Raw genomic sequence first — 57017 nt, 5'->3', positions numbered from 1 at the left:
TTTAATATATAATTACTTATTTTTAACTTTAGATGTAGATGAGATCCGTGCGCAGGCTTGGGATAAAAATATCAATTCATGCAAATCTATGGAGCAAATAGGATTTAAATTGGAGAAACAAGTGGAGTGCTTATTCCCTAAATACAATAAAATGTTTTTAGAAAATCATTATGTATTATATAAAAAGGATTGGTTTGCATAAAAGATTATAGTAAAAAAATAAAATAATATTTGAACGAAGCACCTTCCTCGTCTGTATACATTTATGAAAGAATAGATGAGGGAGGCTTTTTTATGTCTAATAAATTACTTCTTACTTTTGCATTCATTGGAACTATAGTTGTGTTTTCTTGTGGTCTATTATTACCGATGCCAATCGGATTTAAAGTGTCGATGATTACAGCTGGGGTTATGATGATTGTTATGTTTTCCATCATTATTCCGTTTGATAGAAAACATATCGTACGGAAAAATGGATATAAAATTGATTTTACAAAAACAAAGGTGTATTTTCGCTGGAATGTATTTGATACAATTTCGGCTTGTCTTGCAGTGTATGCATGTATATGTGTGCAAGCATTAAATATTTTAGTTTCAACCGGCGAGACAATTCAAAATCCGTACGTTCAATTTTTTACGAATCAATCACAAGTATGGATTATTGTCGCAAGTTGCTATTTAATTTCCCGTATTTCATTAACGTTAAAAGGAATAAAGGAGATCAAAAATCATGGCGCAGATTGGGATTGAGGAGGAACTTATGCTTGCGTATCAAAGTGGAGATAAGCAGGCTGGGGAAAAACTATACGTTTTAATCAAACCAGCGCTATACACATTTTTATATCGATTTAACCGAGATGAACAATTGAGTATCGATCTTGTCCAAGATACGTTTTTGACGCTAGAGCGTAAGAAACATATGTATGAACCTGAAAAAGGTAAAATAAAAACGTATTTATTTCAAATCGGTTATCGTCTTATGATTAATAAATTAAATAGGAGAAAAAAGTGGCGTACGCTTTTGCCGTTTTTAGTGCCGATTCAGGAAAAAGAATTTTCTCACGAAGATCGGCTCACAGTAAGAGAAGCAATTTTGAAAGTTCCAGAAGAGCAAAGAGCAGTCCTAATCCTTTCTTATTATCATGACATGCAGCAAAAAGAAATTGCAGAGGTATTAGATATTCCGGTGGGAACGGTGAAGTCGAGACTTCATAACGGGATAAAGAAATTGAAACAATTGCTGGAGGTGGATGAAATTGAGCGAAAATCCCTTTAAGAATGAATATAAGTTAAAGCAACATTTAGATGGTGACCATGTAGAAATACCGGATTTTCCAAAAACGGTAAGTCGATTCGATCGATTAATCGGGTTTCTTGGTTCCCCGGCGAAAGATCCTGTGGAGGCTACGCTTGGGAATGATTTATCAATTGTGTTTCATGTATCGTTATTAGTTGGGGTTCCAATTCTTTCTCTGATTACGATGCTCTTTATGACGCTGTAAAGGATTGGCAAGGAGAGAAACCTGACCTCTATTTGACACGCCTATATAAATGATGGTATAAAGAAAAGTATATGAATAATTGAGCGTGGAAAGGGAGAAGTAGTGATCATTTCCCTGTTTTAGAGAGCTGATGGCCGGTGAAAATCAGCACATAGATGATCGCGAATTACGCCCCTAGAGCATCTTTTTTCGATTGAATTGTATTCAAAAGGGAAGAGACGGTGCTAAGCCGTTATGTAAATAAGGTGGTAGGCTTTTTTTGGTCTGCAACTAGGGTGGTAACGCGATAATCAAAATCGTCCCTTATTTGAAGGGGCGATTTTTTTATGTTTTTAACCTTCACGCCAGTAATGAACTTAAAGGAGAGTATGTAGGATATGGGTATTTTACAAGATCTTGAATTTCGCGGTCTAATTAATCAGCAAACTGACGCTGAGGGCCTTGAGCAATTATTAGAAAAAGAAAGCGTTAAATTATACTGTGGTTTCGACCCAACAGCGGATAGCTTACACATCGGTCATATGTTACCAGTATTAATGTTACGTCGTTTCCAATTAGCTGGTCACCAACCAATCGCACTTGTTGGCGGTGGTACTGGTATGATCGGTGACCCAAGTGGTAAAAAAGCAGAACGTACATTAAATACGAAAGATACAGTTGCTTACTACACAGAAAGTATCAAAAACCAACTTTCAAACTTCTTAGAGTTCGAAAACGTGGACAACCCGGCAACAATGGCTAACAACTATGACTGGCTTGGTAACTTAGATGTCATTTCATTCTTACGCGATATCGGTAAAAACTTCGGTTTAAACTATATGTTAGCAAAAGATACAGTAGCATCTCGTTTAGAAACTGGTATTTCATTTACTGAGTTTAGTTATATGATTTTACAATCATACGACTTCTTAAACTTATACCAACACCATAATTGCCGCTTACAAATCGGTGGTAGTGACCAATGGGGTAACATTACAGCTGGTCTTGAATTAATCCGTAAATCAGAAGAAGATGCAAAAGCATTCGGTTTAACAATTCCACTTGTTACGAAATCTGACGGTACGAAGTTTGGTAAAACAGAAGGCGGCGCAATTTGGTTAGACCCAGAGAAAACAACTCCTTACGAGTTCTACCAATTCTGGATTAACACAGATGACCGCGACGTTGTTAAATACTTAAAATACTTCACATTCTTATCTCATGAAGAAATTCTTGAGCTTGAAAAGCAAGTAGCTGAAGCACCAGAAAAACGTGCAGCACAAAAAGCATTGGGTGCAGAAATGACAAAACTTGTTCACGGCGAAGAAGCATTAGAGCAAGCGATTAAAATTTCAGCTGCATTATTCAGCGGTTCTGTAGCAGAACTGACTGCAAGTGAAATCGAGCAAGGATTCAAAGACGTACCATCTGTAGAACGTACTGCAGAAGATACAGTATTAATCGACTTACTTGTAGAAAGCAAAATCTCTCCATCAAAACGTCAAGCACGTGAAGATGTAACGAACGGCGCAATCTACGTAAACGGTGAGCGTACACAAGCATTAGACTACGTTGTAACAGAAAACGACCGCATCGAAGGTAAATTCACAATCATTCGCCGCGGTAAAAAGAAATATTTCTTAATTCGTTACTAATTAGAAACGAATATAAACAAATAGTACCCCGAATTGTAGGCTGAAAAGTTTATGATTCGGGTTTTTTATGTATGGGTTTAAATTGCCGGATCTTTTCTTTTAAATAGAACATAAAGAATTAATATGAGCATATAAAGTAAACTAATAAGCATAACGATAAATGCTGTTGGATAAAATTTTGCTGCATATATAAAGAAGTCGATTTGATAAATATCTTCGTAATTTGAAACGGTGCCTTTGAAGTAATTTGTAAACTTAGCGCTATATTTCCATTCATCAGGATAATCTATCAAATTACTTCCCTGATACCAACTCATAAGTGCCGAAGTAATAAATAGCATACATGCACTGCCTAACTGAACCATTTGGTTTATTGTCAAAAGAATCCACCTCCTATTTAATGGTTATTATAGCGTGCATTCATATGTCTGTAACCATTTTGTTGTAATCTCCTTTTCGAGTTCATACGGAAATCACATGTAAGCGGTATGATAAATGTATAACAACTAGAAAGGAGTGGTAAAACGAAATGTCACTAGAAGCGCTCATTATTTTTTCTTTGCTAAATGCGGGTCAGCTTGCAGAGAATTCGAAGGTGGATGTACATAAAGAGCAGAAAGATGCTTATGTATATGTTCAGAAAGAGGAAAATAAATAATTTTATTTTATATATAAACGAAAAAAGCCAATCCACAGGATTGGCTTTTTGTCATTAACGAGAGTAGAACTCTACGATTAATGCTTCGTTGATTTCAGCTGGTAACTCAGCACGCTCAGCGTGACGAGTGTAAGTAGCTTCTAATTTGTCAGCATCGAAAGTTAAGTATTCTGGTACGAAGTTGTTAACTTCGATCGCTTCTTTAACAACAACAAGGTTGTTAGATTTTTCGCGAACGCTGATAGTTTGACCAGGTTTTACACGGTAAGATGGGATATCTACGCGAGCGCCATCAACCATGATGTGACCGTGGTTTACTAATTGGCGAGCTGCACGACGAGTGCGAGCTAAGCCCATACGGTAAACTAAGTTGTCAAGACGAGCTTCAAGAAGGATCATGAAGTTTTCGCCGTGCTTACCAGGCATTTTACCTGCTTGGTCAAATGTGCGACGGAATTGACGCTCAGTCATGCCGTACATGTGACGAAGTTTTTGTTTCTCTTGTAATTGTAAACCGTATTCTGAAAGTTTCTTACGTTGGTTAGGACCGTGAGGACCTGGTGCGTAAGGGCGTTTTTCTAATTCTTTTCCTGTGCCGCTTAGAGAGATTCCAAGACGACGAGACAGTTTCCAAGCTGGACCTGTATAACGAGCCATAGTTGACTCCTCCTTTAAAATGTTTTTATTTACGTAAAATAAAAACAGACGTAATCGATATTTACGGGCATTTTGTTTTCATGTACCTTCGCTCCAGCAGCAGGGAGTTACGAGATACACCTCCGTAGAGGAACAAAATACAAACGATAAACTCACATTACAAGGCTGCCTTTTTATTTTACACAAACGCTATTATATCTTTTACCCAGAGTTTCGTCAAGCGAGTACGTTTTTGTTTTATGCATATAAATTTTGGAAATGAACAAGAAGGAATTTAAAACGATATAAAAGAAGAGATAGAAACACAAATAAAACGCTTACATAAAATGTAGTAAAAACGTTCATCAAATTTTTGTTGATGAATATGCGGCAATAAAAACATAAAAGGGGATGTTTTTATGAAAAAGAAGCATATGGAGACAGCGTTAATTCATCACGGTTATACATCAGAGGAACATAAAGGAAGTTTGACACCGCCTTTATTTCAAACGTCTACATTTACATTTGAAACTGCGCAGCAAGGAGAAGCGAGTTTTGCGGGAGTGGATCCATCTTATATTTACTCAAGACTTGGAAATCCAACTGTGAAATTATTTGAAGAACGTATGGCGGTGTTAGAAGGAGGAGAAGAAGCGCTTGCTTTCGGATCCGGTATGGCAGCTATTTCCGCGACGTTAATTGGTTTTTTAAAAGCTGGAGATCATATTATTTGTTCAAATGGATTATATGGATGCACGTACGGCTTTTTAGAAGTGTTAGAAGAAAAATTTATGATTACGCATTCGTTTTGTGATATGGAGACAGAGGCTGATATTGAAAATAAAATTCGTCCAAATACAAAGCTTATTTTCGTTGAAACGCCGATTAATCCGACAATGAAATTAATTGATTTAAAACAAGTGATTCAGGTTGCAAAGAGAAATGGTTTACTTGTAATTGTTGATAATACGTTTTGTTCACCTTATTTACAAAGACCGCTTGAACTTGGCTGTGACGCCGTTGTTCATAGTGCGACAAAATATATTGGTGGTCACGGTGATGTGGTAGCGGGTGTAACAATTTGTAAAACGAAAGCGTTAGCTGAAAAAATTCGCCCGATGCGAAAAGATATCGGCGGTATTATGGCGCCGTTTGATGCATGGTTATTGTTACGCGGATTAAAGACGTTAGCGGTAAGAATGGATCGCCATTGTGATAATGCAGAAAAAATTGTATCGTTCCTAAAAAATCATGATGCGGTAGAAGATGTTTGGTATCCAGAAGGGGAGTTAGCATCTCGCCAAATGAAACGTGGGGGCGGCGTTATATCTTTTTCAATTAAAGGCGGGAAAGAAGAGACGCAGGCGTTTATTAATGACCTTCACTTTATTACAATTGCGGTAAGTTTAGGAGATACGGAAACGTTAATTCAGCACCCGGCAACAATGACGCACGCTGCGATTCCAGCTGATTTAAGACAAGAAATGGGCATTTATGATAATTTAATACGTTTATCTGTCGGTTTAGAATCGTGGGAGGATATCGTTTCTGATTTAGAGCAAGCGTTAAAGAAAATATCTACGGTTAGTAATCAATAAAAAAAGAGCTAGCTATCGGTTTTGTACGTAATGTACTTAATCGATAACTAGCTCTTTTTTTGTTACATATGTTTTAGGAGTGTTTCCACAAACTTTTCTAAATAGCGCTGATCTACTTCGTCGAAACGATTTTTTTCAGGACTATCAATATCAAGTACACCAATGACATTCCCATCCTTAATAATCGGTACGACGATTTCTGAATTCGAAGCACTATCGCAAGCGATATGTCCTGGGAATTGGTGAACGTCTGCTACAAGCTGCGTTGTTTTCGTTTCAGCTGCAACGCCGCAAACGCCTCGTCCAAATGGAATGCGCACGCAAGCAGGCATTCCTTGGAATGGTCCAAGAACAAGCTGATTTCCTTCTGTTACGTAAAAGCCAACCCAATTCACACGATCCAAAAATTGGTTTAATAATGCGGACGCATTTGATAAGTTTGCGACTACGTTTGATTCGCCAGTTAATAATGCATCCAGTTGTTTAATTACTGTCTCATATTGCTGCACGCGAGATCCTACATAACTTTCTTTAGTAAACATGGAAACAGCTCCTTTTTTATCGAGATGTGTAAAATATTAGCAAAATACGATGTATTTCACATGACTTTGTCGATAGAAAATTAAAGGAATTTGTCTTAAAAGTCAAGAAATTTACACTATAGCTGTTCAGTGAGAGGAAGTGAGCGCATGAAACAGACGAAACAAAAAGTAATTGATGCGGCAATATCGTTGTTTAACACGAAAGGTTATGATGGAACGTCGGTGCGAGACATTGCAAAGCGAGCGGATGTGAATGTAGCGAATATTTCATATTATTTTGCTGGAAAGCAAGGCCTATTAGAGCAGCTTATTACGGATTTTTTAGAAGGGTATATTCATGTGATTGAAACGTCCTTTGAACAGAGAGAGTATTTGTCGGCTAAAGATGTGATGGTGCAAATGGTGCGCGGGATTTTACGATATCAATTTGATAATAGGGAGCTGACACGTTTCTTTTACCGAGAGCTGTCGCTTGATACGACATTAATTCGAGAAGTGATGACCATTTACTTTTCTAAAGAAAGATATTATATAGAGCAAATCATAAAGCAAGGACAAATGAAACGAGAGTTTAAGAAGGTATCTTTTACAATGTTTATGACGCAATTAAAAGGCATGATGAATATGCCGTTTTTATATCCGCAATATATATCAGAAGTACTGCATTCTTTTCCGTCTGAGACATTTTTCTTAGAAATGTACACGAAAGAAATTGAACAATGGATGGAACAAACATTATGTATAACGAATATGTATCAGCAATGGCCAAGAGCTGTTCATATGTGAAAAATCCCCACCTAACGAACTGAGGTGGGGATTTTTGTGCTTTCTTTTCTTTGCCATACATTGTTGCATAATAGCGCGATAATTGTTAATGAAGCTCCGGCAATTTCAATTTTGTCGACTGTATAACCTCGAAAGATGGAACCGATAAGTGCAAGTACAGGAACTAAATTCATAAATAATATGCCGTTAATAGATGAAATATAGCGATTTCCTGTGTTCCAGCAAAATACAGCGATAACACCTGCAATAATCGACATATACAAGAGTTCAAAACGAACGTTCATAATTGTACGTAGTGACGGTACAGTAATGACGTTTGTGTAAGTAAAGAAAGTGACGATAACAATGAGTGAAATTGAGCCAAATAAACAAGTTAACGTCGTGTACCTCAGTGGTGACCAAGATTGAAAACTAGCACCACCGTTTGTATAAATGACCCAGCAAGTAACGCCGCACAGCATAAGTATATTTGTTGTGAGGTGACTGGCAGCTCCAAATAATAAGTGAATATTTCCTTTTGAAATGACAAGCATAACACCGATAAGTGCAACGAACATACAAAGGAATGTGTAGTTTTGTGGGCGTTTGTTTTTCGTTATCCACTGTAATAATAAAGCGATGAGTGGCATAAGAGACTGAATCATCGCGGCATGGATGGCTCCAGAAGGTCCGGCAAGTTGTTGGCCGTAAAAAACGAGAAAACCATATCCAGCGAAGCCGACCGTTCCGTAAAAGAATAACGAAAGTGTTCTTTTTTCTAAGCGGAGTGAATTTTTTCCTTCAGTAGTGAATAGCAAAATAAGAAAAATAATAGCTGCTGATCCATAGCGAATCGTTGTGAAGAAGAACGGATCGATAAATTGTAAGGCGTTTGCCATGACAGGAAACATAAATCCCCAAGCCGTTACGGCAAGTAAGCATAGGAGGGATCCGAGTAGCATTTGTTTTTTGTTCAAGAGTATCTTTCCCCTTTACATTTCGTTATAGTAAGTTGATGAAATAAGTATAAAGAGTAATTGTTTATAGAAGGAAATATCGATTCTTTATGACAGTTATAACTTTTTGTTAGAGGTGTGTACGATGGATTTGGAGGCAGTACGATCGTTTATTGAAGTAAAGAATACGCGAAGTTTATCAAAGGCGAGTAAGATTTTACATATTTCGCAGCCGGCGCTTAGTAAACAAATTCAAAGATTAGAAGCCGATTTAGAAGTTACTTTACTGAAGCGTTCCGCGCAAGGAGTGGAATTAACAAGTGCTGGAGAGCTATTTATAAAAAGAATGTTACCGATTTTGGAACACATACATGAAGTGAAAGCTGAGATGAAGAAATTTCAAGAGAAGCGGAACATTTCTATAGGCATATTGCCAAGTTTAGCAGCACATTACATATCAAAGTGTAAAGATATATTAGGTGACGGGTTCGAAGTAGAATGGAAAATTGAGCATACGAAAGTACTGATGGGACTCTTTAAAGAACGGAAGATTGAAGCGATGTTCATCGATTCAGCAGTAGAAAGTGCTACGTGTATAAAAGAAATCCGAGAAGAAAAAATTGTTTGTGTCGTTTCAAATGATCATCTTTATAAAGAGAAAACAGTAATCCGAATGGAAGATTTGCAAAATGAAAAGTTAATCGTATACCCAGAAATCTGCGATGTAAGAAAAATGATTACGAATATGTTTCAAGGGATAGGGACGAAACCGATCATTGCATTTGAAACTTCTTATGCAGAACCGATGCTTGCGATGGTCAGTGCTGGACTTGGCATTACGTTACTTCCAGAAATAGCAGTAGAGCAAGCGGTAAGGCAAGGAAATGTGCAGGCGATTTCTATTGAACCGCCACTTGTGCGCAAAATTTATTTCGCATCTCATATGGAAGAAGGCCATTTAGTTCATTCATTTGATGATGAGAGGTAATCCAAACGGAATATTGAGAAAGATTACAATTGCATTGAAAGAAACATGAAATTTTAAAAAAACTAGGTCAAAAACAAACCATTACATGGTATGATTAGTACATTGTTAGTTGTTAAATATAGGGGAATTCCCTTTTTATACATAATGCCTTCCATTTCATAAACGGAACGGACAAAAAAAGAGATATAACTAGGAGGCTTTTTTGCATGGATTCTATCCTGACGATCGTTATCATTGTAGTAAGCTCTATTCTAGTGCTGCTCATGATAGAGCTTGTGATAAGAAATCGTTCATATAAAGATATCGAAGCACTTGAGCAGTGGAAACAAGAGATAAAAGATAAACCTGTGGCAGATGAACTAAAACGGGTGAAAGATTTAAATATGACGGGTCAAACAGAAGAACTGTTTGGTAAATGGCGTGAAGAATGGGATGAAATTGTATCAACAACCATTCCGAAAGCTGACAAAGATTTAGCGCAAGCGCGAAAATTCGCCTCGCAATTCTCCTTCCGAAAAGCAAAGCATGCGATGAATGAATCCATAAGTGGTTTAGATGACGCTGATAATCGTATTACAGACATTTTAAATGAATTACAGCAATTGTTAGAAAGCCATGAAAAAAATAGCTCAGAAATTGAAGGGTTACGTGATACATATCGTAGTATGAAGAAGAGTGTTCTTGCTCATAGACATATGTATGGAGCAGCAGAGCAGAAAATCGAAGAGATGCTAGACGCTGAATCTGAGAAATTTAAAACCTTTGAAGAAGCAACAAACAATGGCGACTATTTAAAAGCGAGAGAAATTGTTATTAGTTTGGAAGAAGGTTTAGCAGATTTAGAAATCATTATTCACCAAATTCCAGATTTATTGGTAGAGTGTCAAGCGACGTTACCAGTTCAGCTGGAAGATTTATTACACGGACATAATGATATGGTAAGACAAGGTTATGTATTAGATTATTTGGAAGTCCCTAAAGAAGTTCGCGATATGACGAAACAACTACAAACATGTTTAATGGATATACAAGAGCTTCACATAACGGAAGCGGCTGAAAAAGTAGAAAACTTAAAAACGCGTTTAGATGGCTTCTATGATCAACTGGAACAAGAAGTGCATGCGAGACATTATGTGGAGCAAAAAACACTTTCTGTTTATGAAGACTTAGAAGAAATTCGAACTGAAACGATTGAAACAAAAGCAGAAACGCAACTTGTGAAACAAAGTTATCAGTTACAAGATAAGGACATTGAGTCTCAAAAAGTAATTGAAAAGCAAATGCACATTTTAATGAAACGTTTTGAAATGCTGCAATTACGCGTTGCGGAACAAGATATTGCCTTCTCTATTATTCGTGAGGAACTAGAAGAGGTTTATGAGCAATGTGAAACATTAAAAGTACTTCATGCAGAATATAAAGAAATGCTGCAAACGATGCGTAAAGAAGAATTTGAAGCACGTGAGAAGTTACAAGAAATGCGAAATACTATTTTCGAAACGAAACGCTTTATGCAAAAGTCGAATTTGCCAGGTCTTCCAGAGAGTATTATGGAAGATTTAAAAAGAGGACAAATGGCAATGCAAGCTGTATATGAGCAATTAGAAGTGAAGCCGTTAAATATGAATGCTGTAAATAGCAGTTTAGAAGAAGCTTACACAACTGTTAATGGTGTTGCTGAAATGACAGAAGAGTTAATTGGACAAGCGTATTTAGTTGAAAAATTAATTCAATACGGTAATCGTTACCGCAGTCATGATGAGAACCTTGCAGAGAGCTTAAATTATGCGGAGAAATTATTCCGTGAATATCAATACGATGCAGCTTTAGAACAAGCGGCGTCTGTACTAGAGCAACTTGAGCCTGGCGTTGTTCAAAAAATAGCTGAATATGTAGACAATGAACAAACCCTTTCATAAGGGTTTGTTTTTTTGTGTAATTTTTCAGGCGATGTTGCTATAATGAATAGCGGAATACAGTAAGGTTATTCGTTTTAAAATATAACGGAACCTTTTAGTAGTCTTGGCGTAATGACACGTATTTGTGATATGATTATATGATGTGACAGCGCTGAAAGGGGAAGAACGATGATCTATTTTGATAATAGTGCGACGACAAAGCCATATCCAGAAGCTCTTCAATCGTACGTAACGGTTGCAGGGAAATATTTTGGGAATCCTTCTTCTATTCATTCGCTTGGAGGAGAGGCAGAGCGTCTATTAACACAATCAAGAACAATTGCAGCGCAGCTTCTTCACGTTAAACCTTCTGAGATTATTTTCACATCAGGTGGAACGGAAGGGAATAACCTTGCGATTAAAGGGATAGCGATGAGGAATCGTTCGCGCGGTAAACATATCATTACAACAAATATTGAACACGCGTCTGTGTTTGAAGCATATAAACAATTAGAAGATCTCGGTTTTGATGTAACATATTTACCGGTTAATGAGCATGGTGTTGTATCGGTAGAGGATGTAAAACGGGCACTTCGTGAAGATACGATTCTTGTGTCAATTATTCACGTGAACAACGAGACTGGAGCAATTCAGCCTGTTGCTGAAATTGGAACGTTATTATCGAATTATCCGAAAATAAGATTCCATGTGGACCATGTACAAGGGATAGGAAAAGTACCGCTTAATTTATACGCTTCTCATATTGATCTTTGCTCAATATCTGGACATAAATTCCACAGTGTAAAAGGAACGGGTCTTCTTTATGTACGTGATGGCGTAAGGTTAGATCCAATTTTATCAGGTGGTCAACAAGAGCTGAAGTATCGCTCTGGCACAGAGAACTTACCTGGCATTGTAGCGATGGTGAAAGCACTTCGCATGACAATGGAACAAGTGAAAGAAAAGGTAGCTCATTTGCAAAGTTTACAAGCAGAGCTTGTTCGTTTCTTTAAAGAGATGGAAGATGTAACGATTAATACGTCGCTTGCATATGCAGCACCGCACATTTTAAATGTATCATTTGTAGGTTTAAAACCAGAAGTGGTCGTTCATGCTTTAGAAGAACACGGTGTATATGTATCAACGAAATCTGCTTGTTCTTCAAAAGCAAATGAAGTGAGCAGAGTGTTAGTGTCAATGGGAGTACCACATGCCGCTGCTGCAAGTGCTATTCGTATTAGTTTGGCACCAGAAAATACGATGGAAGAAGTTAAGCAATTTGAAGGTATTGTGAAAGAGACGATGCCAAAATTATATGAAGTGATGAGGTAAAGGAATATGATGACATATGAATATATTTTAGTTCGTTATGGAGAGATGACGACTAAAGGTAAGAACCGTTCTAAATTTGTAAGCACATTAAAAGATAACGTGAAGTTCAAACTGAAAAAATTCCCAAATATTAAAATTGATGCAACACATGACCGTATGTACATCCAATTAAATGGCGAAGATCATGAAGCGGTATCTGAAAGATTGAAAGATGTATTTGGTATTCATAAGTTTAACTTAGCGATGAAAGTACCATCGGAATTAGAAGATATTAAAAAAGGTGCATTAGCAGCTTTCTTACAAGTAAAAGGCGATGTGAAAACATTTAAAATTACTGTACACCGTTCTTATAAGCATTTCCCAATGAGAACGATGGAATTATTACCTGAGATTGGTGGACACATTCTAGAAAATACAGAAGATATTACTGTAGATGTTCATAATCCAGATGTAAATGTACGTGTAGAAATTCGCAGTGGTTATAGCTACATTATGTGCGATGAGCGTATGGGAGCTGGCGGTTTACCAGTTGGTGTTGGCGGAAAAGTAATGGTACTTCTTTCTGGCGGTATTGATAGCCCAGTAGCAGCATACTTAACGATGAAACGCGGCGTATCTGTGGAAGCAGTTCACTTCCATAGCCCACCTTTCACAAGTGAGCGCGCGAAACAAAAAGTAATCGATTTAGCACAAGAGTTAACGAAATACTGTAAACGTGTAACACTTCACCTTGTTCCATTTACAGAAGTGCAAAAAACGATTAATAAAGAAATCCCATCTAGCTATTCAATGACAGTTATGCGCCGTATGATGATGCGTATTACAGAGCGTATCGCAGAGGAGCGTAACGCGCTAGCAATCACGACTGGTGAAAGTCTTGGACAAGTAGCAAGTCAGACATTAGATAGTATGCATACGATTAACGAAGTAACAAACTATCCAGTTATTCGTCCACTTATTACGATGGATAAATTAGAGATTATTAAAATCGCTGAAGAAATCGGCACATATGAAATTTCAATTCGTCCGTACGAAGATTGCTGTACAGTATTTACACCAGCAAGCCCAGCGACGAAGCCGAAGCGTGAAAAAGCGAATCGTTTTGAAGCGAAATACGATTTCACACCATTAATCGATGAAGCTGTAGCGAACAAAGAAACAATGGTATTACAAACGGTAGAAGTAGTGGCGGAAGAAGAAAAATTCGAAGAACTTTTCTAAAACCATAAATTACCATATCTGAAACGTGTATGAAGTCATGTTATTTATCACACTCTATACTCACAAGGAGGTGATATAACATGGCACGTAGCACAAATAAATTAGCGGTTCCTGGTGCTGAATCAGCATTAGACCAAATGAAATACGAAATCGCTCAAGAGTTTGGTGTTCAACTTGGAGCTGATGCAACAGCTCGCGCTAACGGTTCTGTTGGTGGCGAAATCACTAAACGTCTAGTTTCACTAGCTGAGCAACAATTAGGCGGTTACCAAAAATAATCCCATATGATGGCTTAGAAAGAGCGGGTTCTCCCGCTCTTTCTTTTTTGTGTTGTGTCGCTATTTGTCGGTAAGGCGATACCCTTTGTCGAAACGTCAATATATTCAATTTTTCGTTGATATATTTAAAAAATAATCCATATAATTTCATTTATCAATTCGACAGAACTAAAAAATTTGTCAAAAGATGAGGGTTCAAAATTGACAGAAAATTCTTTATTATATAAGGGAGGCATAAAGAAAAAGGAGGATGTTTATGAAGAGAGAGGAATTGTTGGCACCACCGTCTTATAATTTAGTTTCTGAAATAGAGAAATATACAGGTGATAAAGAGAAGCTTGCTTTAATTTGGCAAGATGATAAAGGGAATCGAAGAGAAGTTACATACGCTGAGTTAATGAAAGGCGCAAATAAAATTGGAAACGCTTTTATAAAGAGTGGTCTGCAAAAAGGGGACAAGCTCCTCATTATGATGCCGCGTTTAATTGAGGCGTACATGACGTATATTGCTGCGATTAAAGCAGGATTTGTCGTAATTCCGAGTTCGGAAATGTTGCGCAAAAAGGATATTGAATACCGCATTGGACACGGGGAAGTAAAAGCAATCGTAAGTTATGAGCCGTACATTGGACAGTTTGATGATATAGAAGCGATGGAATCTCTTCAAAAATTCGTTCTGAGCGAGCAGTCAGTAGATGGATGGATGAATTTAAAAACAGCGTTAGAAACAGAGAGTGACATGTTAGAAATGGCGAAGACAGATAAAGAAGATATGGTCTTTTTATCTTACACGTCAGGAACGACAGGAAATCCAAAAGGTGTTGTTCATACACATGCGTGGGCATACGCTCATTTACGTACGAGCGCTCCAAATTGGCTCGGAATTGAAGAGAATGATGTGGTGTGGGCAACGGCTAGTCCAGGCTGGCAAAAGTGGATTTGGAGCCCGTTTTTAGCAACGCTAGGATCAGGGGCAACAGGATTTGTATATCACGGTAAGTTTGAACCAAAAACGTATTTAAATTTATTAGACGATAATAAGGTGAATGTGCTCTGTTGTACACCGACTGAGTATAGATTAATGGCAAAGGTAGAAGATTTAAGACAGTACAATTTAGAGGCGTTACATAGCGCTGTATCCGCAGGTGAGCCGTTAAATAGAGAAGTCATTAAAACGTTCCAAAAGCACTTTCATATTACAGTAAGAGACGGCTATGGGCAAACGGAAAATACATTGCTTGTTGGTGTAATGAAAGGGATGGATATTAGACCAGGATCAATGGGAAAACCAACGCCAGGTAACCACGTTGATATCGTAAATGAGGAAGGTGTTCCAGTTAAAGTAGGCGAGGTTGGTGATATTGCAGTTCACATTGAAACGCCCGCCCTCTTTAAACAATATTACAAAGACGATGAGCGTACAGCGATGCAATTCCGCGGTGATTATTATATTACAGGTGATAAAGCGAAAAAAGATGAAGACGGCTATTTCTGGTTTGAAGGGCGCGGTGATGATATCATTATTAGCTCTGGTTATACAATCGGGCCGTTTGAAGTAGAGGATGCACTTGTAAAACATCCTTACGTAAGAGAATGTGCGGTTGTCGCAAGTCCTGATGAAATTCGCGGGAGTGTCGTGAAGGCATTTATCGTATTAAGAGAGAATATAGAAAAGAACGAAGAAACATTAATTCCAACACTCCAACAACACGTCAAAGAGCTTACTGCACCATATAAATACCCTCGCAAAATTGAATTTGTAGATGAACTACCAAAAACGATTTCTGGAAAAATTCGCCGTATTGAGCTTAGGAAACAAGAGATGGAGATTCCATCAAAATAATTTTGAAAATAGTGAAATAAATAGTTGAATGAAGTATTAAGCATATGATATTATAAAAAAACGAACGTAAGTTCGGTTTTATAAATTAAAAAAATGAGGTGTCCGTATGATTTTAGGTATTAATCCGTACTTAGTTTTAGATGGTAGTGGGCAAGAAGCTGTACAGTTTTATAAAGAGGCGTTAGATGCAAAAGTAGAAGTCATGCAAACGTTTGGTGATATGCCTGAAAATCCAGAATACCCGATTCCAGCTGAAGCAAAAGAGCGCGTTTTACACGCTACTTTAAAAGTTGGTAATACGGATCTTATGATTTCTGATACATTCCCAGGTAAAGGACATGCAATTGGATCTCAAGTAACAATCGCAATTCAAATTAGTAATGCAGAAAAAGCGAAAGAAGTATTCAACAAGTTACAAGAAGGTGGCGAAGTTATTATGCCACTTCAAGAAACGTTCTGGAGCCCAGCATACGGACAAGTAAAAGATAAATTTAATATTGAATGGCAAATTACAACGTCTACTACTGAACAAAAGTAATGTTTAGAAAAGCACCATGTTTTGAAATGGTGCTTTTTTTTATACAATGAAAACAAAGGAGATGGGATATATGGGAGAAATTTGGTATGGCGGCACCATTTATACAATGAGAGAAGAAAATGAAAAATTGGACGCTGTTTACGTTGAAAACGGTATAATCGTTGATGTTGGAAGTAAAGAAGAGTTAGAAAACCGATATGCTGCGGTTACATTGCATGATTTAAAAGGCAAAACAATGATTCCAGGCCTCGTTGATAGCCATATGCATCTTATTGGTCACGGGGAGAGATTACTTCGTCTAGATTTATCAAATTGTACATCGTATAGCGAAGTGCTGACTCTCGTTCGGAAGCGCGTAGAAGAAGCACCAAAAGGTTCTTGGATTATTGGAGAAGGTTGGAATGAGAATAACTTTACAGATACGAAAGATGTTCATTTGAAAGATTTAGATGAAATTTCGAAAGAACATCCCATTTTATTAAAGAGAGTTTGCCGTCACGTTACATGGGTGAATTCATACATACTGCAAGAAGCAAATATAACAGAAGCGACAGAAGATCCAAAAGGCGGGAAAATTGGCCGTGATTCATCAAATATGTTAACAGGGCTTTTATATGAACAAGGACAAGAGTTAATTAAACATGTGCAGCCTGAAATTGATGAAGCTTATTTACAAAGCGCTTTGCAAACAGCGATTAAAGATTGCTGGCAATATGGCCTCGTTGGTGGGCATACGGAAGATTTAAATTATTACGGTGGTTTTAGAAAAACGCACAATGCGTTTGCTCATGTCATAAAGGAAATGCCATTTAAAGCACATTTACTCGTTCACCATGAAGTAGCACAGGAACGAAAGGAATATGAAAATGAGCATTATATTGAATTTGGTGCGATGAAAATTTTTTCTGACGGTTCTTTTGGCGGAAGAACAGCTTTATTAAGTGAACCGTATGAAGATGCGAAGGAAACAAATGGAGTTGCCATTTTCTCCCGTGAAGAGCTTGCAGAGTTAGTGAAAAAAGCACGAGACTTACATATGCCAGTTGCCATTCATACAATTGGTGATTTGTCGCTTGAGTATGTGATTGATGCGCTTGAATTGTATCCGTCAGCAGAAGGATTACGTGACCGCATTATTCATTGTCAGCTAGCTCGTGAAGAGTTAATTGAAAGAATGAAAAGCTTACAAGCCATTATTGATATACAGCCAGTCTTTGTTTCATCGGATTTTCCATCAGTCATTGAAAAATTAGGCGAGCATCGTCTTCGTTATGCGTACGCTTGGAAGACGTTACTGGAAGCAGGATTACATTGTAACGGTGGATCTGATGCTCCAATTGAGCAAGTAAATCCGTTTCTAGGCATATATAGCGCTGTTACACGTAGAAGTTTTATTGACGGTGTGTGCTATATGCCAGAGGAAAGGTTAACGGCATATGAGGCTGTCTCTTTATTTACAACAGGAAGTGCCTATGCAATCGGAAAAGAAGCGAAGCAAGGGCAAATTACAAAAGGATATGAAGCGGACTTTACGATATTAGACCGCAATATTTTTGAAATAGAGGCAGAAGAAATAAAAGAAGTACAAGTAGAGATGACCGTAATAGATGGCAAAGTCGTCTATAGAAAAGATGAGTAAAAATATATCAGCGATTTTCGAAATATATCGACCGTAACTCGAAATATATCAGCGATTATTCAAATATATCGACTTGCCGACAAAAACTGACAAGAATAACGGCCGGATAGCGAAAAATTGTTGTCCGCGCCAATCGGTGGTAAATAAATAACCGTAGAATTATGGGACCTTATAATTCTACGGTTATTTTTATACTATAAAAACGTTCTCTGTACTTTTTCCCAGAAAGAGTTGTTTTTTAATTTAACTGTTTTAATTTGTTTATCGCTTAAGCGTACAACAGCTTTTTCCACTTGTTTAATGCTAAGCGCTTCATTATCCATACCGATAACAGGATAATCGTTACCATCAGGTCTTAGTTTTAAAGTTAATGTACGTTCGTGATTTAAAATGAACGGTGAACCAAGTGTACGGTATGTGTTGTTATTTAAAGATGCTAATTCACTTACTTGGAAGCAAGGGATAAGCGGGTCAACAACTGCACCACGTAACGATTTATTGTAAGCTGTACTTCCTGTTGGAGTAGAGACAACTAAACCGTCACCTCTAAATGTTTCGAAATATAAATTATCAACGTGAACATCTACAACGAATGTTTTAATAATGCTAGAGCGTAATGAGAACTCATTTAAACAATGGAAAGATGTACTGTCATCTACGTCTACCTGAATTGTTGGATATTTTCGCACTTCAATTTCATTTTTTGTAATTTCTTGAAGGGCTGTATCGACGTGATCAATATGGAAATCGCAGTAGAATGAAATTTCATCTTTCGTAGAAATCCCTGCGTATAAACAATCATCCCTAAAACCAGTTTTACGAACGGCTTGTAAGAAAGTTGCATCATCTCCAACACTGACGATAGCGTTTGCATTTTTTGGATGATCTAATATGGTAAATCCATTCTCTTCTAAAATACGATAGATTGGTTTCATTTTTTCAACGAGCTTTGCTTTGTCATCACCATAAAAGAAAAATAAATTGCGACGATCTGCCATTATGTATCCCTCCACTGCAGTTAAATTTTCTATGCTTCGTGCTACATATCATTAGAGTCCGTTCCCTGATGATATGTTCAAATAATATATTTCGATATAAATTGTCAAAATACCTTTTTATTTTTAGAAAAATTTTTATATTCAATCTTATAAAACTCTGTTTAATGATGAATAAAGTTGTCGATAATGGATACGGAGTGAAAGGATGATACGTATGAAGTGGTTCGTAATTGGAATAATAATTCTTCTCCTTTTTATTTTGCTTATACTATTGTCGAAAATAAAGCTTAAAGTGACATTTTTATATTCAGAAATGGAAAAGCAATGTTTGTTTCAAGTGAAAATATGGATGATTCGCTATACATTTGATGTGTTGGAAAGAATTGAGAAGCAACAGAAGAAAACAGGGCAAAAAATCGAAAAAGCTGAAGAGGATGGCGGACTTGATAATAAAATTATGGCACAACTTGATAGCATTGGGGAACTGATAAAAAAGCTTCAAGAAGTTCATACTATCGTTAAAGATTTTCTCAAACGAGTGAAAATCAATGGTTGGAGATGGCACACGCAAATCGGTGCAGGTGATGCGGCTAGTACTGGAATTGTTACCGGATATGCATGGGGAACAAAAGGAATGGCTGCTGGAGTTGTAGGACAATATATGCATATTGTCGACGTACCAGAATTTGAAATTACTCCTGTTTTTCAAGGGAAAGGGTTTGCGTCAAGATGTGAATTAACAGCATCCTTTCGTATATTCCGTGCTATAAAAACAGGAATAAAATTACTCACGTTTATGAGAAGACAAAGATCTGGTGTGAATGAAAAATCTGTGCAAGCATAGGGGGGATATAAAGTGGACCATCCAATTCAAGGTTTAATGACAACCGCAATGCAGCATTTAAAACAAATGACTGATGTAAATACAATTGTGGGCGATCCAATTAAAGCGGCAGATGGAAGTGTAATTCTTACCGTTTCAAAAGTTAGCTTTGGATTTGCTGCTGGTGGAAGTGAATTTGGTAAAGTAGAACATTCAGGCCGTCATCCATTTGGCGGGGGAAGCGGTGGAGGAGTTTCTATTAATCCTGTTGCTTTTCTCGTTATAAATGGAGAAGGCGTAAAAGTGTTACATTTAGATAAGCAAACACATGTCATCGATAAAATAATTGAATTAGCGCCACAAGCTGTTGATAAAGTGAAAGAAATGATGGATAAACGAAAAGAAGACGATCCGGAATTTCAAATTTAACGAATAAAGAAGCTAATCAATGGATTAGCTTCTTTAATTTTTTTGTAAATAAAGCGATTTTATTTGCATTATCGATAGGGACAAACTATCATTTACATTGTACATATTTTGTTTAAATAAGGGAGGATTTTCAAGTGGCAAACGTAACTTTTAAAGGTAACCCAATGACTTTAGTTGGAACAGAAGTTAAAGTTGGCGATCAAGCGCCAAACTTCCAAGTGTTAGCAAATGACTTATCTCCAGTAAGTTTAGAAACATACAAAGGCGAAGTGAAATTAATTAGTGTTGTACCTTCAATCGACACAGGTGTGTGTGATGCACAAACACGTCGTTTTAACCAAGATGCAGCAGGTATTGAAAACGCGAAAGTATTAACAATTAGTGTTGACTTACCATTCGCTCAAAAACGCTGGTGTGCAGCAAACGGTTTAGAAAATGTTGTAACACTTTCTGACCATCGCGACCTTTCATTCGGTGAAGCTTACGGCTTAGTAATGAAAGAACTTCGTTTACTTGCTCGTGCAGTATTCGTAGTAGATAGCAATGACAAAGTAGTTTACGTAGAATACGTAAGCGAAGGTACAAGCCATCCAAACTATGAAGCAGCATTAGAAGCAGCAAAAGCTGCAAAATAATGTGAAGGAAGATGACCTCTTTGTAAGAGGTCGTCTTCTCTTATATATTGCTATATGGAATCGATATACGAGAGAAGACGTTACATCATACATTACTAAAAAGGGAGCTCTTAAAAAGAGGTCGCTTTTTCTTTTGGGAAAAAATCAGATTATGGTATGATATAAGTTATGTGTAAAAGAGAGAAGGAGGAATGTACGTGAGTCAGACAGTAGAAACATTATTTTCTATTTTTGATTCTTCTGCGGTAGTTTTACGTAAAGAATTAGATGTAACATATTTAGAGGCGCTTGTAGAAACAGGTGATAACTTGTTTGAAGGAGCGATTTTACAAGAGGAATTATCAGAATCAGCAATTGAAAGGCTGAATCGTGAATATAGTACGTTTAATGAAGAAACATATAAAGGTGAAGAAATTCGTAAAGCATTTCAGTTAGCCATCTTAAAAGGAATGAAAGAAGGCGTACAAGCGAATCACGAAATGACGCCTGATGCAGTTGGTATGTTCATGAGCTACTTATTCCATAAATTTATGCAAGGTCAAAATGAAATTACTGTGTTAGACCCTGCAATTGGAACAGGAAACTTAATGACTACAGTGTTTAACAGCGCCAAAGAAGGACTAACAATGAGTGGGTTTGGTGTAGAAGTGGACGAAGTGCTAATTAAACTTGCTTTAGTAAATGCGAATTTACAAAAGCATGCAATCGAATTCTTCCATCAAGATGGCCTAGCACCGCTTTATATCGATCCAGTTGATGCAGTCGTTTCAGACTTACCGGTTGGTTACTATCCAAATGAAATCGGTGCAAGTGAATATAAGTTAAAAGCAGATGAAGGAATGTCATATGCCCACCACCTATTTATTGAACAAAGTGTGAAGCATACGAAAGAAGGCGGATACTTATTCTTCCTAGTACCGAACTTCATTTTTGAAAGTGATCAAGCACCGAAATTGCATGCATTTATTAAAGAAACATGCTTTATTCAGGGGTTATTACAGCTACCTGTTTCCATGTTTAAAAACGAGAAAAATGCAAAAAGTATATTTGTTCTCCAAAAGAAAGGGCCTAGTGTAACGATGCCAAAACAGGCGTTATTAGTGGAGTTACCTAAATTCTCCAACATGAAGGCGATGGAGGACATTATGGACCAATTAAATACTTGGTTTGCAACGCATAAATAAGGCTAGGTATATGTAACAGGGTTAGTAATTCATGTAGTACAGTTTTATATGATATGTCATATTTTTAAATATATACAAGATTTAACTGAATTTTTTTGAAATCTGTAATATATTTTTTTTCTTGGTGTTACAATTTTTTCACTTGAAATATATGTCGTACGATGTTTAAATTAAAATCGTGAGTATAAAATTTGCTAATGATGAAACGTTTTCATATTTAGTAAATTTGATCAGATAAAATCGAGCGGTTTGTGGAAACATCCACACAACTACCAAGAGAAAAAGGGGCGAAAGACTAGATGTCAAAAATCATCGCGATTAACGCAGGAAGCTCTTCCTTAAAATTCCAATTATTTGAAATGCCAAGTGAAACAGTATTAACAAAAGGTTTAGTAGAACGTATCGGTTTAGAAGATAGTATCTTCACTATTACTGTAGATGGCGAAAAACAAAAAGAAATTACAAACATTCCAGATCACGCAGTAGCAGTTAATATGCTTCTTAAAAAATTAACTGAAAACGGAATCGTTAAATCTCTAGATGAGATTGGCGGTATCGGTCACCGTGTTGTTCACGGCGGCGAAAAATTTGCTGACTCTGTTCTAATTACTGATGAAGTATTAGCTGATATCGAAGAATTAAGCGATTTAGCACCACTTCACAACCCAGCAAACGTTGTTGGTATTAAAGCATTCCAAGAAGTATTACCAAACGTACCAGCAGTAGCAGTATTCGATACAGCATTCCACCAAACAATGCCGGAATCTGCATTCCTATACAGCTTACCATATGAGTACTATGAAAAATTCGGTATCCGTAAATACGGTTTCCACGGAACTTCTCATAAATATGTAACTGAGCGTGCGGCTGAACTATTAGGTCGTCCACTTGAAAGCTTAAGCTTACTTTCTTGTCACTTAGGTAACGGTGCAAGTATCGCAGCAGTAGAAGGCGGTAAATCTATCGATACTTCTATGGGCTTCACTCCACTTGCTGGTGTAACAATGGGTACACGTTCTGGTAACCTTGACCCTGCGTTAATTCCATACATCATGGAAAAAACAGGTCAAACAGTAGAAGAAGTGGTTAACGTATTAAACAAGAAGAGTGGTATGTTAGGTCTTACTGGTTTCTCTAGTGACCTACGTGATATCATTGCGAAAGAAGAAGAAGGCGACCACCGTGCGAAAGTAGCACTTGATGTATTCGTAAGCCGTATCCACAAATACATCGGTTCTTACACTGCTCGTATGAAAGGTGTAGACGCAATCATCTTCACAGCTGGTGTAGGTGAAAACAGTGCGATTATTCGTGAGCGCGTATTAGAAGGCCTTGAGTACATGGGCGTATACTTCGATGCAAAACGCAATAACGTATTCGGTGAGGAAGCATTCATCAACTTCCCACACTCTCCAGTAAAAATTATTGTAATTCCAACTGACGAAGAAGTTATGATCGCTCGTGACGTACTACGTCTTGGAGATATTGGTTAATATACTATATGAAAAGAAAGACGAGATCCTATAGGATTTCGTCTTTTTTCTATTGGAGATAGTTCAAAATTCCATCTGGATAGAGTACTTTCTTCTTCTGAATGAATGCTGTCAGGGGAATCCATTTCGCATACGATACGGTTTGCTCATCTTGTATATTCACTTTTTCCATTTCATATAGTGCTGTGTCTAATAAGCGTAAAGAATATAGTTGAATGATTTCATGAGCAATTTCTCCATCAAGATGAAAGATGTTTTCTAAGCAACCTAAATAAGCGGTGATTTCCACTTCTGTATGAAGTTCTTCTTTATATTCACGAATAACGGTATGTGCTGATTTTTCACCAAGTTCAATTGAACCGCCAAGAGGCCGGTAATATGTTTCATCGCCTGTATGATATTCTTGTACGAGAAGCCTCTCGTGATGTATAGCAAGACCGAAAGCTTTTGCACGTGGATACATATAGAATCACTCCTTATTTATCCCGCTTTAACGGGCAGTAAGACCCCCACCTCAAAATTCAGCGGAAGCAAAGAAGTTAGGTGGGGGATCAACTGTCCGTAAAAGTCCGATTGGTTCAACTAATAATCAGTGGGGGATGAACAAAACCCCCACTGATTAAAGTTTCACTTTATTTTGTATAAGGATGATTATAATGTATTTCGTAATAAAAGTGTCGTGTATTTAAGAATGTGGTCGAATTACGATGCCATTAAATAAGTCATTCCAAAATTCTTCATTGTACTGAAATACATCCATAATAGGGCAGTTTATAACGCAAATATTTTGTAATCCCCAATCTTCTTCTACAACAGTTGGTACATCTGCAGGAATGAGTAATAGGACAGAAAAATTATGTTTGACTATTTGAGATAAAATGTGTTCCAAGGAACGTGCTTCTTCGTATGTCCCTCCAGTTCGAATAAATAATATGGATTCTGCCGTTTCAATTGTATTTAGAAAACGATTAATTCGATGCTCATAATTTAGCTTGATTTCTGAATAAGAAGGCCAAGAAGTTGGTGTGTTTACATCTGTTTTAAAGTCATGACAGGAGTCGATTTCATAGAGGTTGTCCCTTAGTCTTAATTTCGCATCATCATCCCAAAATGAGATGAAGGATAAATTTTCGAACTGTAAAAAACGGTCAAATCGATTTTGTAATAATACATTCACTTTTTCTAATGAAGGGCTTAGCATAAAATCGATAACACCAAAAAATGGTGATAATTTGAATTGATATAACGCCCAAGCAGGCCAGCAGTTTTGTCCTAAACTGAATACTGCATGATATTCTTTTTTTATATCGGATAGATTCATGTGATTTATCTCATCCTTTTTGTTAATATTTTATGCTACTCAAAAATGGTATGTGAATAAAGATAGACAAGCATATTTGCAAAGAATAAGCAGAAATATGTTACAATAGAAAAAAATCGAACGAGGTGGTTGTTACGATGCGATCGAAGCGAGAACAAGCCATTTTAGACAATATAAAAGAATGGGAATCGCAATTAGTTGAGCAAGAAGCGACTGATTTTCAAAAACTGTTTGATAAATGGGTACATACTACAATTGCGAAACTACCTGAGAAAAAACGAAAAGATTTCTTTACGAAAGCAGATGGGTGGCTCTTTCATTTGCATGCATTGATTCAAAGTTCACAATCACAGTTAGATGCGCGTAATCGTATTTTAGGGACATCGAGATTATTTGATGAATCGATTGAGCAACTAGAGGATTTAAAAGCATTATCTATTGATCAATTAACATACATAGCAGAGCAGCAAACAGCACGCCATCGCCTATATTCATTCGTACAAGGCGGAGCGACGGGGGCTGGGGGTTTATTATTATTAACGGCCGATTTCCCGGTTATGATTGCGTTAAATGTGAAGGCTGTCCAACTTATTGCAACGTCATTTGGGCATGATGTGAACAAGCCGTATGAAATGATGCTTGCGTTAAAGGTCTTTCATGCGTCATTACTACCAGGAAGACTTCAGCAATACGCATGGTACAATTTACTGCAAGAGTTAGAGCAAGAAGATTCGTTCTTCTACGAAGGAGACGAAGCGGTGTTACAACCAGCTTCTACTGAAGTTGTGCTAAAACAAATTTTGAAAACATTTTCGATTTATGCTCTTCGTCGTAAATTATTCCAAGGTATTCCGGTAATTGGAATGGCAATCGGGTCTACAGTGAATTATCGTTTAACAAGAAACGTTACTGAATTTGCAAATAGATTTTATCAAGTGCGCCACATAGTGGAAAAGGAAAAAAGAGCATAAAAAAAGCGAGAGGCCGAAGCCTTTCGCTTTTTTAATTTGTTGCATGCTTTTTGGACATTGGAATAGATACTGTCTGCTTTTCTTCTGCTTTTTCTGTTTTTGGATAATAAATTAAATCCAATGTTTTTGCCTGTACGGCAATCGAAAGAATAGTAAAAGCAATTTCTGTCCAATTTAAATAATATAATGAAAGCGCAAGAACAATCGCGTCAAAGACGAAGAAAATTTGCCCAATTGTAAAACGTGTTTTTTTACTTAATACAATTGTTAAAATATCGTCTCCACCGGTTGCACCGCCAAATCGCAATATAAAACCGAGTCCAATACCAGCTAACGCACCGCCAACTACTGCAGCTATAAATAAATTGTTTGATAAATCGACCGTAAATGGAGAATAATTTTCCATAAGAGAATAAAATACTCCGAATGAAATTGAACCTAAGAATGAATAGCCAACCATTTTTCTACCTAACAATGAAGCACACAGTAAAATAATTGGGATATCCATCATTACAGTTGAAATAGATGGTGAAATATCATAAAAATTTTGGATGAATAGTGCAATACCTACAAAGCCACCTTCTGTTAAGTGGTTTTGGAAGTGAATGTGATATAGCGCTGCTGCTAAAATAAATGAACCGATTAAAACCATAAAAATTTCTTTAATAATTTGTCGACTTTGGATGTTCCTCATCGTTATTCCTTCTTTCCGTAGTTAGTAGTCCTTTTTGTGTTGTAAACTAACTACGAGCTCACATGTAGCTTTCAGTTAGTTTACGAAAAAACTAACTACGCTATATGTCGCTGAAGAAATAACGAATAATCCTCTCGTCCATCAATTCTCCCTACCTTCGTTTTAGTTTAAGTCTTAAAACGACTAAACAAAACGTGGAGTAGGATTCTTCATTTAGCAATCCTGCTCTTCTTTGTTTTGTTTAGCTAGTAACAATTAAGTCCTAAACAAAACGCTATGTGTAAGAAGAGTCTTTTTTTTGCCAAATTATCCTTCGGGCAATCATAATTTCCCCACTCTCGTATTTTTTTCGCTAGACTAAAGTATCTGAGCTGGAAAATACGCTACGTGTATGATTCGTCAATACGATGCCACATGCTCCTTCGAGCGATCATGATATCAAAATCCCTTCCTTCAAGATTTATATTATTATATCATACTTTCAAAAAATGTATGCGGATGGAAACCGACAATAAACGGAGGAAATCTACAAAAATTGTTATGTTTAAATATTTTTGTAGAAAAGCCTAAGTTATTTTGGAGAATTGGACAGTTTTTTAGTTTGTCCAATAAGTAAGAAAAGAAGAGTTTTTATTCAGTTGTATTCTTATCATCACTTCTATCTTTAAAAAACGCATCCCAGCTAATCACACTTAAAAAAGTTAAAGCGATAATAACGAAAGCGCGCGCATAAGTGTAAGGCCTCCTTTTGTACATAGTATATGAATCATTTACTTTATGATGTGTCATGTTTTTACAAGTTTTAACTATTATGAGAGTATATTAATATAGATAGATGAAGAGGAGAGTGAAAATATGCTAAAAGACATGTTTAAAAGAAAAGAATTAATATGCGTTTCATGTCAGAAAAAGATTCAATATGAAGAAGAGCTAGTTGCTTTTGTCAAGTTACCGAAAGAAAGAAGTATATTAGTTGGCCCATTTGATGTGTGTTTGGCGAAGACAGCACAAGAGGTATATTGTAAATCGTGTTACGACAAAAAAGCATGACCCAAAGTAATTGAGGGGCATGCTTTTTTTATTGGTGTGCTTTCCCCTCAGATACATTTTGAGTGAGTCGATACCAAAGCCAAAGGTCATTAATGATGGAAGCGAGATCGGCAATTTCTGAATTCAGTTCGCAAGAAATTTCGAAGTCTTCTTCGTTATTTAAATGATGCTGTTTTGCATTAATATAATGTTCGAGTTCTTTTATACGATCAGGAATCTTTCCGCGAACTTGTTCCCACTTTAATAAAATCGCATGTTGCATTTTTTCGGGGATATCTTCCCAGTCTTCTTGTAAATGCGGAATTTCAATTCCGAGATGTTCATCGTATAAGAAATACTTTTCCATAAGTTCACCCCCGTTTTCCTGCTTATATTGTACAAAAAAACAGAAAGAAGTTCGACGAAATTGTTTGAAAAAATTTGAAAATGACTCTTGATACATTTTGTAAAAGGTGTTAAAGTGTGAATTATTATAAAAGAAAATGAATATTTATTCTTTAGGGGGATGTAAAATGGAGAAGAAAAAAGTTGTATTAGCATATTCCGGAGGTCTTGATACTTCCGTTGCAATTAAATGGTTACAAGAGAAGAATTATGATATTATCGCGCTTTGTTTAGACTTAGGGGAAGGTAAAGACTTAGCATTTGTGAAAGAAAAGGCACTTTCAGTAGGTGCAATTAAATCATATATGATTGATGTTCAAGAAGAATTTGCAAATGAATATGCATTGATGGCGATGCAAGCACACACGCTATATGAAGGGAAATATCCTCTTGTTTCTGCATTATCTCGTCCACTTATCGCGAAGAAATTAGTAGAAATTGCGGAACAAGAAGGCGCGACTGCAGTGGCACACGGATGTACAGGGAAAGGGAATGATCAAGTTCGTTTTGAAGTTTCTATTCAAGCATTAAATCCTTACTTAGAAGTGATTGCGCCTGTACGTGAATGGAAATGGTCACGTGAAGAAGAAATTGCCTATGCAAAAGAAAACAATGTACCAATTCCGATTCATTTAGATAGCCCGTTTTCAATCGATCAAAACTTATGGGGACGCAGCAACGAATGTGGTATTTTAGAAGATCCATGGGCAGCGCCGCCAGAAGATGCATATGAGATGACATTAGCATTAGAAGATACACCGAATAAACCAGAGTTTGTAGAAATCGGTTTTGAAGCAGGCGTACCGACGACTTTAAATGGTACTGCATACCCACTCTCAGAACTAATTAAAACGTTAAATGCACTTGCTGGAAAACATGGCGTTGGACGTATCGATCACGTAGAAAATCGCCTTGTCGGTATTAAATCGCGTGAAGTATATGAATGCCCAGCAGCGATGACATTAATTACGGCGCACAAGGAACTGGAAGATTTAACACTCGTAAAAGAAGTAGCACACTTTAAACCGATGATTGAGCAAAAAATAACAGAACTTATTTATAACGGTTTATGGTTCTCGCCTTTAAAACAAGCGCTTCATGCTTTCTTACAAGAAACGCAAAAAAATGTAACAGGCATGGTGCGTGTGAAATTATTTAAAGGTCATGCAATTGTAGAAGGGCGTAAATCTGAGTACTCTTTATACGATGAAAAATTAGCAACATATACTGCTCAGGATGAATTTAATCATGATGCAGCAGTTGGATTCATTTCATTATTCGGTTTACCGACGAAAGTATACAGCCAAGTGAATCAAAAGAAGGTGGAAGCGTGAGCAAACTTTGGGGCGGACGTTTTACAGAAGAAGCGGAAGCATGGGTTGAAGAGTTCGGAGCATCCATCTCCTTCGATCAACAATTAGTAAATCAAGATATAAAAGGAAGTATTGCGCACGTCACGATGCTAGCAAAGCAGGGCATCGTTACGAAAGAAGAAGCAGAGAAAATAAAGATAGGTCTTCAATATGTATTAGAAGAAGCGAAACAAAATAAACTGCATTTTTCCGTTGAAGCGGAAGACATTCATTTGAATATCGAAAAGATGTTAATTGAAAAAATCGGTGAAGTAGGCGGAAAACTTCATACTAGCCGAAGTCGTAACGATCAAGTAGCGACAGATATGCACTTATATTTAAAAGAAAAAGTAAAACATATTATGAAAGCTACAAAACAATTGCAGACGGTTCTTGTTCATCAAGCAGAAAATAACATTGAGACAATTATGCCTGGCTATACACATTTGCAGCGTGCCCAGCCAATTTCATTTGCTCATCATATTCTCGCTTATTTTTGGATGTTAGAGCGTGATGTGAATCGTTATGAAGATTCGTTAAAGCGTATTAACATTTCGCCATTAGGAGCAGGAGCGTTAGCTGGGACAACATTCCCGATTGACCGAGAATATAGTGCGGAGCTTCTTGGATTTCATGGAATCTATGAAAATAGTTTAGATGCAGTAAGCGATCGTGATTTCATACTGGAGTTCCTAAGTAACTCCTCTATGCTTATGATGCACTTATCACGCTTTTGCGAAGAACTTATTTTATGGAGTAGCCAAGAGTTTCAATTTATTGAAATGAGCGATCAATATGCAACGGGAAGCAGCATTATGCCGCAAAAGAAAAACCCGGATATGGCAGAACTTATTCGTGGTAAAACAGGCAGAGTGTACGGTAATTTATTTAGTTTACTTACAGTAATGAAAGGATTACCACTAGCTTACAATAAAGATTTGCAAGAAGATAAAGAAGGAATGTTTGATACAGTAAAAACAGTAGAAGGCTGCCTTCATATTATGGCGGGCATGTTAGAGACGATGACTGTAAATAAAGAAAAAATGGGGCAAGCTGTAACACAAGATTTCTCTAACGCAACAGAAATTGCTGACTACTTAGCAAACAAAGGACTACCATTCCGTCAAGCTCATGAAATTGTTGGGAAGTTAGTGCTACATTGCACACAAAAAGGAATTTATTTATTAGATGTCCCGCTTGAAACATATAAAGAAATGAGTTCGTTATTCGAAGAAGATTTGTATGAAGTTCTTTCACCATATGCAGCTGTAAAACGTCGTAACAGTGCTGGCGGGACTGGGTTTGAGCAAATTGAAAAAGCTTTGGAGAAGGCGAAGGGGTTAGTTGGAGAGATTGTAGGAATTAAATGATGTATGAGATAGAAGGTAAGGTGCTTTTTATAGAAAGCACCTTACCTTTTTGTATTTAGATTTTTACAGGAGTATTTATCATTTCATAATTATTTTTCATAATCATAAAATGATGTTTTTCATGTATCGCTAATAGTTGAATAGATTGAATCAAATTAGGGTAGTGAGCAATTGGATCTAAAAATACGATATGTCCTGCAATATTTTCTTCTATATTTTGAACGAGCTTTTTTATTTCATTTGTTTCACGTGTAAGTAATTCTTCTAATTGAGTTACATTCATAGATTGATAGACTTTTTTTGAAGGGATTAAAATCCAAGGTGCTTTCATTCCTTTGCCATGCTTTTCTTTATATTCGGCATAAATGTCATGTATGTCAGTTGCAAATGGGGCATTTTTTCTTAGCTTTGCATAAGGGATAAGGGTGAATGAGAATTTAATCGCTACTTTGAGCATTTTTGTAATTAAATATAAGTGATAAAAATGCTCCCCAATAGACCATTTTCCATTCTGTGGGCGATACCATAGTTGTTCTTGAGATAGTGAATGGAGATGAGGAAGGAACTCGCTCCTTTGTACATGTAGTGTATGAAAATGTTTTGAGATATTTTCAGATTTCATATTTTGACACCCTTCACATTTTTCCTAATTATAGCATTTTTCGTGTGGATGTAAGTAAGCCTAGGGCAATTTGCTCTAGGCCTACAATGTATCGATTAATCATACTTATGTCGATCTTCCGTAATTCGAATATACTCAATATCCATTAAATCTCGCAGTAATGCACCGTTACTTAGTTCCACGCCGTGTTTCTCTTTAAAATGAGTGCGAATCGTATCTAGCATTTCAATTTCTTTGCCGCTCACGTCTAAAATAATGCGTTCAGAATCATCCATATAGCATCCTCCTTTTTTAAACATATATATTTTGTCCGTCTATTTCTAAAAAATGTATGTTAACGTAATGTTAGGAAAAAAAGAAAGGAATGGAAAATGAGACGTATTTATTTTATAGGTTTAATTTTGTACACCTTAATTGTATTACACGTTGCATTCCCAAATATCTTTTCATTTGAGGATGTAGAGACAGTACACGTTGGGATATTTATCTGTATTCTATTTGTAGTAGATTGCTGTATTTCGATATGGCTTTCGAAAAGAAAACATGTACAACAAGATAAAAAAGAAATGGAACGGAAAAAGAGAAAACGTTCATTTTGGATAACGACGTATTGTTTTTCTTTAGTGATTGCTGCCGCTTTTTTTAGTGAGCATGTTCCATTAGAAAGATTAAATATTGGCTTTGGAGCGTTCGTATTTGCATACTATTTTTTCATGCACTTTCTTCCTTATATGAAAGAAAAGCGAGGAGAAGAGGAATATCCGCTTGTAGAAGAAGCGAGAGAACAAGAGCATAAGAGAATAGAAGAAGATATAAAGAAACTCGGGGAACAAAAATGGTATTTGAAATCTAAAATCATATATGTTCTTTGCTTTATTACGCCGCCAATTGGCTATTTGTATGTTTTCTTTCTCCGTAAAAAAATGACAGAAGATGCAAGACAATCTTATTTAACAGTAGCTACGATTATGATGGCATTGTGGTCCTTAAAATTTCTTCCGCCTTATGTGTTGGCAATTACCGTTGTTGTTATAGCTTGTCTAGTATTTCTAGTAAAATATGTGAAATGAAAACCACCAAGCCCATCTGGACTTGGTGGTTTATTTATAAATTAAAGCTCACCTTGCTCCTCATCACCACGAACAACAAGGACATCGCATTTCGCATAGCGAATAATATGTTCAGAGACGCTACCAATTAGGAAACGTTCAACAGCATTTAAACCAGTTGCACCACACATAATTAAATCTACTTTATGATTTGGAGCGATTTCTTTTGAAATTTTTGATTTAGGATTACCAAATTCTAATACAGTTTCAATTTTTTCAAGGCCAGCTTCAAGCGCAGTTTTTTTGTAGTCTTCTAATAAGTCTTCTGCAAATAGATTTGCACGTTCAGCAATTGCACGGCTATAAGCTTCTACTGCTGAGTATGCTTTTACATCAACGATATGAGCAATAGTTAATGTTGCATTGTTGCGTTTTGCGACTTGAATTGCTTTTTTAAAGGCTTTTTCTGCTTCTTTAGAACCATCCACCGCGATTAAAATATTTGTATATGTATTATTCATAGTAAATTCCTCCCAATCATTTTTATTACCGTTTACAACTTTATTATAAAACAAATTTTGGTAATGTGCTTGTCGGAAACGTTACAGAATTTCGAAAACTCTGTTTTGATTCATTTTAGTTGTAATTGGTGCGAGAACTTGTTACATATGAACTATAGCAATTTAAAAGGAGGCAGTTTTGTGAGACATGCGCTCATTACAGCCGGTACGAAAGGTTTAGGAAAGCAAGTAACAGAAAAGTTATTGGCTAAAGGATATTCAGTAACAGTAACGTATCATAGCGATATCACGGCTATGGAAAAGATGAAAGAAACATATAAAAATATGGAAGAGCGTCTACAATTCGTGCAAGCGGATGTCACGAAAAAGGAAGATTTACATAAAATAGTAGAAGAAGCGATAAGCCGTTTTGGCAAAATTGATTTCTTAATTAATAATGCTGGTCCATATGTATTTGAACGAAAAAAGTTAGTCGATTATGAAGAAGATGAATGGAATGAAATGATTCAGGGTAATTTAACAGCGGTATTTCATTTGTTGAAACTTGTCGTTCCGGTTATGAGAAAACAGAACTTTGGCCGTATTATTAATTACGGATTTCAAGGGGCGGATAGCGCACCGGGATGGATTTATCGTTCAGCTTTTGCCGCAGCGAAAGTAGGACTTGTTTCATTAACGAAAACAGTTGCTTACGAAGAAGCTGAATATGGTATTACTGCAAACATGGTATGTCCTGGTGATATTATTGGTGAAATGAAAGAAGCGACGATTCAAGAAGCACGTCAGTTGAAAGAACATAACACACCAGTTGGTAGATCTGGAACAGGTGAAGATATTGCAAGAACGATTGCGTTTTTATGTGAGGACGATTCCGATATGATTACCGGTACAATTATTGAAGTGACTAGTGCAGTTGATGTTATTCATAGACATCGATAGAGAAAAATAAAGAGAAGTTTCGAATAATTGGACAGTTTATCCTTTATGCAAAGAGGTGCGGATAATACTGTCCTTTCATGTAAGATTAAATCTATCGGAAAACTTGTATTATTTTTTGTCAAATATTGAGATATTATGTTAAAATATAAGAGCGTAGAAAGCGCTTTAAAAAATGATTCAGGGGTCATTTCATAACTCAAGGGGGAACTAATCATGCGTATCGGTATTCCAACAGAAATTAAAAACAATGAAAACCGCGTGGCAATGACGCCAGCGGGAGCAGTACATTTAGTACAAAATGGTCACGAAGTTTTTGTTCAAAAAGGAGCAGGTTTAGGATCTGGCTTTACAGATGAAGAATACGTACAAGCTGGTGCGAAACTTGTAGAAACTGCTGAAGAAGCATGGAATCAAGATATGGTTATGAAGGTAAAAGAGCCAGTAGCAAGTGAATACGGCTATTTCCGTGAAGGTTTAATTTTATTCACATACTTACACTTAGCTCCAGAACCAGAATTAACGAAAGCATTAATTGATAACAAAGTTGTATCAATTGCATACGAAACAGTACAATTAGACAATCGTTCACTACCATTACTTGCACCTATGAGTGAAGTAGCAGGTCGTATGTCTGCACAAATCGGTGCACAATTCCTTGAGAAAAACAAAGGTGGTAAAGGTATTTTACTTGCAGGCGTTCCAGGGGTAAAACGCGGCAAAGTAACAATTATCGGCGGTGGTCAAGCTGGTACAAACGCAGCTAAGATTGCAGTAGGTTTAGGTGCAGATGTAACAATCATTGACTTAAGTGCAGAACGTCTTCGTCAATTAGATGATATTTTCGGTAACCAAGTAAAAACATTAATGTCTAATCCATACAACATTGCAGAAGCTGTAAAAGAATCTGATCTTGTTATTGGTGCAGTATTAATTCCAGGGGCAAAAGCGCCAAAACTTGTAACAGAAGAAATGATTCAATCAATGGAACCAGGTTCTGTCGTTGTAGATATCGCGATTGACCAAGGTGGTATTTTCGAAACAACTGACCGTATTACAACTCACGACAACCCAACTTACGAAAAACATGGCGTTGTTCATTATGCAGTTGCTAATATGCCAGGTGCGGTTCCACGTACATCAACTCTTGCATTAACAAACGTAACAGTACCATATGCAGTACAAATTGCGAACAAAGGCTATAAAGATGCTTGCTTAGGCAACACTGCATTATTAAAAGGTATTAATACATTAGATGGATATGTAACATTCGAAGCGGTTGCAGAAGCGCACGGCTTACAATACGCTGATGCGAAAGAGCTTCTTGAGAAAGCTCCTGCTTTATCATAATAGAAATACATTTGAGACCTTCCTTTATGAGGAGGGTCTTTTTTTATAAAAAAATTGTAAAAAATTGTTGTATATTACTATAAATATTTAGTGATTGTGATAATTTAGAATTATATAAACTTTTGAAGGGAGGGATTAGATTGGGCAGAAAAAGTAAGCGAAGGAAGCATAAAAAACAAAGAGGAGTGATAAGGAGTAAACATGAGTTAGTAGTTACGAAAAAGAAGCCTAGGTCTAAAATTGCAAGTGGTTTAATAGATGCGGCGAATGTTATGTATTTTATTGTCATGGGTATTATTTTTATTAACTTAATTAAGTTACCAGTTTCAAATTTATCTTTACATGTATTTGTACTTATTATTTTTTTAATGTTAGCTATTTTAGTACATGTTTTAGTGTTTGGAACATTACTATCAACTAATAAGAATGGTGGAAAAAAAGTACAAAAAAAGAAAAGAAATTCGTCTTATTATGCAAGCTCATCAAGTGGATTCGGTGACTACAGTAGCAACGATTGTAGCAGCTCAAGTGATGGTGGAGGAGATTGCGGAGGTGGTGGAGACTAAGCTAGTTTTTCAGAAGAACGACTAATGAAAGGATGAGACGAAAGATGGAAACTGTGAACTTAATAGAATTAACAAAGGACATTCAAGATCAACATAGAAACTTCGTTGTTTCAAACGTGAATAATCATTGCTTACGAATCGCTGTATTTACTGGTGAATATGATTGGCACTATCATTCTAATTCGGATGAATTATTTATTGTACTAGAGGGAGAATTACTTATCGATTTTGAAGATGGAGAAACAGCGGTATTAAAGCCAAATGATTCTATTTTAATTCCAGCATGCACGATTCATAGAACGAGAGCATTAAAGAGAACGGTAAATCTTTGTTTTGAAAATATAGAGGCGGATACGATTAAAGTGGAGCAATTATGAAACGATTAGCTGTAGCCGAGTATAGAAAAATTCTTCCGATTTTAGAAAGTCATATAAAAACAACGACGTTTGCTTATGCTGTATGTGATCAAATGATAGATGGTGAGGTTTTTGCAAACGAAAAATTAACAGCAGGACTAATTCGTACAGTGAATGGTATTTATTATTTGTTTGGTGATACATGTGATCAAAATTATAACGAAGATTTATTTTCTTATTTAAAAATAGTTATTGAAAAAACAGAGAAGAGATTTACATTGTTCACTTCGAGTGACGAGTGGGAAATGATGATTGAAGAGCGTTTTAGTCATGTACTTCGGAACATTCCGCGAATGAAATTTCAAAGCGTAACCTTTGAAGAAAGAAAACGAGATTGTAGCAAAAATACATATGAAGTGAAGCGTATTGATAGAAGAGATATAGAACGAAGCAGTGAGTTTACAGAGGAGTACTACAAAGAATACTGGGGATCAAAAGAAACGTTTTTAAACGGTGGTTTTGGATTTTGTATAGAACAAGAGGGAATGATTGTAGCGGAATGTGTTTCAATATTTAACGGGAATGGATTTGCTGAAATTGATATTGTGACGCAAGAAGCATATCAAGGGAAAGGATTAGCACAATCTGTTGCAACACGGTTCATTGAACATTGCATGCAAAATGATATTACACCGTGCTGGGATTGTTATGTAGACAATATTTCTTCGCGAAAATTAGCTAACAAATTAAGTTTTCATAATCCAGTAGAATATAGTTTATTTGTACGTAAGAAAACGGGGGAAAAAAAATGAATGTAGAATTAACGAGATTTAAAGTAAAGCCTGGTAAAAGTCATCGTGTAGATGAATGGATGCAGCTTCTTAATGACAATATGAAAGAAGTACTTTTGACATTAAATGACGAAAAGATGTACGTTGAGACAATTTTCCGGGAAATAAGAGATGGAGAAGAGTACTTATATTGGTATTCTGTGCAAGGAGAAGGCGGGGCCCTTGTCGAAAATTCTCATCATGAAATTGATAAAAAGCACTTAGCGTTTTGGTATGAGTGTATTGATGAAGAAGCACCTTCTGTTGATATGAAAACAGAAGTTGTTATGATTCAAGGTGTTGTGAAGGAAGCGATGAAATAATAGAATAGTAGGTTGGAGAGAAGCGCATCAAAATAGATGTGCTTTTTATTATGAAAAAAAATTTTAGAAAAGCTGTATACATTTTACGCTCTCAAACGTTGAGTATATAGAAAGGAGAGCAGGATGAGCCATGATACGTTTGAAAAATTATTAATAGAGAAGTCAAAAGCTGTGTTTGGATATTTAATTAAGATTGGAGCAGATAGAAAAGAAGCGGAGGATATTGTGCAAGATACGTTGTACAAAGCTTTATTACTTATGGGGGAAATACCATTAGAGCATTTAACACCGTGGCTCTTTAGAGTTGCGATCAATCAGCACCGAGATATACATCGAAAAGAAAAAAGACTAAATCCCATTGCGATTGAATCTGTCGTTCTTATTGGTCAAAAGTCGTTAGATGAAGTGCTTTTAACAAGTGAACTACAAGGCGAGGTACAAGAAATATTGGAGACGATGACGGAGGATTATCGTCATATTTTACTGTTGAAATATGAGTATGAACTATCTTATAAGGAAATTGCTATTTTATTAAGTATGAAAGAAGAAACAGTGAAAACAAGTTTGTACCGTGCAAGAAATCAATTTAAAAAATTGTATAGGAGGAGAAACGATGAGTCGGAAGGACTTTGATTTAAATATGGATGATAAGCAGATGAAGACTTTGATGAAGAAGGCAAAGAGGAAGCAGTTTTGGCGAAATCTCGTGATTTCAGTAGTTGTGACATTAGTCTTGATTACAGGTAGTATGAGTTTGTTAATTTATTTTAACGAGAAGAATAAGCAAGAAATGGATCAGAGAGTATATTTAAGACACAGTGTTCAAGGGCCTAATATTATTTTTAATGGACATACAAAGCTAAGTATGGGAATAGCTAGCGGTACAATGATGTACAGTTCTTATAAAAACATTCAAGGACAACCAGTTAAATGGATTGATGAAATTTATGAGTATTCGATTTTTGGTTATAGTCAAAAAAATGATAATGGAAATACAGGTTTAGAAGAAGAGAATATAAATAAACAATCAGAATTTGCTACAAGACAAGATTACAATAGACAGACAATGCAAAGAGAAATGCGGTTTTATTTACCTTTTGTAAAGTATTTAAACTATGTGAATGATTTAGAGAGGATTAGTGAATTACAGAATAAAGTTGCAGAGGTGGCACTATCTTTTGATAAGGCATATACAGCGGAGGAAGTAGTAAAAATGCTTCCTGAAGGAATACGACCTGTGTGGCTTTGGGTAGATACATACGATGAAACGAAGGCAGAGACATATACAGGACTAGCAGATCCTGAAACCGGAGCAGTTTTAAATGCAGAGGTATCGATGAATATTTTTGGTTTTAAGGGGAGTTATGCTGATAAGAAGGAAGATGAGTACGAGGATATGAAAGGAAACTCAGCGGGGTTTCTTGAATCTATGAAATCTTTAAGTGAAAATAAAGGGGGATATCAAGAATATTTTAGGACAAACTATGATGAAATAAAAAACACTGAACCAAAAGACCTACCAATATACGGTGTAGTCGTAACAGGCAAAACAGAGGATTTACAAAGTTTACAAGGAGCACCATATATTAAGGCTGCTGTTAGAGGTGTAACAGTTGAGAAATATTAATTACAGCCTATTAATGTGAATAATCAGAAAATTTATGTTATAATATATGAAAAGGAGGTTCATATGAGGCAAATACATGGAGCAATTTATATTTACATAACAATGTTTTTCGTGGCGATATCTTATGGATTAGGGCACGTGTATTCGCATCCTATACTAACTTTTTTAAGCGGAGCATGTATGGCGTTTGCGCTTCTTGTCCACCTTTTCTCAGTTTGGATCGTGAAATTTCAATTAAATATTAGTGAAATAGAAGAAGGCACTTTTTAAGTGGCCTTCTTTTTTTAATAATATTTTGGAAGCTCTTGTAGCAATTTTTCAATTTCATATTCAGTTTCTTTACATATAGACAGTGTACGTAATCTGAAAAATAAGCTACGTAAGAAAGATTTTATATTTCCGTATAGAAATTCGTATGATTCAATATGTAGCGTGGATTTTTTTACTTGTAATTGAGCGACTAAATCATGAAGGGCTAATATGAGTACTTCTTCCTTTAGGTCATTTTGCAGCATTGCGACAATCGGATAAACGATACGTTCATCTTCTTCATATTTGTAATAGATGGAATGAACACAAACTTTGTTTAATAAAGTTTGTAATATTTCTTCGTAATGTAAAGTTTCCAGTTTAGGACTATTCACAAGCGCCTCAAATGTATCGGAAGCATGAGCGATACTATGTGCCCAGCCGTGGTCTTGCACATATCCGCGGAAATCATGCTCGTTGTTCATATATAGAATTAATTGATCTTTTACATTTAAAATATCATTCTGTGATAAGAAATTATGATTTGTATCAGCGTCAATAATGAGCGCAATTAATAATGTTGTAAATGCTCGGGTAAATACTGCATCTTCGTCATTTGAATAAATCTTATACAATAAATATTTTTCACCGGTGCTTTCTAATAGTAGTTTCTGTAATTGCGTGTGTGAAAGGTATTCCTTTTTGATGAGATGATAAAAAGTAGAGTAAATAAGTTTGTCCCTTAAATAGCTATCGGTAACACCGATGTGTTCAAGCATATTGGAACTTAAAGAATCAATGTTAATTGTGTTATCCAGTATGTAATTATTATTACGAATTTCTTCTAACTGTTGTTGTAACATATAAACCTCCTATTTTAGAAAATTCTGTATTTTAATAGTATAATAAGAGGACGAAATAGACAATAAATAAGTGCATTTGAATGGAGGGGCATGATGAAGAGAGCATTATTCTTTTTTATTAGTATTTTCTTTTTAGGAAGCTGCTCGATTTCGTATGTTACTTTTTCTAGCGAGATCAAAAGTTGGAAGGGACAATATAAAGGCCATATTAAGGATGACAGTGAAGATGGAGTGTTTACGTTTCAATATAAGGGTGGAGATGGGAATACAGAATTTAAGAATTTAGAGATTGCTATTAATGGAGCCTTTAGCACAATGACACAAACGTCAGAAAATCATAAAGGAGCAAAGGTTGAAATGAAGTCTTCTTGTGTAAGTTGCGCGCCTTTATCCCGCTTTAACGGGCAGTAAGACCCCCACCTCAAAATTCAGCGGAAGCAAAGAAGTTAGGTGGGGGATCAACTGTCCGTAAAAGTCCGATTGGTTCAACTAATAATCAGTGGGGGATGAACAAAACCCCCACTGATTAAAGTTTCACTTTATCTAAAGATGAACCGATAGAGATTGTGATTAAATGGGATGATAAGTATGAGGAGAAGATGGTTTTAAAGCCGAAATAGCGTAGAGTGAGGAGTTGCGAATGGATAGGCATATGAAATTTTCTATGTTCATGTTTTTAGGTGTAGTTCTAATCATATTAGCAGCGTGTACTACAAAATCAGTAGAGCAAGTAGCGGTAAAAGATGTACCTAAAGAGGGGTATATCATATTAAGAGATGACACAGTGTTTTTGGCCGATGGTAAAACGTTTGAAACAAAAGTAGAGTTACAAAATTATATAGAACAACAAATGAATGAAGAACATCTATCACATACGGTTTTAAGTTTTAAGGATAAAAGCGCATATAATCAATTAAAAACAGGGTGTAAAATAAAAGTATGGTCTTCTCAAACGCTTGAGAGTTATCCAGCGAAAATGATAGTAGAGAAATTCGAAATAGTAGAGAAATAAAAAGGCAGCAATTAAGCTGCCTTTTTATTATTTCACAAATTGTAATTCTTTCGGGAATTTCGTTAAAATTTCTGATCCGTCTTTTGTGATGTAAATATCATCTTCAATACGAACGCCACCTACGTTTGGTACGTAAATACCTGGCTCGATTGTGAAGACCATACCTTCTTTTAATGGAGATTCGTTGCCAGCTTTTACATCTGGATATTCATGTACGCTAATTCCAAGTCCGTGACCAAGGCGGTGCGGGAAGAAGTCGCCGTAACCTGCATCTGCGATAACAGAACGAGCAGCGTTGTCGATTGCGCCAAGTGTAACACCTGGTTTACATGCTTCAACTGCTTGTAGTTGTCCAGCAAGTACAGTGTTGTAAATACGAGTTTGTTCTTCAGAAATCTCGCCGAATGCTACTGTACGTGTAATGTCAGAGCAATAGCCATCAATGATAACGCCTAAATCAAATAGTACGAAATCGCCGCGTTTCATTTTGTTTGCACCTGGAATACCGTGTGGAAGAGCAGAGTTTGCACCAGCTAATACCATCGTATCAAATGACATTTTATGTATGCCTTTTGTTTTTAATTCGTGTTCAATAATTGCTAATACTTCTAGTTCGCTACGATCTTCTTTAATTGCATTTACACCAACTTCAACAGCATAGTCTGCCATTTTAGCTGCTTCGCGTAAAATAGAAAGTTCTTTTTCGTCTTTAATTAAACGAAGTTCACGAACTTTTTCCTCAGCTGATTTGAAAGCTGCATTTGGGAATAGTTTTGTTAATTCTTCGTAGCGCTCTACGTTTAAATGTTCTTTTTCAATTGCAACTGCGTTTGCATTGATACCGCGGTCTTTAATTGCTTTTGCAATCATATCCCATGGTCTGTCAGTATCAGTAAATCCGATAATTTCATGTGCCCAGCCAGCGTTACGTGCTTGGCCTTCTTCCATTTTAGGGCAAATTAAAATAGGTTCTTTTTCTTGGAATACAAACATACCAAGAAGTCTTTCGTGTGGTTCACAGTGGAAGTTTGTCATGTAGAAGACGTTTGGTGTAGAAGTTAAGAACGCAGCTTCTACGTTTTTTTCTTTTAGCCATTGCATTAAATTTTCTAATCTAGCATTCATCGATTGGCACCCCCGAGATATTTAATTACAAATATAACTTTAACTCGGAAGAAAGCGTTATGACAAGTAAATAGATGTTAGAAAAGACAGGGAATTGAAAAATCATGTAGAATAAAATGTGAGAATGTGAATAGGGGAGGAATGTAATAATGAAAGTATCTTATCATGGGCATTCAGTTGTAAAGATTGAAACGAATGGAAAAGTGATTGTAATTGATCCATTTTTAACGGGAAATCCGAAAACAGATTTAAAGGCTGAAGATGTAAAAGTAGATGCGATTCTTTTATCGCACGGACATGGTGATCATGTTGGAGATACAGTAGAGCTCGCGAAGAAAAATAATGCAGTTGTAGTGGCGCCATTTGAACTAGCGACATTTTTAAGTTGGCAAGGTGTAAAAACACATCCGATGCATATTGGTGGTTCACATGAATTTGACTTCGGAAAAGTGAAGTTTACACAAGCATTCCACGGCTCTAGTTATATTGATGAAGATAATAAGACGATTACATATACAGGTATGCCAGCGGGTATTTTATTTACAGCAGAAGAAAAAACTGTGTATCATGCAGGGGATACTGCTCTATTCTCTGATATGAAATTAATTGGGGAACTAAATAACATTGATGTAGCATTTTTACCAATTGGTGATAATTTCACAATGGGACCAGAAGATGCTGTTTTAGCAGCAAAATGGGTTCAGGCGAAAACTGTTGTACCGATGCATTACAATACGTTCCCAGTAATTAAACAAGATCCATATCAATTTGTAGAAAAGCTACAAAATTGTACAGGGAAAGTATTAGAAGCTGGAGAAAGTATTACACTATAGAAAAGAAACCCTTCATTTGAAAAGACAAGTGAAGGGTTTTTTACGTGTGTAGGACAGCTTGTAAAGGTTGTACTTGTTTTGATGATTCTTTTCTTTTTGGAAGTGGCTGTTCAGGTGTTTCATTCAATTTCATTGCAACTTTTTTCCCGTCTACGAAAGCTAAAAATACAGCACCTACAACTTCTAATAATTTTTTCATCATGTATCCGCTCCTTTGTTTCATTTCTTGTCTTCATTGTATATGGAAGTGGCTGGACAAACTATTGAACGAGATGACAATACCATTACATTGTTGTAATGGAAGCAGTGATGTAATGTAAGGCGTATTTTGTTATAAAAAAAATAGTACAGATATACAAAGAGAGAGTGTAACAGTTTTGAAAATATAGTATACTGAAAATACAACACATGAAGAATTTAGGGAAAAGAAAGTATGGTGAAACCATTTGGCTACCAAGCATAACCAAATTTTAGAACATATTAATAGCCTGCCAGTAGGGCATAAAATTTCTGTAAGGCAAATTGCAAAAGATTTGAGTGTAAGTGAAGGTACAGCTTATCGTGCAATTAAAGATGCAGAAAATAAAGGATATGTTAGTACGATTGAACGTGTCGGAACAATTCGAATTGAACAAAAGAAGAAAGAAAATATTGAAAAGCTGACATATGCAGAAGTCGTTAACATTGTCGATGGTCAAGTACTTGGAGGCAGAGAAGGACTACATAAAACGTTAAATAAATTCGTAATCGGAGCAATGAAATTAGAAGCGATGATGCGCTATACAGAAGCTGGAAACTTACTTATTGTCGGTAATCGTACGAACGCACATCAATTAGCGTTAGAAACCGGAGCTGCGGTGTTAATTACGGGCGGATTTGATACGGAAGATCATGTGAAGAAATTAGCAGATGAATTAAAACTGCCGATTATTTCAAGTAGTTACGATACATTTACAGTTGCAACGTTAATTAACCGTGCGATTTACGATCAGCTGATTAAGAAAGAAATTGTACTCGTTGAAGATATTTTAACGCCAATTGAAGAAACGTTATATTTAAAGCCAGATGATACAGTGCAGCAATGGCATGCGTATAACGAAGAGACGATGCACGGAAGATATCCGATTGTTGATGAAAATAAAAAGGTATTAGGTATTGTAACTTCAAAAGATATGATCGGTGTAGCGAAAGAAACACCAATTGATAAAGTGATGACAAAGCATCCAATTACGGTAAATGGAAAAATATCTGTTGCAGCTGCGGCGCGTATGATGGTGTGGGAAGGTATTGAGTTACTTCCAGTTGTTGATGAAGGAAATAAGTTGCAAGGTATTATTAGCCGTCAAGATGTACTGCAGGCATTGCAAATGATTCAGCGTCAACCGCAAGTCGGCGAAACAATCGATGATATTGTAACGAATCAATTCATGACGCCGAAAGAAGCGAAAAATGAGCATCTATATCAATTTTCAGTGACACCGCAAATGACGAATTCAATCGGAACGCTATCTTACGGTGTATTCGCAACGATTGTGACGGAAGCAACGAATCGCGTTATTCGTGCGCAAAAGAAGAGTGATTTAATTGTTGAGAACTTAACAATTTATTTCGTAAAACCAGTTCAAATTGACAATGTTGTATCCGTTCATCCGAAAGTATTAGAAATAGGACGTAAATTTGGTAAGGTTGATGTAGAAGTACATCATGAAGGTAATGTTGTTGGGAAAGCATTACTTATGGTGCAATTGATCGATAAATAAAAAGATGGAACAAATCGTTTTGGTTTGTTCCATCTTTTTTTGTTAAAAGGATAGAAACAAAAAATAAATAGCGTATCATTTCATAGTTATAATAAAAATACTAAAAAATTTGAAGATGTGGAAGTGGAATAGCGATAAGGAGGAAGCGAATGGGTGGAATACTTTTCTTTTTAGTGGTCGTATGTTTCATCATTATTCATGTGTTAACGCATAGAAGAATGAATGGTCTTAAAAAGAGGTTGTATTTTGTAAGTTTGACTCTTACTAGTATAGGTGCTTTTATTCCCATATCAGGAGAAAATAAGCCGGATTTTCTTTATTTTGGTGTACCAGCTGAAACGTTTGTTTATTATGGTGGATGGGAATGTTGGTTTAATCCATTAGGCTTTTTCTTTAACTTTATTTTGTTTTATTGGATTTTGAAGCTATTACTTAAGTTCGGTGAGAGTTTTGGGAGAGAAGTAAAAAAATAGCAGGATATGTATCGGTACGGATAGAAAATTGGTGATTAGTCGATAAGATAAGCTATTAATTATTATTATACTTCACTATACGAACTAGGGGGAGAAGAATGGATTTTCACATTAAAGAGCAGTTATGTAAGCAATATAATTTAAATAGTTTTACGGAAGTTTCATTATTGCATGGGGGAGAAAATCAAACATATATATTTGAATCGGACAAAAATAAACTTGTAGTTAGGCAGTATAGAGAAGGACGTTATACAGCTGAGCAAATAGAGGCTGAAATACATTGGTTAATAGCGTTGCAAAAACAAATGTTAATACCAGAAGTAGTTGTAAATAAAAGTGGGGATTGGATTACATCTGTTAGGAAAGATGAGAGGAGTATCCAGTATTTTGTTGTCTTTAGTTTTATAAACGGAAGCGAGATTTTAGAACCGAAGGATAAAGATTATGAAAAACTTGGATCATTAATGCGAAAGTTTCATGAAAATGAAAATAACTTACTTAAGGAAGTACCACAAGGTTGGAAAGGTTATGAAAGACCTATATATAGCGAGCAAAAGATTATTCACGAGCCTTTACAATGTTTATTAAATACTTCGTTTTTATCTTATGAGGATAAAAATAAGTGCATGAGAATTGCAGAAAGAATGCTAGAACTCACAAATTCAACTCAACTAGGAGAAAAACAATTCGTTCATGGTGATATGCATTTTGGTAATGTTCTTGTAGATAAAGAGGATTGGTATTTACTCGATTTTGATGAATGCGGATTTGGGTATAAAGAGTTTGATATTGGTGTTCCTAGATTGCATTCAATTGCTTCGGGACAGTTAGAAAAGATATGGGGTAATTTCATGATGGGCTATGGAGAAAATATTTCAGAAGCAACCATTCGCCTTGGGACTGCTTCAAGATTGTTTTATATGGCTGGAAAAATTCCATTAAGACTTGATATTGAACCTATTAGAAAAAATCCTGTTGCTTTTATTCGCAGGTATATTCAGTATGCGGAAGAGGAATTAGGCGGTAAGACAATTGTATGATAAAAAAACAGAATATTAATTCATTTAGATTCTAGACTATGTTATAATTTAATTGTAAGAAAATGGATTTCTGGAAGGTGGTATGCATTATGTCATCAACAGTACTCTTTTTTGGTAGTATTGCACTATTTTACTTCCTTGTGATGATACCGATTCAATATTTATATTTACAAGGTTTACATGAAAAAAAGAAAAAAACAGGATTATCTCAGCGAGAGCTATATGAAAAAATGTCTTTTGGGGAAGAACAATTACATCTCCATGTACAAGGCAATCCATTCAATATTCCTTCTGCGTTTGTTGCATATATGATTTTAAAAGTTAGAGGACGTAAAAAAGCATCACAATGTTGATGCTTTTTTACGTTGTTTCATAGACTTCGGCTTCTTCAACTGCTAATGGTAAGAAATGTTTATATTGGCGAAATCCATTACATACACTTGCACTACCAAATAGAACAAATAAAACACCAACGATAATACGAGCAGTTGAAAGTTCCAAAAAGAATTGGTTTATCCCGAAGAATAAGACGAATGAACCGAGTGCCATTGCTGATTTTCCTGAGAGCCAACCTTTCTCCATTGGGCGGTTTGTACGAAAGTATTTTGTTTTGTAGAAGAGGTACAACATAAATGAGACAATAATACAGAAGACTAATACTGGCATCATGCACACTCCCATCGCTTTATGAAAAATAATAGTGGAGAAAAAAGAAATATCTAAACTTTCTAACTTTTATTATAAAGCAATTGTTCGCATGTATGAAATACTTTCCGTTATAATGGAGGATAAAGTGAGACTTTCATTAGTGTGGGGATGTTTCCACGCGCTAATAATTAGCCCCAGCCATTGGGCTTTTACTGCACGTTAAAGTGAAGAAGTTGAATAAAAAGGAGATTATACATATGCATGAGCAAATTTTAGGAGCAATTAAAGAGTTTGATACAATTATTATTCATCGTCATGTGCGTCCGGATCCAGATGCGTTAGGTTCACAGGGCGGTCTTAGTACAATTCTACAAGAATCGTTTCCAGAGAAAAATATTTATACGGTTGGGTACAATGAACCGTCATTAGCATATTTACGAGTAATGGATGATATTGAAGATAGTGTATACGAAAATGCGCTTGTTATCGTTTGTGATACAGCAAACCAAGAACGTGTTGACGATCAACGCTATACAAAAGGGCAGATGTTAATCAAAATTGATCATCATCCAAATGAAGATCCATACGGAGACATTACGTGGGTAGATACGACAGCGAGTTCTACAAGCGAAATGATTTATGAGTTTTATAATTATGGAAAAGATAAAGGATTACAAATAACAAAAGAAGCAGCTCGTCTTATTTTAGCAGGTATTGTTGGGGATACAGGTCGTTTCTTATTCCCGAATACAACAGCGAAAACACTTCGTTACGTAAGTGAACTTGTTGATATGGATGTGAAATTCACAGATTTATACAATGAAATGTATAAAACAAAAGAAAAAATCGCTCGTTTAAACGGTTATATTTTACAAAACTTTACGATGGTAGAAGAAGGAGCAGCTTACATTAAATTAACAAAAGAAGTATTAGAAAAGTTTGATGTACTTCCTTCTGAGGCATCCGGCGTTGTTGGAGCACTTGGTAATATTGATGGATTAAAGGCATGGGTTCTATTTTTAGAGGAAGACGATGTGATTCGTGTTCGCCTTCGTTCAAAAGGACCAGTTATAAATAAATTAGCAATGCAATATAACGGTGGAGGACATCCGATGGCTTCTGGTGCAAAAGCATCTTCTTGGGAAGAAGCGGATCGTCTATTTGCTGATTTACGTGAGATTTGTAAATAAGAAATTATATGTTAGAACGAAAAGAAGGAGTGGCGCTAAGCCCTCCTTCTTTATTTTTCTTTCTCTATCGTAATGCTAATTTCAAGCACGGTATCAAAAGATATTGTATCGACTTTAAAACGGTATAGCCGATCGTAATGTTTGTACGTCTTGTTTTCGATTACTTTTTTGAGTAGGTCTTTATTTTTTGCGATACTTTGTATGTTTTTCGTTAAAAGATGCTGGAGGTCATTATGGATAGATGTAGTCATATTTTCGAGTGTAAGATTGTCTAAATCGTATTTTTCTCGATTTATAAGTTTTATTTTAATCTCTTGAATGGTTAAGAGCCGTTTATTTTCAGTATTCAATTTTTCTTGGTCTTCGAGAAGGACGTGGAGCTTTGCTTCTTGTTTTTCTATAATTTCTCTTTGTTCTGCTATTTTACTAGCTTGTTCTTCTTGAAAAACACCGTATATGTACAAAAAAATAAACCAGCTCAACACGCCTCCAACAGCAGCGCCAGCTAAAACTAAATACCATCTTTTTGCTGTATTGGCACTTGGTACTCTCATACATGTTCCTGCGTTAGCCATTTAATAATAATAAGACCGGTTTGCATACCACCTGTTGCGAAAAAAATAAGGAGAATTTGTTTTACGATATCTTTCATATCCCCGCCAAAGAAACTTCTTTCAAAACTATAAAAAGTATCAAATGTTCCGCCAATCGCTGCAACGAGTGCCCAAATTCTTAAATTTTGGGCGAATTGATTAATGTAAGTTAGAGTTGGTTTTCCGATAAGAAATGCACCAAATCCACCAATTAATGAACCACCAAGTATAACCCCAAAGGCAATAAAATAACTAATAATAAGCAGAGAGAAAAAAGTGTGTTCTCTTACATCCATCGTCATTCCCCTTTCTTCTTCATATATATGGACAAAGTATAAGAAGTATGTTTTGATTTCCTCTTTCCTCTTCACCTATAATAAAAGTAGTCAAATAGGTAAAGAGAGGGTACAACAGTGAAGTTTGTGCATTTACAATGTCAAACCGTTTTTAGTTTATTAAAAAGTGCTTGTAAAATTGATGAGCTTGTAGTTAGGGCGAAAGAGCTCGGTTATTCATCGCTAGCTATTACGGATGAAAATGTTATGTATGGCGTTATTCCGTTTTATAAAGCATGTAAGAAACATGGTATACATCCTATTATCGGTTTAACAGCTTCTATTTTTAGTGAAGAAGAAGAAAAGTCTTATCCGCTTGTCTTACTTGCTGAAAATGAAATAGGTTATCAAAATTTATTGAAAATTTCTAGTAGCATTATGACGAAGTCAAAAGAAGGTATTCCTAAGAAATGGCTTGCACATTATGCGAAAGGATTAATTGCTATTTCACCAGGTAAAGATGGGGAAATTGAACAATTATTATTAGAAGACAAAGAGAGTCAAGCTGAAGAAGTAGCTCGTATGTATCAAAATATGTTCGGCAATTTTTATATGAGTTTACAGCATCATGCGATTCAAGATGAACTGCTTCTGCAAGAGAAATTACCTGCATTTATGAGTAGGATAAATGTCCCGGTCGTTGCAACAAACGATGTACGCTACATCAATCAAAGTGACGCACTCGTTCATGAATGCTTATTATCTGTTGAAAGTGGAACGAAAATGACGGATCCAGATAGGCCGAAGCTGAAAACAGATCAATATTATTTAAAATCATCAGATGAAATGGAAGCACTATTTTCTCACGTAGAAGAAGCGATTTATAACACAGTAGAAATTGCAGAACGTTGCAGAGTAGAAATACCGTTTCATGTAAATCAATTACCGAAATTCCCTGTTCCATCTAACGAAACGAATGATATGTATTTACGCCGCGTTTGTGAAGAAGGATTGCAGAAACGTTATGGTACGCCGAAAGAAGTACATATAAAGCGTTTGAATCATGAATTAAACGTGATTTCTAGCATGGGGTTTAGTGATTATTTCCTCATTGTCTGGGATTTTATGAAGTACGCGCATGAAAATCATATTTTAACAGGACCAGGTCGTGGATCAGCGGCTGGCTCACTCGTTTCTTACGTATTAGAAATTACAGATATTGATCCAATTGAATACGATCTATTATTTGAAAGGTTTTTAAACCCCGAACGTGTGACACTTCCAGATATTGATATCGATTTTCCCGATATAAGACGTGATGAGATGATTCGATATGTGAAAGATAAATATGGTCAGCTTCGTGTTGCTCAAATTGTAACGTTCGGGACGCTGGCAGCGAAAGCGGCAATTAGAGATATTGCGCGTGTAATGGGGCTTCCGCCGCGAGATATCGACATATTCTCAAAACTTATCCCATCAAAGCTTGGTATAACGTTAAAAGATGCATATGAGGAATCTCAGTCACTCCGTGAGTTTATACAAGGAAACCTTTTGCATGAGCGTGTGTTTGAAATTGCAAAACGTGTAGAAGGCTTACCGCGTCATACGTCTATTCATGCAGCTGGCGTTATTATGAGCCAAGAGCCATTAACCGGAAGTGTTGCAATTCAAGAAGGGCATAACGATGTGTATGTTACGCAATACCCAGCTGATGCATTAGAAGAACTTGGGTTGCTCAAGATGGACTTTTTAGGATTACGTAATTTAACGTTACTTGAAAATATTATAAAGTTTATTGTGCAAAAAACAGGGAAAGAAATCGATATAAGAAATTTACCACTTCAAGATGAAAAGACATTCCAATTGTTAGGTAGAGGGGATACAACAGGTGTATTCCAGCTTGAATCAGGTGGTATGCGAAATGTACTTCGCGGGTTAAAGCCGAATGAATTTGAAGATATTGTCGCTGTTAACTCGTTATATAGACCAGGACCGATGGAACAAATTCCAACCTTTATTGAATCAAAGCATGGAAAAAGAAAAATTGAATATTTACATCCGGACTTAAAACCGATTTTAGAAAGAACATATGGTGTAATTGTATACCAAGAACAAATTATGCAAATTGCGTCGAAGTTGGCGGGCTTTTCGCTCGGAGAAGCAGATTTATTACGCCGTGCAGTGAGTAAAAAAAATCGTGATATTTTAGATCAGGAACGTAGGCATTTTGTGCAAGGGTGTTTACAAAATGGTTATGATGAGACATCTGCAGAGAAAATTTACGATTTAATTGTAAGATTCGCAAATTACGGTTTTAACCGAAGTCACGCTGTAGCCTACAGTATGATTGGATATCAACTTGCCTATTTAAAAGCGAATTATACGTTGGAATTTATGACGGCACTATTATCGAGTGCAATTGGAAATGAAGATAAGATTGTGCAGTATATACGAGAAACGAAGCGAAAAGGTTTTCATGTTTTGCCGCCGTCTCTTCAGAGAAGTGGTTATAATTTCCAAATAGAAGGAAATGCGATACGTTACAGCTTACTTTCCATTCGAAACATCGGAATGGCTACAGTGACGGCATTAATCGAAGAACGAGAGAAAAAAATGTTTGAAGATTTATTTGAATTTTGTCTGCGCATGCCATCAAAGTTTGTAACAGAGCGAAATTTAGAGGCGTTCGTCTGGTCTGGATGTTTTGACGATTTTGGTGTTTCGAGAACGAATTTATGGAAAAGTCTTAAAGGAGCTTTAGAGTATGCCAATCTTGCACGTGATTTAGGAGATGCTGTTCCAAAATCAAAATACGTACAAGGAGAAGAGCTCTCTTTTATTGAACAGTTAAATAAAGAGAAGGAAGTACTAGGTTTTTATTTATCAAGCTATCCGACAGCGCAGTATGTGAAGTTAGCGAAAGAATTAGAAATTCCATCTCTTGCTCAGGCGATGCGACATAAGAAAAAAGTACAAAGAGCTATCGTGTACATAACAAGCGTGAGAGTGATTCGTACGAAAAAGTTGCAAAAGATGGCATTTATTACATTTTGTGATCAAAATGATGAAATGGAAGCAGTTCTTTTCCCCGAAACGTATATACATTTCTCAGATAAGTTACAAGAAGGAGCAATTGTGTTAGTTGACGGCACGATTGAGCTTAGAAATCATAAGCTACAATGGATTGTAAATGGACTATATCCGTTAGAAGAAATGGATGTGTATGAGGGAAAAAAAGATGCGTCTGTTTACGTGAAATTGCCGTCTCAATATGAGAAAAAGCTTTTAAATCAGGTTACTAAAATATTGTTTGACTATTCGGGTTTTGCGAAAGTACTAATTTATTATGAAAAGGAACATAAAATGGTACAATTATCTCGAAGTTTATCGATTCATCCAAGTGAAGAATGTTTAGGAGCACTTCGTGAAATTGTCGGGGAAGAAAATGTGGTTGTGAAAATATAATGGACAATTTCCCTACACTTCGATTATTATAGTAGTAGTGTTCGTGGTCAGACCACTTGGAGAAGTTGATATCAGCAAGAATAATTTGAGGAGAGTGGATAGTTTGTCAACACTTCGTGAAGAAGCACTTCACATGCATAAAGTGCATCAAGGAAAATTAGAAACTGTATCAAAAGTAAAAGTAGAAAATGCAAAAGATTTAAGTCTTGCATATTCTCCAGGGGTTGCAGAACCTTGTAAAGAAATTTATGACGATAAAAGTAAGGTATATGAATATACGATGAAGGGAAATATGGTAGCAGTTGTGACTGATGGAACGGCTGTACTTGGTCTTGGTAACATCGGACCTGAAGCATCTCTTCCAGTAATGGAAGGTAAAGCTGTATTATTCAAGAGTTTTGCTGGTGTAGATGCATTCCCAATTGCCTTAAATACAAACGATGTAGATAAAATTGTTGAAACTGTAAAATTAATGGAGCCAACTTTTGGCGGCGTTAACTTAGAGGATATCGCAGCACCAAACTGCTTCATTATTGAAGAACGTTTGAAAAAAGAAACAAATATTCCTATCTTCCATGATGATCAACACGGAACAGCTATCGTAACAGTAGCAGGTCTTGTGAACGCGCTAAAATTAGTTGGAAAGAAAATGTCTGACATTAAAGTTGTCGCAAATGGCGCAGGTGCAGCAGGTATTGCAATTATTAAACTTTTATATCGCTATGGCGTACGCGACATTATTATGTGTGACCGTAAAGGCGCGATCTATGAAGGTCGTCCTACAGGTATGAATCCGGTGAAGGATGAAGTGGCAAAATATACAAATAAGAATCGTATCGAAGGTTCTTTAGCTGATGTTGTACAAGGTGCGGACGTATTCATTGGTGTATCTGCAGAAGGTGCATTAACAGAAGAGATGGTTCGTACAATGAATGACGATGCGATTATTTTTGCAATGGCGAATCCAGTTCCAGAAATTATGCCAGAATTGGCAAAAGCAGCGGGCGCAGCTGTTGTTGGAACGGGTCGTTCTGACTTCGCAAACCAAGTAAATAATGTACTAGCGTTCCCTGGTATTTTCCGCGGTGCACTTGACGTACATGCGACACAAATTAATGAAGAAATGAAGATGGCAGCTGTACAGGCTATTGCTGAGCTTGTAGCAGAAGATGAGTTAAATGCAGACTATATCATTCCAGCACCGTTTGACGCGCGTGTAGCGCCTCAAGTAGCAGCTTACGTTGCGAAAGCTGCAATGGAGACAGGAGTAGCTCGCCGTCAAGTAGATCCAAATGAAGTTGCTGAGAAAACAAAACAATTAGCGCTGATTGGTAAAGAATAAGCGAGGAATTTCCATTGACATCATCAAATACAAAAGTATATCTCGAAATTGTAAAAAAAATCCGTTCCATTATGGAAGAGGATGGATTGGTAGCAGGGGATCGTTTGCCGTCTGAGCGTGAGTTAAGTTCACGTTTAAACGTAGGACGTTCCTCTGTAAGAGAAGCGTTGCGAGCTTTAGAACTTGTAGGATTAATTGAAACGAGACGTGGTGAAGGGACGTTTATTCGAAACTTTTACGATAACGGTCTTGTACAATTGATTGCTCCGTTCTTGCTGCAAGATGAGAAAACAATTCGTGATTTATTACAAACAAAACGATTGCTTGAGAAAGATATGATTCGAATTGTATGTAATTTACCGAAAGAAACGTTTTCTAAAGTGCTAAGTAAATTACATCAAGTGCTTGAAGGAAATGAAAACTCAATTCCAATGCTTCACCAAACGTTCTTTAAAACACTTATTGAACAAGTCGATAATTATTTACTATATCGCATTTGGATGATCGTAAATGATTACGTATCAACTCTTTCTTGTAAAGTTTCAGGAGATTCTATCGATATGTATAGAAAGCTTTACGCTATTTTGGAAGGAAAACAAGAAAATGATGCACTAAAAATTTACGATGAATTAGTAGAGAATATACAGTTTCACTCGTAATGTATAAAATTTGTCGAAATGACCATGACACGTTATGACAAACATTCTATCGCGTAGCGGTTAAAGTTAAACGTAAAGAGTGAGGTTATTAGACAGATTGAGAAGATAAGGCTAACATCAAACTTTGGTGTTAGCCCAATTTTCTTCTTACGCTAACCTTAGCTCTCAACGAAGGGGGTCAAATTGTGCTAAGAGATTTATTCGTGAAAAAGAAAAAGTACGCTGCAATACCTTCAGAACAAGTACGAAAAGATGTACCAGACGGCGTTATGACAAAATGTCCGAAATGTAAAAAAATCATGTATACGAAAGAGCTTCTAAAAAATTTAAAAGTATGTGTGAATTGTGGGTATCATCATCCTATGAATGCATGGGAACGTCTTGATAGTATATTGGACGAAGGGTCATTCCGTGAGTATGACAAAGAAATGGTTTCATTAAATCCACTCGAGTTTCCAGATTATGAAGAGAAACTAGAGAGCGATCGTAAGAAGACTGAATTGAACGAAGCGGTTGTAACTGGTGAAGGAACAATTGATGACATGCTTGTTGTTGTTGCAGTAATGGATTCTCGTTTTCGAATGGGGAGCATGGGCTCTGTTGTAGGAGAAAAAATTGCCCGTGCGGTTGAAAAGGCGTACGACTTACAAGTTCCATTTATTATCTTTACTGCTTCGGGTGGTGCCCGTATGCAAGAAGGGATATTAAGTTTAATGCAAATGGCAAAAACAAGCGTAGCTTTGAAAAAGCATAGTAATGCAGGAGGATTATTTATTTCTGTTATGACTCACCCAACGACGGGCGGGGTTTCAGCGAGTTTCGCTTCACTTGGTGATTATAATCTTGCAGAACCAGGGGCGCTAATCGGATTTGCTGGTAGACGTGTAATTGAACAAACCGTGCGTGAGAAACTACCGGAAGATTTCCAAACAGCAGAATTCTTACTAGAACATGGTCAATTAGATGCGGTGGTACATCGTGATGATATGAGAGAATCGCTTCGTAAGATTTTAGAAGTTCATCAAGGAGGGGAAATGGCTGTATGGCAGAGCTAGAATTTGAGAAACCAGTTGTTGAGCTAAGAAATAAGATTCGTGAACTGAAAGACTATACGAAAAACAGCCAGATGGACTTCAGTGAGGAGATTCGTATTTTGGAAGACAAGCTAGAAAATTTAGAGGAAGATATATACGGAAATATGAAAGTATGGGACCGTGTTCAAATTGCTCGTCATGCAGAACGACCGACAACGCTCGATTATATTGAGAACTTATTTACTGATTTTTTTGAATGTCATGGAGATCGTCTATTTGGCGATGATGCAGCGATTGTCGGCGGCATTGCGAAGTATAAAGGGATGCCTGTAACTGTAATCGGGCATCAACGCGGAAAAGATACGAAAGAAAATATTCGCCGTAATTTTGGGATGCCTCACCCAGAAGGATATCGAAAAGCATTACGTTTAATGAAGCAGGCGGAAAAGTTCAATCGTCCAATTATTTGTTTTATTGATACGAAAGGAGCCTATCCTGGTAAAGCTGCTGAAGAACGGGGTCAAAGTGAAGCTATCGCCCGCAATTTATTTGAAATGGCAGGCTTAACGGTACCTGTTATTTGTATCGTTATCGGCGAAGGTGGTAGTGGTGGTGCGCTAGGTCTTGGAGTAGGAGATTACATTCATATGCTAGAAAATTCCACTTATTCTGTTATTACGCCAGAGGGTGCAGCCGCAATTCTTTGGAAAGATGCAGGAAAAGCAAAGGAAGCTGCAGAGGCGATGAGAATTACAGCAGCAGATTTGCAAGAATTAGGTGTAATTGACGAAATTATTCCAGAGACAAAAGGTGGAGCACACCGTAATATTTTGAAACAGTCAGAAAATATAGACTTAATAATTAGAAAAACTTTTGAACAATTAAACGGAATTTCGAAAGATGAATTAATCGAAAAACGTTATGAAAAATATATGAAAATTGGGCAAGTTTCGTTTTCAAACGCTTCCATTTGGATAAAATAAGAAAAGCGTGCGTTCCACTTCGCGAATGCACGTTTTTATTATGAAAAGACACATCTTCTCCATTGTATTTTTATATTTTTTCGTGTTATTTTATTATAAGGCAAATAATCTTTATGAGGTGAGTACAAATGAAACGTATTGGTGTATTAACAAGTGGTGGAGATTCACCTGGTATGAATGCTGCCATTCGTGCAGTTGTTCGTAAAGCGATTTTCCATGATATTGAAGTATATGGTATTTACCATGGATACGCTGGATTAATTTCTGGTCACATTGAAAAATTAGAACTAGGTTCTGTTGGCGATATTATCCACCGCGGTGGTACGAAATTATATACAGCAAGATGTCCTGAGTTTAAAGACCCAGAAGTACGACTAAAAGGTATCGAGCAATTAAAGAAACACGGTATCGAAGGACTTGTTGTTATTGGTGGAGATGGTTCTTACCAAGGCGCTAAAAAATTAACTGAACAAGGATTCCCATGTGTTGGTGTACCAGGTACAATTGACAATGATATCCCTGGAACAGACTTCACAATTGGTTTCGATACAGCTTTAAACA

General features: G+C 36.4%; 66 protein-coding genes, 1 pseudogene and 1 other annotated feature (2 of these 68 cut by a window edge). Of the genes and pseudogenes, 49 read left to right on the top strand and 18 right to left on the bottom strand.

Annotated features, from left to right (window positions below; genetic code table 11):
• The 5 genes from AC0NJG_RS23880 to tyrS all read left to right on the top strand — a co-directional run.
• Window positions 1-202, top strand: the final stretch of a protein-coding gene (locus tag AC0NJG_RS23880; protein WP_474063539.1) for a GNAT family N-acetyltransferase. 347 nt of this gene lie to the left of the window's left edge; 202 of the gene's 549 nt are visible here — the last part of the coding sequence; its start codon lies off the left edge, out of view; it ends in the stop codon at window positions 200-202.
• A gap of 92 nt (window positions 203-294) precedes the next feature.
• Window positions 295-750 (top strand): hypothetical protein, encoded by a 456-nt coding sequence (locus AC0NJG_RS23875; RefSeq protein ID WP_308902001.1) that lies wholly within the window; start codon window positions 295-297, stop codon window positions 748-750.
• Window positions 731-1276, top strand: a complete 546-nt coding sequence (locus AC0NJG_RS23870; RefSeq protein ID WP_000057192.1) for an RNA polymerase sigma factor — start codon at window positions 731-733, stop codon at window positions 1274-1276. Before AC0NJG_RS23875 ends, AC0NJG_RS23870 begins: the two co-directional genes overlap by 20 nt.
• On the top strand, window positions 1257-1502 hold the full coding sequence (locus AC0NJG_RS23865) for a hypothetical protein (protein WP_474063533.1): 246 nt from the start codon (window positions 1257-1259) through the stop codon (window positions 1500-1502). Before AC0NJG_RS23870 ends, AC0NJG_RS23865 begins: the two co-directional genes overlap by 20 nt.
• Before the next feature lie 77 nt (window positions 1503-1579).
• Window positions 1580-1809, top strand: a binding site (T-box leader).
• 70 nt (window positions 1810-1879) lie between these two features.
• Window positions 1880-3136 (top strand): tyrosine--tRNA ligase, encoded by a 1257-nt coding sequence (tyrS, locus tag AC0NJG_RS23860; protein WP_001994474.1) that lies wholly within the window; start codon window positions 1880-1882, stop codon window positions 3134-3136.
• Window positions 3137-3213: 77 nt separating this feature from the next.
• Here the strand turns inward: tyrS and AC0NJG_RS23855 are convergent, their stop codons facing one another.
• Window positions 3214-3516, bottom strand: a complete 303-nt coding sequence (locus tag AC0NJG_RS23855) for a YjdJ family protein (protein WP_140421144.1) — start codon at window positions 3514-3516, stop codon at window positions 3214-3216.
• Window positions 3517-3665: 149 nt separating this feature from the next.
• On the opposite strand from AC0NJG_RS23855, the gene AC0NJG_RS23850 reads away from it, so the two are divergent.
• Window positions 3666-3794: a hypothetical protein gene (locus tag AC0NJG_RS23850; RefSeq protein ID WP_000050944.1), complete on the top strand. Its 129-nt coding sequence runs from the start codon at window positions 3666-3668 to the stop codon at window positions 3792-3794.
• A gap of 54 nt (window positions 3795-3848) precedes the next feature.
• On the opposite strand, the gene rpsD is transcribed toward AC0NJG_RS23850, so the two are convergent.
• Window positions 3849-4451, bottom strand: coding sequence for a 30S ribosomal protein S4 (rpsD, locus tag AC0NJG_RS23845; RefSeq protein ID WP_000135311.1), 603 nt, complete (start codon window positions 4449-4451; stop codon window positions 3849-3851).
• Between the two features lie 398 nt (window positions 4452-4849).
• Here rpsD and megL point away from each other — a divergent pair, with 398 nt between their 5' ends.
• The gene (gene megL / locus AC0NJG_RS23840; protein WP_087996642.1) at window positions 4850-6028 is read left to right on the top strand and encodes a methionine gamma-lyase; all 1179 of its coding nucleotides are present in this window, start codon (window positions 4850-4852) and stop codon (window positions 6026-6028) included.
• Between the two features lie 62 nt (window positions 6029-6090).
• On the opposite strand, the gene AC0NJG_RS23835 is transcribed toward megL, so the two are convergent.
• Window positions 6091-6570: a GAF domain-containing protein gene (locus AC0NJG_RS23835; RefSeq protein ID WP_173601211.1), complete on the bottom strand. Its 480-nt coding sequence runs from the start codon at window positions 6568-6570 to the stop codon at window positions 6091-6093.
• Between the two features lie 147 nt (window positions 6571-6717).
• Here AC0NJG_RS23835 and refZ point away from each other — a divergent pair, with 147 nt between their 5' ends.
• Complete coding sequence (gene refZ / locus AC0NJG_RS23830) at window positions 6718-7356, top strand: forespore capture DNA-binding protein RefZ (protein WP_429681226.1); 639 nt, start codon at window positions 6718-6720, stop codon at window positions 7354-7356.
• 11 nt (window positions 7357-7367) lie between these two features.
• Here refZ and AC0NJG_RS23825 read toward each other — a convergent pair whose 3' ends face one another.
• On the bottom strand, window positions 7368-8312 hold the full coding sequence (locus AC0NJG_RS23825) for a DMT family transporter (protein WP_087954090.1): 945 nt from the start codon (window positions 8310-8312) through the stop codon (window positions 7368-7370).
• 124 nt (window positions 8313-8436) lie between these two features.
• Between AC0NJG_RS23825 and AC0NJG_RS23820 the strand changes: the two genes are divergently transcribed.
• From AC0NJG_RS23820 to AC0NJG_RS23785, 8 genes are all read left to right on the top strand, one after another.
• Window positions 8437-9279 (top strand): LysR family transcriptional regulator, encoded by an 843-nt coding sequence (locus AC0NJG_RS23820; RefSeq protein ID WP_087954091.1) that lies wholly within the window; start codon window positions 8437-8439, stop codon window positions 9277-9279.
• A 206-nt stretch (window positions 9280-9485) separates the two neighbouring features.
• On the top strand, window positions 9486-11198 hold the full coding sequence (gene ezrA, locus AC0NJG_RS23815; protein ID WP_001970967.1) for a septation ring formation regulator EzrA: 1713 nt from the start codon (window positions 9486-9488) through the stop codon (window positions 11196-11198).
• A gap of 168 nt (window positions 11199-11366) precedes the next feature.
• Window positions 11367-12509 (top strand): cysteine desulfurase family protein, encoded by a 1143-nt coding sequence (locus AC0NJG_RS23810; protein ID WP_000638965.1) that lies wholly within the window; start codon window positions 11367-11369, stop codon window positions 12507-12509.
• Window positions 12510-12515: 6 nt separating this feature from the next.
• Entirely contained in the window at window positions 12516-13730 is a 1215-nt protein-coding gene (gene thiI, locus AC0NJG_RS23805; RefSeq protein WP_000989288.1) for a tRNA uracil 4-sulfurtransferase ThiI, read from the top strand.
• An 80-nt stretch (window positions 13731-13810) separates the two neighbouring features.
• The gene (locus AC0NJG_RS23800; protein WP_000124489.1) at window positions 13811-14008 is read left to right on the top strand and encodes an alpha/beta-type small acid-soluble spore protein; all 198 of its coding nucleotides are present in this window, start codon (window positions 13811-13813) and stop codon (window positions 14006-14008) included.
• Between the two features lie 256 nt (window positions 14009-14264).
• A complete protein-coding gene (gene mbcS / locus AC0NJG_RS23795; RefSeq protein ID WP_087996644.1) occupies window positions 14265-15851 on the top strand; it encodes an acyl-CoA synthetase MbcS in 1587 nt (528 codons plus the stop codon).
• A 106-nt stretch (window positions 15852-15957) separates the two neighbouring features.
• Window positions 15958-16389, top strand: coding sequence for a VOC family protein (locus AC0NJG_RS23790; protein WP_087954093.1), 432 nt, complete (start codon window positions 15958-15960; stop codon window positions 16387-16389).
• 70 nt (window positions 16390-16459) lie between these two features.
• A complete protein-coding gene (locus AC0NJG_RS23785; protein ID WP_087996646.1) occupies window positions 16460-18028 on the top strand; it encodes an amidohydrolase in 1569 nt (522 codons plus the stop codon).
• Between the two features lie 194 nt (window positions 18029-18222).
• On the opposite strand, the gene AC0NJG_RS23780 is transcribed toward AC0NJG_RS23785, so the two are convergent.
• On the bottom strand, window positions 18223-19026 hold the full coding sequence (locus tag AC0NJG_RS23780; RefSeq protein ID WP_087954095.1) for an NAD kinase: 804 nt from the start codon (window positions 19024-19026) through the stop codon (window positions 18223-18225).
• A 205-nt stretch (window positions 19027-19231) separates the two neighbouring features.
• Here AC0NJG_RS23780 and AC0NJG_RS23775 point away from each other — a divergent pair, with 205 nt between their 5' ends.
• From AC0NJG_RS23775 to ackA, 5 genes are all read left to right on the top strand, one after another.
• Window positions 19232-19870, top strand: a complete 639-nt coding sequence (locus tag AC0NJG_RS23775; RefSeq protein ID WP_087954096.1) for a DUF2953 domain-containing protein — start codon at window positions 19232-19234, stop codon at window positions 19868-19870.
• 12 nt (window positions 19871-19882) lie between these two features.
• Window positions 19883-20278, top strand: coding sequence for a GerW family sporulation protein (ytfJ, locus tag AC0NJG_RS23770; protein WP_000350005.1), 396 nt, complete (start codon window positions 19883-19885; stop codon window positions 20276-20278).
• A 134-nt stretch (window positions 20279-20412) separates the two neighbouring features.
• Entirely contained in the window at window positions 20413-20913 is a 501-nt protein-coding gene (gene tpx / locus AC0NJG_RS23765; protein WP_000024530.1) for a thiol peroxidase, read from the top strand.
• Between the two features lie 197 nt (window positions 20914-21110).
• Window positions 21111-22097: a class I SAM-dependent methyltransferase gene (locus AC0NJG_RS23760; RefSeq protein ID WP_139866436.1), complete on the top strand. Its 987-nt coding sequence runs from the start codon at window positions 21111-21113 to the stop codon at window positions 22095-22097.
• Between the two features lie 299 nt (window positions 22098-22396).
• Entirely contained in the window at window positions 22397-23590 is a 1194-nt protein-coding gene (ackA, locus tag AC0NJG_RS23755) for an acetate kinase (RefSeq protein WP_000034580.1), read from the top strand.
• Window positions 23591-23639: 49 nt separating this feature from the next.
• Here the strand turns inward: ackA and AC0NJG_RS23750 are convergent, their stop codons facing one another.
• Together AC0NJG_RS23750 and AC0NJG_RS23745 are read right to left on the bottom strand one after the other, a co-directional pair.
• Entirely contained in the window at window positions 23640-24053 is a 414-nt protein-coding gene (locus tag AC0NJG_RS23750) for an NUDIX hydrolase (protein ID WP_087954098.1), read from the bottom strand.
• Between the two features lie 222 nt (window positions 24054-24275).
• Window positions 24276-24911, bottom strand: coding sequence for a DUF1796 family putative cysteine peptidase (locus tag AC0NJG_RS23745; RefSeq protein ID WP_087954099.1), 636 nt, complete (start codon window positions 24909-24911; stop codon window positions 24276-24278).
• Window positions 24912-25048: 137 nt separating this feature from the next.
• Between AC0NJG_RS23745 and AC0NJG_RS23740 the strand changes: the two genes are divergently transcribed.
• Complete coding sequence (locus AC0NJG_RS23740; RefSeq protein WP_087954100.1) at window positions 25049-25882, top strand: EcsC family protein; 834 nt, start codon at window positions 25049-25051, stop codon at window positions 25880-25882.
• A gap of 31 nt (window positions 25883-25913) precedes the next feature.
• Here the strand turns inward: AC0NJG_RS23740 and AC0NJG_RS23735 are convergent, their stop codons facing one another.
• Entirely contained in the window at window positions 25914-26576 is a 663-nt protein-coding gene (locus tag AC0NJG_RS23735; RefSeq protein WP_087954101.1) for a YitT family protein, read from the bottom strand.
• An 855-nt stretch (window positions 26577-27431) separates the two neighbouring features.
• On the opposite strand from AC0NJG_RS23735, the gene AC0NJG_RS23730 reads away from it, so the two are divergent.
• A complete protein-coding gene (locus tag AC0NJG_RS23730) occupies window positions 27432-27626 on the top strand; it encodes a hypothetical protein (RefSeq protein ID WP_060486558.1) in 195 nt (64 codons plus the stop codon).
• 28 nt (window positions 27627-27654) lie between these two features.
• On the opposite strand, the gene AC0NJG_RS23725 is transcribed toward AC0NJG_RS23730, so the two are convergent.
• Window positions 27655-27972, bottom strand: a complete 318-nt coding sequence (locus tag AC0NJG_RS23725) for a radical SAM protein (protein WP_143881785.1) — start codon at window positions 27970-27972, stop codon at window positions 27655-27657.
• Between the two features lie 166 nt (window positions 27973-28138).
• Between AC0NJG_RS23725 and AC0NJG_RS23720 the strand changes: the two genes are divergently transcribed.
• Window positions 28139-29344, top strand: coding sequence for an argininosuccinate synthase (locus AC0NJG_RS23720; protein ID WP_001970907.1), 1206 nt, complete (start codon window positions 28139-28141; stop codon window positions 29342-29344).
• Window positions 29341-30732 (top strand): argininosuccinate lyase, encoded by a 1392-nt coding sequence (gene argH, locus AC0NJG_RS23715; protein WP_474063532.1) that lies wholly within the window; start codon window positions 29341-29343, stop codon window positions 30730-30732. Before AC0NJG_RS23720 ends, argH begins: the two co-directional genes overlap by 4 nt.
• 55 nt (window positions 30733-30787) lie before the next feature.
• Here the strand turns inward: argH and AC0NJG_RS23710 are convergent, their stop codons facing one another.
• Both AC0NJG_RS23710 and AC0NJG_RS23705 read right to left on the bottom strand, forming a co-directional pair.
• Window positions 30788-31354 carry a DinB family protein gene (locus AC0NJG_RS23710; protein WP_076873244.1) on the bottom strand — a complete coding sequence of 189 codons (567 nt, stop codon included), beginning with the start codon at window positions 31352-31354 and terminating at the stop codon, window positions 30788-30790.
• A gap of 95 nt (window positions 31355-31449) precedes the next feature.
• Window positions 31450-31629, bottom strand: a complete 180-nt coding sequence (locus AC0NJG_RS23705; RefSeq protein ID WP_140168702.1) for a ProA domain protein — start codon at window positions 31627-31629, stop codon at window positions 31450-31452.
• Window positions 31630-31725: 96 nt separating this feature from the next.
• Here AC0NJG_RS23705 and AC0NJG_RS23700 point away from each other — a divergent pair, with 96 nt between their 5' ends.
• Window positions 31726-32424: a hypothetical protein gene (locus AC0NJG_RS23700; protein WP_143881594.1), complete on the top strand. Its 699-nt coding sequence runs from the start codon at window positions 31726-31728 to the stop codon at window positions 32422-32424.
• A gap of 41 nt (window positions 32425-32465) precedes the next feature.
• Here AC0NJG_RS23700 and AC0NJG_RS23695 read toward each other — a convergent pair whose 3' ends face one another.
• On the bottom strand, window positions 32466-32924 hold the full coding sequence (locus AC0NJG_RS23695) for a universal stress protein (RefSeq protein WP_001066673.1): 459 nt from the start codon (window positions 32922-32924) through the stop codon (window positions 32466-32468).
• A 147-nt stretch (window positions 32925-33071) separates the two neighbouring features.
• On the opposite strand from AC0NJG_RS23695, the gene AC0NJG_RS23690 reads away from it, so the two are divergent.
• From AC0NJG_RS23690 to AC0NJG_RS23650, 9 genes are all read left to right on the top strand, one after another.
• The gene (locus tag AC0NJG_RS23690; RefSeq protein WP_474063531.1) at window positions 33072-33863 is read left to right on the top strand and encodes an SDR family oxidoreductase; all 792 of its coding nucleotides are present in this window, start codon (window positions 33072-33074) and stop codon (window positions 33861-33863) included.
• Between the two features lie 213 nt (window positions 33864-34076).
• Window positions 34077-35210 carry an alanine dehydrogenase gene (ald, locus tag AC0NJG_RS23685; RefSeq protein ID WP_001219405.1) on the top strand — a complete coding sequence of 378 codons (1134 nt, stop codon included), beginning with the start codon at window positions 34077-34079 and terminating at the stop codon, window positions 35208-35210.
• A gap of 140 nt (window positions 35211-35350) precedes the next feature.
• Window positions 35351-35776, top strand: a complete 426-nt coding sequence (locus AC0NJG_RS23680) for a hypothetical protein (protein WP_087996653.1) — start codon at window positions 35351-35353, stop codon at window positions 35774-35776.
• 44 nt (window positions 35777-35820) lie between these two features.
• Window positions 35821-36153 (top strand): cupin domain-containing protein, encoded by a 333-nt coding sequence (locus tag AC0NJG_RS23675; RefSeq protein WP_061656386.1) that lies wholly within the window; start codon window positions 35821-35823, stop codon window positions 36151-36153.
• Entirely contained in the window at window positions 36150-36944 is a 795-nt protein-coding gene (locus tag AC0NJG_RS23670; RefSeq protein WP_474063530.1) for a GNAT family N-acetyltransferase, read from the top strand. Before AC0NJG_RS23675 ends, AC0NJG_RS23670 begins: the two co-directional genes overlap by 4 nt.
• Complete coding sequence (locus AC0NJG_RS23665; RefSeq protein ID WP_087996657.1) at window positions 36941-37285, top strand: DUF6176 family protein; 345 nt, start codon at window positions 36941-36943, stop codon at window positions 37283-37285. The genes AC0NJG_RS23670 and AC0NJG_RS23665 overlap by 4 nt, the downstream gene beginning before the upstream one ends.
• Before the next feature lie 123 nt (window positions 37286-37408).
• Entirely contained in the window at window positions 37409-37918 is a 510-nt protein-coding gene (locus AC0NJG_RS23660; RefSeq protein WP_474063529.1) for an RNA polymerase sigma factor, read from the top strand.
• Entirely contained in the window at window positions 37899-38912 is a 1014-nt protein-coding gene (locus AC0NJG_RS23655; RefSeq protein WP_173601217.1) for an anti-sigma factor, read from the top strand. Before AC0NJG_RS23660 ends, AC0NJG_RS23655 begins: the two co-directional genes overlap by 20 nt.
• Before the next feature lie 63 nt (window positions 38913-38975).
• Window positions 38976-39182, top strand: coding sequence for a hypothetical protein (locus tag AC0NJG_RS23650; RefSeq protein ID WP_001248905.1), 207 nt, complete (start codon window positions 38976-38978; stop codon window positions 39180-39182).
• A 14-nt stretch (window positions 39183-39196) separates the two neighbouring features.
• Here the strand turns inward: AC0NJG_RS23650 and AC0NJG_RS23645 are convergent, their stop codons facing one another.
• Window positions 39197-40024, bottom strand: a complete 828-nt coding sequence (locus AC0NJG_RS23645; protein WP_087954110.1) for a DUF2785 domain-containing protein — start codon at window positions 40022-40024, stop codon at window positions 39197-39199.
• 93 nt (window positions 40025-40117) lie between these two features.
• Between AC0NJG_RS23645 and AC0NJG_RS23640 the strand changes: the two are divergent.
• Together AC0NJG_RS23640 and AC0NJG_RS23635 are read left to right on the top strand one after the other, a co-directional pair.
• Window positions 40118-40420, top strand: a pseudogene (locus AC0NJG_RS23640) (hypothetical protein); the annotation flags it as partial.
• Window positions 40421-40664: 244 nt separating this feature from the next.
• A complete protein-coding gene (locus AC0NJG_RS23635; protein ID WP_173601218.1) occupies window positions 40665-41036 on the top strand; it encodes a DUF3221 domain-containing protein in 372 nt (123 codons plus the stop codon).
• Between the two features lie 27 nt (window positions 41037-41063).
• Here the strand turns inward: AC0NJG_RS23635 and pepQ are convergent, their stop codons facing one another.
• Complete coding sequence (gene pepQ / locus AC0NJG_RS23630) at window positions 41064-42161, bottom strand: Xaa-Pro dipeptidase (protein WP_000994026.1); 1098 nt, start codon at window positions 42159-42161, stop codon at window positions 41064-41066.
• 149 nt (window positions 42162-42310) lie between these two features.
• Here pepQ and AC0NJG_RS23625 point away from each other — a divergent pair, with 149 nt between their 5' ends.
• Window positions 42311-42994 carry a metal-dependent hydrolase gene (locus AC0NJG_RS23625; RefSeq protein ID WP_173601219.1) on the top strand — a complete coding sequence of 228 codons (684 nt, stop codon included), beginning with the start codon at window positions 42311-42313 and terminating at the stop codon, window positions 42992-42994.
• A 40-nt stretch (window positions 42995-43034) separates the two neighbouring features.
• On the opposite strand, the gene AC0NJG_RS23620 is transcribed toward AC0NJG_RS23625, so the two are convergent.
• A complete protein-coding gene (locus AC0NJG_RS23620; RefSeq protein WP_173601164.1) occupies window positions 43035-43193 on the bottom strand; it encodes a hypothetical protein in 159 nt (52 codons plus the stop codon).
• A 247-nt stretch (window positions 43194-43440) separates the two neighbouring features.
• On the opposite strand from AC0NJG_RS23620, the gene AC0NJG_RS23615 reads away from it, so the two are divergent.
• The 4 genes from AC0NJG_RS23615 to AC0NJG_RS23600 all read left to right on the top strand — a co-directional run bounded on the left by AC0NJG_RS23615 (window position 43441) and on the right by AC0NJG_RS23600 (window position 46620).
• Complete coding sequence (locus AC0NJG_RS23615) at window positions 43441-44754, top strand: CBS domain-containing protein (RefSeq protein WP_087954116.1); 1314 nt, start codon at window positions 43441-43443, stop codon at window positions 44752-44754.
• A gap of 149 nt (window positions 44755-44903) precedes the next feature.
• Window positions 44904-45227, top strand: a complete 324-nt coding sequence (locus tag AC0NJG_RS23610) for a hypothetical protein (protein WP_087954117.1) — start codon at window positions 44904-44906, stop codon at window positions 45225-45227.
• Between the two features lie 98 nt (window positions 45228-45325).
• Window positions 45326-46267, top strand: a complete 942-nt coding sequence (locus AC0NJG_RS23605; protein WP_474063528.1) for a phosphotransferase enzyme family protein — start codon at window positions 45326-45328, stop codon at window positions 46265-46267.
• 89 nt (window positions 46268-46356) lie between these two features.
• Window positions 46357-46620: a DUF3949 domain-containing protein gene (locus AC0NJG_RS23600; RefSeq protein WP_000099739.1), complete on the top strand. Its 264-nt coding sequence runs from the start codon at window positions 46357-46359 to the stop codon at window positions 46618-46620.
• A 7-nt stretch (window positions 46621-46627) separates the two neighbouring features.
• On the opposite strand, the gene AC0NJG_RS23595 is transcribed toward AC0NJG_RS23600, so the two are convergent.
• Window positions 46628-46933 carry a YtpI family protein gene (locus tag AC0NJG_RS23595; RefSeq protein WP_087954120.1) on the bottom strand — a complete coding sequence of 102 codons (306 nt, stop codon included), beginning with the start codon at window positions 46931-46933 and terminating at the stop codon, window positions 46628-46630.
• A 239-nt stretch (window positions 46934-47172) separates the two neighbouring features.
• Between AC0NJG_RS23595 and AC0NJG_RS23590 the strand changes: the two genes are divergently transcribed.
• Window positions 47173-48105 (top strand): DHH family phosphoesterase, encoded by a 933-nt coding sequence (locus tag AC0NJG_RS23590; protein WP_087954121.1) that lies wholly within the window; start codon window positions 47173-47175, stop codon window positions 48103-48105.
• 50 nt (window positions 48106-48155) lie between these two features.
• Here AC0NJG_RS23590 and ytrI read toward each other — a convergent pair whose 3' ends face one another.
• Window positions 48156-48659 (bottom strand): sporulation membrane protein YtrI, encoded by a 504-nt coding sequence (gene ytrI / locus AC0NJG_RS23585; protein ID WP_001265736.1) that lies wholly within the window; start codon window positions 48657-48659, stop codon window positions 48156-48158.
• The gene (locus AC0NJG_RS23580) at window positions 48656-49069 is read right to left on the bottom strand and encodes a YtrH family sporulation protein (protein ID WP_001998397.1); all 414 of its coding nucleotides are present in this window, start codon (window positions 49067-49069) and stop codon (window positions 48656-48658) included. Before AC0NJG_RS23580 ends, ytrI begins: the two co-directional genes overlap by 4 nt.
• 42 nt (window positions 49070-49111) lie before the next feature.
• On the opposite strand from AC0NJG_RS23580, the gene dnaE reads away from it, so the two are divergent.
• From dnaE to pfkA, 6 genes are all read left to right on the top strand, one after another.
• Window positions 49112-52438: a DNA polymerase III subunit alpha gene (dnaE, locus tag AC0NJG_RS23575; RefSeq protein ID WP_087996667.1), complete on the top strand. Its 3327-nt coding sequence runs from the start codon at window positions 49112-49114 to the stop codon at window positions 52436-52438.
• Between the two features lie 133 nt (window positions 52439-52571).
• Window positions 52572-53780: an NADP-dependent malic enzyme gene (gene ystJ, locus AC0NJG_RS23570; RefSeq protein ID WP_011199012.1), complete on the top strand. Its 1209-nt coding sequence runs from the start codon at window positions 52572-52574 to the stop codon at window positions 53778-53780.
• A gap of 14 nt (window positions 53781-53794) precedes the next feature.
• Window positions 53795-54439 carry a FadR/GntR family transcriptional regulator gene (locus AC0NJG_RS23565; protein ID WP_087954123.1) on the top strand — a complete coding sequence of 215 codons (645 nt, stop codon included), beginning with the start codon at window positions 53795-53797 and terminating at the stop codon, window positions 54437-54439.
• 185 nt (window positions 54440-54624) lie between these two features.
• Window positions 54625-55494 carry an acetyl-CoA carboxylase, carboxyltransferase subunit beta gene (accD, locus tag AC0NJG_RS23560; RefSeq protein ID WP_060632501.1) on the top strand — a complete coding sequence of 290 codons (870 nt, stop codon included), beginning with the start codon at window positions 54625-54627 and terminating at the stop codon, window positions 55492-55494.
• The gene (accA, locus tag AC0NJG_RS23555; protein WP_474063527.1) at window positions 55482-56456 is read left to right on the top strand and encodes an acetyl-CoA carboxylase carboxyl transferase subunit alpha; all 975 of its coding nucleotides are present in this window, start codon (window positions 55482-55484) and stop codon (window positions 56454-56456) included. The genes accD and accA overlap by 13 nt, the downstream gene beginning before the upstream one ends.
• Window positions 56457-56584: 128 nt before the next feature.
• Window positions 56585-57017 carry the 5' portion of a 6-phosphofructokinase gene (gene pfkA, locus AC0NJG_RS23550; RefSeq protein ID WP_000821163.1) on the top strand. It continues 527 nt past the right edge of the window, so 433 of the gene's 960 nt are visible here — the first part of the coding sequence; its start codon is at window positions 56585-56587; its stop codon lies beyond the right edge, outside the window.

Source organism: Bacillus sp. SSR7, assembly GCF_055902415.1.
This window is presented reverse-complemented; position numbering and strand designations above follow the sequence as displayed.

Coding starts and splice junctions, on each gene's coding strand:
- AC0NJG_RS23875 (WP_308902001.1), top strand. CDS start 295: ATGTCTAATAAATTACTTCTTACTTTTGCATTCATTGGAACTATAGTT.
- AC0NJG_RS23870 (WP_000057192.1), top strand. CDS start 731: ATGGCGCAGATTGGGATTGAGGAGGAACTTATGCTTGCGTATCAAAGT.
- tyrS (WP_001994474.1), top strand. CDS start 1,880: ATGGGTATTTTACAAGATCTTGAATTTCGCGGTCTAATTAATCAGCAA.
- AC0NJG_RS23850 (WP_000050944.1), top strand. CDS start 3,666: ATGTCACTAGAAGCGCTCATTATTTTTTCTTTGCTAAATGCGGGTCAG.
- rpsD (WP_000135311.1), bottom strand. CDS start 4,451: ATGGCTCGTTATACAGGTCCAGCTTGGAAACTGTCTCGTCGTCTTGGA.
- megL (WP_087996642.1), top strand. CDS start 4,850: ATGAAAAAGAAGCATATGGAGACAGCGTTAATTCATCACGGTTATACA.
- AC0NJG_RS23835 (WP_173601211.1), bottom strand. CDS start 6,570: ATGTTTACTAAAGAAAGTTATGTAGGATCTCGCGTGCAGCAATATGAG.
- refZ (WP_429681226.1), top strand. CDS start 6,718: ATGAAACAGACGAAACAAAAAGTAATTGATGCGGCAATATCGTTGTTT.
- AC0NJG_RS23820 (WP_087954091.1), top strand. CDS start 8,437: ATGGATTTGGAGGCAGTACGATCGTTTATTGAAGTAAAGAATACGCGA.
- ezrA (WP_001970967.1), top strand. CDS start 9,486: ATGGATTCTATCCTGACGATCGTTATCATTGTAGTAAGCTCTATTCTA.
- AC0NJG_RS23810 (WP_000638965.1), top strand. CDS start 11,367: ATGATCTATTTTGATAATAGTGCGACGACAAAGCCATATCCAGAAGCT.
- thiI (WP_000989288.1), top strand. CDS start 12,516: ATGATGACATATGAATATATTTTAGTTCGTTATGGAGAGATGACGACT.
- AC0NJG_RS23800 (WP_000124489.1), top strand. CDS start 13,811: ATGGCACGTAGCACAAATAAATTAGCGGTTCCTGGTGCTGAATCAGCA.
- mbcS (WP_087996644.1), top strand. CDS start 14,265: ATGAAGAGAGAGGAATTGTTGGCACCACCGTCTTATAATTTAGTTTCT.
- AC0NJG_RS23790 (WP_087954093.1), top strand. CDS start 15,958: ATGATTTTAGGTATTAATCCGTACTTAGTTTTAGATGGTAGTGGGCAA.
- AC0NJG_RS23785 (WP_087996646.1), top strand. CDS start 16,460: ATGGGAGAAATTTGGTATGGCGGCACCATTTATACAATGAGAGAAGAA.
- AC0NJG_RS23780 (WP_087954095.1), bottom strand. CDS start 19,026: ATGGCAGATCGTCGCAATTTATTTTTCTTTTATGGTGATGACAAAGCA.
- AC0NJG_RS23775 (WP_087954096.1), top strand. CDS start 19,232: ATGATACGTATGAAGTGGTTCGTAATTGGAATAATAATTCTTCTCCTT.
- ackA (WP_000034580.1), top strand. CDS start 22,397: ATGTCAAAAATCATCGCGATTAACGCAGGAAGCTCTTCCTTAAAATTC.
- AC0NJG_RS23750 (WP_087954098.1), bottom strand. CDS start 24,053: ATGTATCCACGTGCAAAAGCTTTCGGTCTTGCTATACATCACGAGAGG.
- AC0NJG_RS23745 (WP_087954099.1), bottom strand. CDS start 24,911: ATGAATCTATCCGATATAAAAAAAGAATATCATGCAGTATTCAGTTTA.
- AC0NJG_RS23740 (WP_087954100.1), top strand. CDS start 25,049: ATGCGATCGAAGCGAGAACAAGCCATTTTAGACAATATAAAAGAATGG.
- AC0NJG_RS23735 (WP_087954101.1), bottom strand. CDS start 26,576: ATGAGGAACATCCAAAGTCGACAAATTATTAAAGAAATTTTTATGGTT.
- AC0NJG_RS23730 (WP_060486558.1), top strand. CDS start 27,432: ATGCTAAAAGACATGTTTAAAAGAAAAGAATTAATATGCGTTTCATGT.
- AC0NJG_RS23725 (WP_143881785.1), bottom strand. CDS start 27,972: ATGGAAAAGTATTTCTTATACGATGAACATCTCGGAATTGAAATTCCG.
- AC0NJG_RS23720 (WP_001970907.1), top strand. CDS start 28,139: ATGGAGAAGAAAAAAGTTGTATTAGCATATTCCGGAGGTCTTGATACT.
- AC0NJG_RS23710 (WP_076873244.1), bottom strand. CDS start 31,354: ATGAAATCTGAAAATATCTCAAAACATTTTCATACACTACATGTACAA.
- AC0NJG_RS23705 (WP_140168702.1), bottom strand. CDS start 31,629: ATGGATGATTCTGAACGCATTATTTTAGACGTGAGCGGCAAAGAAATT.
- AC0NJG_RS23700 (WP_143881594.1), top strand. CDS start 31,726: ATGAGACGTATTTATTTTATAGGTTTAATTTTGTACACCTTAATTGTA.
- AC0NJG_RS23695 (WP_001066673.1), bottom strand. CDS start 32,924: ATGAATAATACATATACAAATATTTTAATCGCGGTGGATGGTTCTAAA.
- AC0NJG_RS23690 (WP_474063531.1), top strand. CDS start 33,072: ATGAACTATAGCAATTTAAAAGGAGGCAGTTTTGTGAGACATGCGCTC.
- ald (WP_001219405.1), top strand. CDS start 34,077: ATGCGTATCGGTATTCCAACAGAAATTAAAAACAATGAAAACCGCGTG.
- AC0NJG_RS23675 (WP_061656386.1), top strand. CDS start 35,821: ATGGAAACTGTGAACTTAATAGAATTAACAAAGGACATTCAAGATCAA.
- AC0NJG_RS23670 (WP_474063530.1), top strand. CDS start 36,150: ATGAAACGATTAGCTGTAGCCGAGTATAGAAAAATTCTTCCGATTTTA.
- AC0NJG_RS23665 (WP_087996657.1), top strand. CDS start 36,941: ATGAATGTAGAATTAACGAGATTTAAAGTAAAGCCTGGTAAAAGTCAT.
- AC0NJG_RS23660 (WP_474063529.1), top strand. CDS start 37,409: ATGAGCCATGATACGTTTGAAAAATTATTAATAGAGAAGTCAAAAGCT.
- AC0NJG_RS23655 (WP_173601217.1), top strand. CDS start 37,899: ATGAGTCGGAAGGACTTTGATTTAAATATGGATGATAAGCAGATGAAG.
- AC0NJG_RS23650 (WP_001248905.1), top strand. CDS start 38,976: ATGAGGCAAATACATGGAGCAATTTATATTTACATAACAATGTTTTTC.
- AC0NJG_RS23645 (WP_087954110.1), bottom strand. CDS start 40,024: ATGTTACAACAACAGTTAGAAGAAATTCGTAATAATAATTACATACTG.
- AC0NJG_RS23635 (WP_173601218.1), top strand. CDS start 40,665: ATGGATAGGCATATGAAATTTTCTATGTTCATGTTTTTAGGTGTAGTT.
- pepQ (WP_000994026.1), bottom strand. CDS start 42,161: ATGAATGCTAGATTAGAAAATTTAATGCAATGGCTAAAAGAAAAAAAC.
- AC0NJG_RS23625 (WP_173601219.1), top strand. CDS start 42,311: ATGAAAGTATCTTATCATGGGCATTCAGTTGTAAAGATTGAAACGAAT.
- AC0NJG_RS23620 (WP_173601164.1), bottom strand. CDS start 43,193: ATGAAAAAATTATTAGAAGTTGTAGGTGCTGTATTTTTAGCTTTCGTA.
- AC0NJG_RS23610 (WP_087954117.1), top strand. CDS start 44,904: ATGGGTGGAATACTTTTCTTTTTAGTGGTCGTATGTTTCATCATTATT.
- AC0NJG_RS23605 (WP_474063528.1), top strand. CDS start 45,326: ATGGATTTTCACATTAAAGAGCAGTTATGTAAGCAATATAATTTAAAT.
- AC0NJG_RS23600 (WP_000099739.1), top strand. CDS start 46,357: ATGTCATCAACAGTACTCTTTTTTGGTAGTATTGCACTATTTTACTTC.
- AC0NJG_RS23595 (WP_087954120.1), bottom strand. CDS start 46,933: ATGCCAGTATTAGTCTTCTGTATTATTGTCTCATTTATGTTGTACCTC.
- AC0NJG_RS23590 (WP_087954121.1), top strand. CDS start 47,173: ATGCATGAGCAAATTTTAGGAGCAATTAAAGAGTTTGATACAATTATT.
- ytrI (WP_001265736.1), bottom strand. CDS start 48,659: ATGAGAGTACCAAGTGCCAATACAGCAAAAAGATGGTATTTAGTTTTA.
- ystJ (WP_011199012.1), top strand. CDS start 52,572: ATGCATAAAGTGCATCAAGGAAAATTAGAAACTGTATCAAAAGTAAAA.
- accA (WP_474063527.1), top strand. CDS start 55,482: ATGGCAGAGCTAGAATTTGAGAAACCAGTTGTTGAGCTAAGAAATAAG.